Source organism: Gilliamella sp. Occ4-3, assembly GCF_001690675.1.
Classification (GTDB): Bacteria; Pseudomonadota; Gammaproteobacteria; order Enterobacterales; family Orbaceae; genus Gilliamella; species Gilliamella bombi.
This window is the reverse complement of the sequence record NZ_LZHR01000092.1, coordinates 1-40,373: the sequence shown is the minus strand read 5'-3', so window position 1 is coordinate 40,373 and position 40,373 is coordinate 1. Positions and strand designations below refer to the sequence as shown.

Here is a 40,373-nt window from a genome sequence, read left to right as displayed (position 1 = left end):
CCGAAGCTAACGCGATAAATCGACCGCCTGGGGAGTACGGCCGCAAGGTTAAAACTCAAATGAATTGACGGGGGCCCGCACAAGCGGTGGAGCATGTGGTTTAATTCGATGCAACGCGAAGAACCTTACCTGGTCTTGACATCCACAGAATCTTGTAGAGATACGAGAGTGCCTTCGGGAACTGTGAGACAGGTGCTGCATGGCTGTCGTCAGCTCGTGTTGTGAAATGTTGGGTTAAGTCCCGCAACGAGCGCAACCCTTATCCTTTGTTGCCATCGATTAGGTCGGGAACTCAAAGGAGACTGCCGTTGATAAAGCGGAGGAAGGTGGGGACGACGTCAAGTCATCATGGCCCTTACGACCAGGGCTACACACGTGCTACAATGGCGTATACAAAGGGAGGCGACCTCGCGAGAGTAAGCGGACCTCACAAAGTACGTCTAAGTCCGGATTGGAGTCTGCAACTCGACTCCATGAAGTCGGAATCGCTAGTAATCGTGAATCAGAATGTCACGGTGAATACGTTCCCGGGCCTTGTACACACCGCCCGTCACACCATGGGAGTGGGTTGCACCAGAAGTAGATAGCTTAACCTTCGGGAGGGCGTTTACCACGGTGTGATTCATGACTGGGGTGAAGTCGTAACAAGGTAACCGTAGGGGAACCTGCGGTTGGATCACCTCCTTACGAAGTGCTCGTAAGTGTTCACACAGATTGTTTGTTTAGAAGAGAAATAATTAAGTCCCCTTCGTCTAGAGGCCTAGGACATCGCCCTTTCACGGCGGTAACAGGGGTTCGAATCCCCTAGGGGACGCCATAAAATGTGATGAAATTATTTTTCTAAAAAAATTATGTTTGTATTTACTTGATTTAGTGGTTAAGTGAATAGAAAGATAAAGCTCTTTAACAATTAGGAACAAGCTGAAAGAAACGAGTTCTCGTTTTTACGAAAGGCTTTTAATTATAGGTTGAATTAAAGTTTATTGAACTTTGATTGAACAATCTATAAATAAAAAGAGAATAAGTAAGAAAGAGAAGAAAGCGTAATTTAAACCAAGACAACTGTGAGTTGTAAGGTTAAGAAATTAAGCGTACACGGTGGATGCCTAGGCAATCAGAGGCGAAGAAGGACGTGTTAATCTGCGAAAAGCGACGGTAAGCTGATAAAAAGCGTAATAGCCGTCGATGTCCGAATGGGGAAACCCAGTGTAGGAAACTACACTATCATCTAATGAATCCATAGTTAGATGAGGCGAACCGGGAGAACTGAAACATCTAAGTACCCCGAGGAAAAGAAATCAACCGAGATTCCCTGAGTAGCGGCGAGCGAAAGGGGAGGAGCCCAAGCGGGTAGCATAAGGTATTAGTGGAAGCGTCTGGAAAGTCGCACGATAGAGGGTGAAAGTCCCGTACACGAAGGTGCGTTATGTGGAAGCTTATAGAGTAGGGCGGGACACGTGATATCCTGTCTGAAGAAGGGGGGACCATCCTCCAAGGCTAAATACTCCTGATTGACCGATAGTGAACCAGTACCGTGAGGGAAAGGCGAAAAGAACCCCGGGAGGGGAGTGAAATAGACCCTGAAACCGTGTACGTACAATCAGTGGGAGCTGTTACCGTTAGGTAATAGTGACTGCGTACCTTTTGTATAATGGGTCAGCGACTTATATTCTGTAGCGAGGTTAACCGAATAGGGGAGCCGAAGGGAAACCGAGTATTAACTGTGCGTTAAGTTGCAGGGTATAGACCCGAAACCCGGTGATCTAGCCATGGGCAGGTTGAAGGTTGGTTAACACTAACTGGAGGACCGAACCGACTAATGTTGAAAAATTAGCGGATGACCTGTGGCTGGGGGTGAAAGGCCAATCAAACCGGGAGATAGCTGGTTCTCCCCGAAAGCTATTTAGGTAGCGCCTCATGAATGACTGTTGGGGGTAGAGCACTGTTTCGGCTAGGGGGCCATCCCGGCTTACCAACCCGATGCAAACTCCGAATACTGACAAGTTGAATCATGGGAGACACACGGCGGGTGCTAACGTTCGTCGTGAAGAGGGAAACAACCCAGACCGCCAGCTAAGGTCCCAAAGTCATAGTTAAGTGGGAAACGAAGTGGGAAGGCTTAGACAGCTAGGATGTTGGCTTAGAAGCAGCCATCATTTAAAGAAAGCGTAATAGCTCACTAGTCGAGTCGGCCTGCGCGGAAGATGTAACGGGGCTAAAACTATGCACCGAAGCTGCGGCAGTGCACGCAAGTGTATTGGGTAGGGGAGCGTTCTGTAAGCCGTAGAAGGTGTGTTGTGAGGCATGCTGGAGGTATCAGAAGTGCGAATGCTGACATAAGTAACGATAAAGCGGGTGAAAAGCCCGCTCGCCGGAAGACCAAGGGTTCCTGTCCAACGTTAATCGGGGCAGGGTGAGTCGACCCCTAAGGAGAGGCCGAAGGGCGTATCTGATGGGAAACGGGTTAATATTCCCGTACTGGCTATAACTGCGATGGGGTGACGAAGAAGGCTAGGTTTACCACCTATTGGATGGTGGGTTAAGCGTGTAGGGGTGTGATTAGGCAAATCCGGTCACTAAGACTCTGAGGCGTGATGACGAGCTGCTAAGGCAGTGAAGTAATTGATGCCCTGCTTCCAGGAAAATCCTCTAAGCTTCAGGTTATAGTTAATCGTACCCGAAACCGACACAGGTGGTCAGGTAGAGAATACTAAGGCGCTTGAGAGAACTCGGGTGAAGGAACTAGGCAAAATGGTGCCGTAACTTCGGGAGAAGGCACGCTGATGTGTAATTGAAATCCCATGCGGACGTAGGTGAAATCAGTCGAAGATACCAGCTGGCTGCAACTGTTTAATAAAAACACAGCACTGTGCAAACACGAAAGTGGACGTATACGGTGTGACGCCTGCCCGGTGCTGGAAGGTTAATTGATGGGGTTATGCTTATGCAGAAGCTCCTGATCGAAGCCCCAGTAAACGGCGGCCGTAACTATAACGGTCCTAAGGTAGCGAAATTCCTTGTCGGGTAAGTTCCGACCTGCACGAATGGCGTAATGATGGCCAGGCTGTCTCCACCCGAGACTCAGTGAAATTGAAATTGCCGTGAAGATGCGGTGTACCCGTGGCAAGACGGAAAGACCCCGTGAACCTTTACTATAGCTTGACAGTGAACATTGAGCCTTAATGTGTAGGATAGGTGGGAGGCAAAGAAGCATGCACGCCAGTGTGTGTGGAGTCGACCTTGAAATACCACCCTTTAATGTTTGATGTTCTAACCTATACTTCTGAATCGAGGTAAGGGACACTGTCTGGTGGGTAGTTTGACTGGGGCGGTCTCCTCCCAAAGAGTAACGGAGGAGCACGAAGGTTAGCTAATCCTGGTCGGACATCAGGAGGTTAGTGCAATGGCAAAAGCTAGCTTGACTGCGAGAGTGACGGCTCGAGCAGGTACGAAAGTAGGTCATAGTGATCCGGTGGTTCTGAATGGAAGGGCCATCGCTCAACGGATAAAAGGTACTCCGGGGATAACAGGCTGATACCGCCCAAGAGTTCATATCGACGGCGGTGTTTGGCACCTCGATGTCGGCTCATCACATCCTGGGGCTGAAGTAGGTCCCAAGGGTACGGCTGTTCGCCGTTTAAAGTGGTACGCGAGCTGGGTTTAGAACGTCGTGAGACAGTTCGGTCCCTATCTGCCATGGGCGTAGGAAAATTGAGAGGGTTTGCTTCTAGTACGAGAGGACCGAAGTGAACGCACCGCTGGTGTTCGGGTTGTGATGCCAATTGCATTGCCCGGTAGCTACGTGCGGAATAGATAAGTGCTGAAAGCATCTAAGCACGAAACTAGCCTCGAGATGAGTTTTCCCTGAAGAGATTCAGTAAGGTCCGTTTGAGACTAAGACGTAGATAGGTCAGGTGTGTAAGTGTAGTGATACATTGAGCTAACTGATACTAATGAACCGAGAGTCTTAACCTTACAACTCGGAGTTGTTTTGGGTTACGTGGTAAAGAGTTGATAAAAAGTTGAGAGAGCAGTTTGTTCCGGATTGATAGATAGGTATTGATATGAGATAATGGTAGAAGATATCAATACTAATTGAAAGAGACAGGATATGTCTGGCGGTAATAGCGCGGTGGTCCCACCTGACCCCATGCCGAACTCAGAAGTGAAACGCCGTAGTGCCGATGGTAGTGTGGGTATTACCCATGTGAGAGTAGGGTGCCGCCAGACTTTTAAATTTAATATATACATACCAAATACGGTGGAGCGGTAGTTCAGTTGGTTAGAATACCTGCCTGTCACGCAGGGGGTCGCGGGTTCGAGCCCCGTCCGTTCCGCCACCTTATTTAGGGGCGTAGTTCAATTGGTAGAGCACCGGTCTCCAAAACCGGGTGTTGGGAGTTCGAGACTCTCCGCCCCTGCCACAAAAATAATGGTTCTGTTTTAAATTTAATCATTTGCTCATTTTTGATAGAATAAATAAAAGAATTTTATTTACAGATTAACTTAGTCAATTATAATTCCTGCCCAGATACTTTTACAACCTAGAGGATAGAACATGGCTGAGAGTTTTGTAAGTCAACAACGTTTTTTTGATAATAAGAATTATCCAAGAGGATTTTCTCGTCACGGAGACTTTACTATTAAAGAAGCTCTTATTTTGGAAAAACATGGGTGTGCTTTTAAAGATCTTGATACAGAAGTTAGAAAACCTACTACAGCAGAAGAAAAATCATTTGTTGCCGTTTGTAAAGGTAAAAAGGAGCCATCAACTGATTTCGAAAAAACTTGGCTAAAATATCTTTCTCGTATAAATAAGCCTAAACGCTTTCATACATTATCCGGCGGGAAGCCTCAAGTTGATACAACTGATGATTTTGTCGATAGTGACGACTAATTCTTTTAACCGATATTTTTGTGTAATTGAATTAATAATCGATCCATAGAACGATAACTTAATGCTTCTGAAATATGTTTTCGTTCTATATTTTCTGACGAATCTAAATCTGCAATTGTACGCGATACTTTTAATATACGATGCCACGCCCTAGCAGAGAGTCCTAATTTTATCAATGCTTGTTCTAAATATTCATTATTTTCATCTGATAATTTGCAATAGCATTGTATTTCATTTGCACTTAACTGACTATTTAATTTATTATTTCTTTTAAACTGAACATTTCTTGCTTGTAAAACTCGCTGTTTTACCGTTTCGGTTGATTCATCGGAAGTCTTTTTTTGACTTAAGGTGCCTTTAGGCAATAAAGGTACTTCAATAGAAATATCAAATCTATCGAGAAATGGTCCTGAAAGCCGATTTAGATAGCGAATTGTTTGCTGGGGTGTAGTTCTATTGTGTGTTCCTTGATAATGTCCTGTAGGGCTTGGATTCATTGCTGCTATTAATTGAAACTTAGCAGGAAATTTTATTTTTGCGTTTGCTCTTGAAATGATAATTTCACCTGACTCAATTGGTTCTCTAAGAGCGTCTAATACTTTTCGGTTAAATTCTGGTAATTCATCTAAAAATAAAACCCCATTATGTGCTAGTGATATTTCTCCAGGTTTAGGTATTGTTCCTCCACCAACTAATGCTGCTGCTGATGCGCTATGGTGAGGTGATCTAAACGGCCTTTTACGCCAGTTTTTAATTGATCCATTTGGACTAACTAGACTAGTTATTGCAGCACTTTCAAGTGCTTCTTCATCAGATAATTGAGGTAACAGGGAAGTCAAACGAGTTGCTAACATAGTTTTACCTGTTCCAGGAGGTCCAATTAATAGTAAATTGTGACCTCCTGCGGCTGCAATTTCTAATGCTCTTTTGGCTTGTTCCTGTCCGATTATATCTTGTAGGTTTGATAAATTATTATCAATATCTTTGTATTCACGATATTGGACTACTGGCAAGTCAATTTCGTTATATAAATATTGGCATAACTCTAATAAGTTATTAGTGATTAAAGTATTGTTTTGGTGAATTAAAGAAATTTCAGATTGATTTTCTGCAGAAATAATTAATGTGCGATTTTTCTTTTTAGAAGAAATAGCTGCTGGAATAGCTCCTTTTACTGCTCTAATATTACCTGAAAGGGCTAATTCTCCCAAAAATTCATAATGTAATAGATTATCTGTTGGAATTTGCTCTGTAGCGGCAAGAATAGCGATAGCTATTGGTAAATCGAAGCGACTTCCTTCTTTTGGAAGATCTGCAGGAGATAAGTTAACAGTTATTTTTTTTGAAGGAAAAGTAAAACCACTATTAATAATAGCACTTCTAACTCGATCTTTAGCTTCTTTAACCGTTGCTTCAGGCAGACCAACTAAAACAAAACCTGGTAACCCGTTACTAATATGAACTTCAACGTTTATCAAAGGTGCTTGTATTCCAATAGATGCTCGAGTATAAATAATTGCAAGTGACATAGTTTTTAATTATTAACATATTGAATTGTACTATTACAGTATTAGAAATAGTTAGCTGACTATTAAAGTCATTTTTATTAATGGGATATGTCACGCAATAAATAATCTGATTTTGCAGTAATCTCAATTTTTTTTGTTTAAAGTTAATTTTGAAATAAATAATGATATAAAAAATAAACAAGTATTACTTAATACAATTGATGGCCCTGTTGGTGTGTCGTAAATAAAAGAAAATATTAGTCCTGTAATCACTGATAACATACCAATTATTATAGCAATTATTGCCATTGCCTCGGGAGTTTTTGAATAATATTTGGCTGTTGCGGCAGGGATGATAAGTAAAGATGTAATAATCAGAGCTCCAACAAATTTCATCGATAGACCTATTGTTAGCGCCAACAGTAGAGTTAAAAGCAATTTTGTTATTTGAACATTAATACCGTGACTAAAAGCTAACTCTTCACTTACAGTAATAAATAAAATGTCATTCCATCGCCAAAGCAATAAGGCACCAATAAATGCTACACAAGTAGTAATTTGATAAAGATCAGAATATGTTACTGATAATAGATCACCAAATAAGTATCCCATTAGATCGATTCGGATATTATTCATTAAACTAATTACAACTAAACCAAGAGATAATGCACTATGAGCTAAAATACCAAGTAAACTATCAATTGGAAGTTGTTTTTGGGCTTCTAACCAAAGTAACCCTAAGGCCAGTAAAAGAGTTACAAAAATGACTGCATAAAATAAATTTATATTCAGTAAAAAGCCAAAAGCGATACCAAGTAAAGCTGCATGGGATAGAGTATCACCAAAATAGGACATTCTACGCCAAACAACAAAAGTACCTAAAGGACCTGTTATGCTCGTTAAGCATAATCCTGCAAATAAAGAAGGTAATAATAACTCAATCATTATGTTTTTTTCCATAACAAGACATAGCAATTTGCCTATGTTGATCAATAGTGGGGGAGCAGCAATCATGTTGATGATTATGATGATGTTTATAAACAGCGATTTGTGAAGCCCCATGTTGGCCAAAAAGAGAAATAAACTCAGGATCGTTAGATACAATAGCAGGTATGCCAGAACAACAAATATGATGATTTAAACAAATTACTTCATCTGTTTTTGCCATAACTAAATGAAGATCATGAGAAACCATTAATACACCGCAATTAAACTGTTTTTTTGCATCAGCGATTAGATCATATAATAATACTTGACCATTAACATCCACGCCTTGAGTTGGTTCATCAAGAATCAATAATTGAGGTTGCTTTGCTAAGGCTTGAGCTAATAATACGCGTTGCAATTCCCCACCCGATAATTGATGCATAGATTTATTAATCAAATATTCAGCTTTTACCATTGATAACGTATTAAAAATTTTTTCGGCATTTAACTGTTTATTTAAGTGCATAAAACGTTTAACAGTAATAGGCAGAGTGGTATTTAAATTGATTGATTGCGGTACATAACCAATTGTTAAATTGGTTGAACGCTTAATTGTTCCTGAAGTAAATGGAATTAAACCTAAAATGACTTTTACTAGAGTTGATTTACCTGCACCATTGGGGCCAAGTAATGTAATAATTTGATTAAGATGTATTGCTAACGAAACATCATATAATATTTTTTGATGGTCAATTTCTACTGAAACACTATCAAGAGAAATTAGTGGTGTCATATCGTTAAGAGCCCTTGCCTACAACAATGTTATGTTATATTATAACAATTAATGTTTTTATTCTATCATACTTTTAAATATAGGATATATGGTGTGAAAAAATATATTGCACAAAATAGTAAACAATTAATCTGTTCTTTAATGATATTTTGTTCATTAATATTTATGCAAACTATCACTAATATAGCTAATGCGACAGTTATTTCATCTGTAAAGCCCATTGGGTTTATTACTGAAGCCATTGCTTCAGGAGTAACTGATAATGATATTTTACTTCCTGATAGCGCATCTCCCCACACTTATTATTTAAAGCCCTCTGATTTAGCAAAACTTAAATCAGCCGAACTTGTGGTTTGGGTCGGTGAAGATATGGAAGCTTTTATGCCAACAATTTTAAAAAATATAGATAAGCAAAAGCAAATTGAATTAATGGCTGTACCAGAAATCAAATCGTTACTTAGAACCAGTCATGATGATCACGGAGATGATCATTCTCATGATGAGGTCAATCAAGATCACCATGGTGAATATGATGAGCATATTTGGCTTTCACCTAAAATTGCTAAAATTATCGCACAATCAATTCATGATAGACTTGTTACGCTTTATCCAGATAAAAGCATATTAATTGATGAAAATTTAAACGAATTCATTACTAAACTCACAGAAACAGAACAAAACATTGCAAAAAAACTAATTACCGTACAAAATAGAGGGTATTTTGTGTTTCATGACGCCTATGGGTATTTTGAGGCACAGTTCGGATTAAAAAAACTAGGCAGTTTTACTATAAATCCAGCAGTTCAGCCTGGTGTTCAAAAAGTTTATGCTATTCAACAGGAGCTCAAAGAGCACCAAGCAGTATGTGTATTTCGTGAGCCACAGTTTAGCCCTGCAGTTATTGAAAAATTAGTGAGTGGAACAGATGTTCGAATTGGAGAATTAAATCCATTAGGAACGAGTATAACACCTTCAAAAGGTGCATATTTACAATTTTTAACAAATTTAACACAGCAACTGTTGGATTGTTTAGATAAAAATTAGTTTTAGTAATAAATAGTTAAGGTTAATTTTGGCAAGAAAAATAAAATCCTTCAGTATTGAAAAAAATAATTTTAAAATTCCCTATTTTTCAATATTGGGCGTTCTTTTTATTGTTATTTTATTTACTGCTCTGTGGCGTCCGCTCAATTTGGATCGAACAATTTATGTTCCTTTAACTCCTCAAGTTGAAACTACTGTAAATGATAATTCCAGCTCTATTGATGGCGATGGAAAAGTCGAGATAGTAAATGGAAAAATGGCTACCGTTGCTGAATCATCTGATGTTCCTGAAGATGAGATTGTTAAAGATGAATTAGATGATATCGTTGATGGTAAAGATAATGCAGTACAATATACTATTGTTCGTGGCGATACACTGCATGATATTCTAATTCGTTATAATGTTAATAAAAATGATATCTATCAATTAACAACAAAATTTAAGCAACTTGCAAATCTACGAATTGGTCAACAAATTAGTTGGACAACTGATGATAATCATAATTTGCAAACTTTTAGTTGGACAATATCAAGCAATAATATTCGAATCTATGAAAAATCGGGTGATAAATTTATAGAAAGTTCTGAAACTGCTGAAGTCATCCCACAAAATATTGTTATAAAAGGTGACATTAAATCTAGTTTTGTTGCCGATGCTCGAAAAAGTGGGTTAACTAGTAATGAAATAGGTATTATTACTCGTGCTTTACAGTGGCGCTTAGATTTTCGTCGATTACAAGTTGGTGATAAATTTTCAGTTGCTCTAACACGGGAAATGCATGGTAAAAGCTTATCTAATAGTCAGTTGTTAGGTATTCGAATTAAAAATGGAAATAAGGATTATTATGCTATTTTAGCTGATGATGGTAAATATTATGATATTAATGGTAACAGCTTATCGCAGAGTTTTTTCCGTTATCCTTTAGCGAAAAAAGCACGTGTTTCTTCTGGATTTAATCCACGTCGTTTACATCCAGTTACAGGACAAATAGCCCCTCATAATGGTGTTGATTTTGCTGTATCACGTGGTACTCCTGTATTATCCGTTGGTAATGGTGAAGTAGTAATTGCAAAATATAGTGGTTCAGCGGGTAACTATATTGCTATTCGGCATGGTCGTCAGTATATGACAACTTATATGCACTTGGATAAAATTTTAGTTAAACCAGGTCAACAAGTTAAACAAGGCGATAAAATCGGCCTATCGGGAAATACAGGGCGTTCTACTGGACCTCATCTTCATTTTGAATTACATATTAATAACAAGCCAGTTAATCCATTAACAGCAAGTTTACCTATTTCAGAAGGATTAACAGGTAAGTCGAGAAAGGCATTCTTTTCAAAAGTTAAAAGTATTAGCTCTCAACTAAACTTTTAAGTTTATATATTTGTTTTTATATTTAAACCTTTACTTACCTGGCCTTTTTAAAAAAGGTGGTCAAGGTACCCTTAAAAATTATGTTATCATAAGCTAATTATTATTTAATAATAAATGTTAGGTGCAGTTTGAAAAAATCAACTAAAATAGAAAAAAAACGCTCTTCTAAAAAGACCAGAAAAAATAAAAAGACTACACTTTGGCGACGATTTTTGATACTACTATTTAAGTTGTTTCTTGTCTTTGCTGCAGTGGCAATTATTTATGGTGTTTATCTTGATCAACAAATTAAAGAACGGATTGATGGAAATGTATGGGAGTTACCGGCTGCAGTTTATGGACAAATTATTGATCTTGAACCAGATAGTGAATATAGTCTAAATGATGTGGTAACAATATTAGTTGGTGCGCAATATCGTCAACAAGATACCAAAGCTACTCGTCCAGGCGAATTTATTGTAAGAAATGATGCGGTTGAAATTTATCGTCGACCTTTTACTTTTCCTGATGGTGAAGAGCAAGCTTTTAGAGTCAGAATAACTTTTTATGAAAACCGTATTGATCGTATTACTAATCTAGATTCAGGGCGTGATTTTGGATTGCTTAAGATTGATCCTAAATTAATTACGATGATGCATTCTCCAAATGGTGAACAACGGTTGTTTATTCCATTAAAGAAGTTTCCTGATTCATTATTAAAAACATTAGTCGCAACGGAAGATAAACGTTTTTATGATCATCATGGCGTAAGTTTATACTCTATTGGTCGTGCGATTTTTGTTAATTTAACAACTGGCCGTACTGAAGGTGGAAGTACATTAACTCAGCAAACAGTCAAAAACCTTTTTTTAACTAACGAACGTAGTTTAAGTCGCAAAATACGTGAAGCTTATATGGCTCTTATTTTGGATGGACGCTATAGCAAAGAACGTATTTTAGAGCTTTATTTAAACGAAGTTTATTTTGGGCAAGCGGGTAGTGAAGAGATCCATGGTTTTCCATTAGCAAGTCTTTACTATTTTGGTCGCCCAGTTAATGAACTGACATTAGATCAGCAAGCGGTACTTGTTGGTATGGTAAAAGGAGCTTCATTATATAATCCTTGGACACAACCTCAACAAGTTATTGAACGCCGTAATGTAGTTTTAAAACTTGCTCAGCAGCAAGGTATTATAGATGATGAGTTATATAATTTATTAAGTCAGCGCCCACTATCAGTTTTACCCAAAGGTGGTGTAATTTCGCCACAACCAGCATTTATGCAAGTTGTGCGTAGTGAACTCCGAAAACAATTAGGCGATAAAGCAGAACATCTGTCTGGTATGAAGATTTTTACTACCTTTGATCCTGTAGCTCAATCAGCTGCAGAGCAAGCGGTAACTAACGTAATTGAGAAACTGCGAAAATCAACTAATAAAGAATTACAAACAGCAATGGTTATAGTTAGCCGAGAAACTGGAGAAATTCGTTCTATCATTGGTAGTGCTGAACCTCGTTATCCAGGATATAACCGTGCTTGGTTAACTCAGCGAGCAATTGGTTCATTAGCTAAACCATCAACTTATTTAACTGCACTAGGGCAACCCGACCATTACCAACTTAATACTTGGCTTGATGATAAACCTTTATCAATAAAGCTTGATGGTAATGGTTATTGGGAACCGAAAAACTATGATCGTAAATTTCGTGATCGTGTTATGTTAGTAGATGCTTTAGCACTTTCGCTTAATGTGCCAACAGTTAATCTAGGAATGGCATTAGGGCTTGATGCAACAAGGAATACTTTACAATCATTAGGTGTATCAACAGACCGTATATCTAATTTACCATCAAGATTACTAGGTGCTTTAGAATTAACACCGTTAGAAACGGCGCAGATGTTTCAAACGATAGCTAATAATGGTCAACGATCTCCACTTTCTATTTTAAGATATGTATTGACCGATAAAGGTGAGCTAGTTTATCAAAGCTACCCACAACAGCTTCAGGCTGTATCTCAACAATCGGCTTATTTAACCACTTATGCTATGCAACAAGTTGTTAACACGGGGACATCTCGTTCATTAAAAGCTAAATATGGTTCATTTAATTTAGCAGCTAAGACAGGAACAAGTAATGATTCTCGTGATAGTTGGTTTACAGGGATAGATGGTAAAAATGTTGCTGTTGTTTGGATTGGTTTAGATGATCATTCTCCAATGAAATTAACAGGAGCAACTGGCGCCTTAAAAATTTATAGTGAATATTTACAAAATAATCCACCAAAGAAATTAGTATTGCCACTACCTCAAAATATTTTTATGGTACCTATTGATAGTGATGGGCAGTGGCAATGTGATGGAAGTGGTATTCGCTCTTTACCAGTATGGACAATTAACCCTCATAGCTTATGCTCGGCCAATAACCAGCCTACGTCCGTTCAGCAGGCACCAACTTGGGTTACTGACCTATTAAATAACTAAATGGAAATTATATGCCTGAATTACCAGAAGTTGAGACAAGTCGTCGAGGTATTTTGCCCTATTTGAAAGGACAGATTATTGATAAAATTATTGTTCGACAACCTAAACTACGTTGGCCCGTTGATAAGGCTATAAGCAATGTGCACGGGCAAGTAATTTTAGATATAAAACGTCGTGCAAAATATTTATTATTACAGTTACCCAATAATTGGCTCGTAATTCATTTAGGGATGTCTGGACGTTTACGTATTTTAAAAAATCCACAAAAAGCAGAAAAACATGATCATATTGATTTAATTCTAGAAAATGGTGTCACTCTACGTTATACCGATCCTAGGCGTTTTGGATCTTGGCTTTGGGCAAATTCGCTAGACGAAATATCTCAATTACAACATTTGGGACCAGAACCTTTAAGTGACGAATTTTCAGCTGAATATTTATTTGAAAAAGCAAGGAGTCGAAAAATTCCCATAAAAAGTTGGATTATGGATAACCATATTGTGGTTGGGGTTGGTAATATTTATGCTTCTGAATCGTTATTTATGGCAAAAATCAACCCTACTCGAAAAGTAAACTCCTTACAATTAAATGAATTTGAAAGGCTTGTAGCTGCTATTAAGCAAGTTCTTACTAAATCAATTAAACAAGGAGGAACAACACTCAAGGATTTCCTGCAGTCTAATGGTAAACCTGGATATTTTGCACAGGAGTTACAAGTTTATGGACGCGAAGGTGAACAATGTCTGATTTGTGGTACAGAAATAAAATCACAAAAAATTGGACAGCGTAATACTTTTTATTGTGAATTTTGTCAAAAATAGAAATACTTATTAAGCCAAAATTATCACTTTTGGCTATTTGTCAAATGGCTTTAACATTTTTAATACATCCCTTCTACCGCTTATATAAAAATATCTTATGAAACTCTTTAAACCTTACCTAAATAGGATTAGTATAAGCAATTAGATTTAGAATAATTATTTTTAATATCACTTTGATTATTATATATAATCAAACAATTAAAAGATAAAAATCTTTTTATTTTAAAGGCTATAGACTTGTGACTAGATATCGACTATCTTTCTCAGGGTATAATTGTTAATGGTTTGTAAAGCTTAATATATGGAATTAATTAGAGACAGCATATGAATTCCTAAAAGCTTGGTTTTCTGTTTTTTATGATTTTATATTTTATTCAACTCTGTGTATCTTATTTTTATTAAGGAATTTAAGATGATCAAATTCGCCTCCCGCTTTTTGGCAACTTGTTTTATTTTACTTTTTACCTCAATGGCTAATTCTGAAGTTAGAATTATTATTACTGATGGAGTGAGCTCAGCTAAACCTATAGCTGTTGCCCCATTTAAATGGACAGGTGGTGGAGAACCGCCACAAGCCATTGAAGAAATTATTGCTTCTGATTTGCGTAACAGTGGTAAGTTCAATCCTATTGACGTTAATCAAATGCCTCAGAAACCGACAACAGCTTCAGAGGTTACTCCAACTGTATGGAACAAAGTTGGTGTTTCAGCTGTTGTTGTTGGCTCAATACAACCTGATGCGTCAGGAAAATATCTTATAAATTATCAATTAGTCGATACAGTTAATCGACCAGGTACAGTTTTAGCTCAAAATCAATTCTCTATTGAAAAGCGTTGGGTTCGTTATGCAGCTCATACTGCAAGCGATGAAATCTTTGAATCACTAACTGGTATTAAGGGTGCATTTAGAACACGAATTGCTTATGTTGTAAAAATGACTAAAGGGCCGTTTTCGCACGAATTAAGAGTGTCTGATTATGATGGTTATGATCAAATTACTGTTCATCGTTCTAAGGAACCATTAATGTCTCCTACTTGGTCACCAGATGGGAAAAAAATAGCTTATGTAACTTTTGAAGGAGGGCATTCTTCATTAGTGTTAAAAACTCTGGATAGTGGAGCTGTACAAACAATAGCTTCTTTCCCTCAACATAATGGAGCACCAGCATTTTCTCCAGATGGTAGTAAATTAGCATTTGTTCTATCTAAAGGTGGTAGTTTAAATTTATATATGATGAATTTAAGTAGTAAGAAAATTACTCAAATTACCTCTAGCCGTAGTAATGATACAGAACCATCTTGGATGCCAGACAATCAAACAATTGTTTATACTTCCGATCAAGCGGGTCGACCTCAGTTATATAGTATTAATACCAATACTGGCGAATCGCAAAGGGTAACTTGGGATAATACGCAAAATCAGAATGCTAAAGTGTCACCTGACGGCTCTTTTATTGCAATGATATCAACTAATAATGGTGAACAGCATATAACTCGATATGATATGGATACAAAAACCTATCAACGTTTAACTGATACTTTTTTAGATGAAACCCCAAGTATTGCACCGAACGGTACAATGATTATTTATAGTTCATCTCAGGGATTAGGTACAATTTTGAACCTTGTATCTACAGATGGTAATTTCAAAGCAAGGTTACCAGCAACCGATGGGCAAGTAAAATTCCCTGCATGGTCACCATATTTATAAAGACAGCTTAAAAAAACAACTACATTTCAATTATTAAAATTGTGTAAAGTTTAAGGTCGTTATAATATATTACTCTAATCTTTCAGGCCTGTAATGGGCGTTACTTAGAAGTTGGTTAGATATATAAATAGAATTTATTCAAACAACAGGAGTTTATACAATGCAATTTTCTAAATTTCTTAAAGTAGCAGCGGTTGCTTTACCATTAATCGCTGTAACTGCTTGCTCATCTAATAGCAGCCAAACCGTTAGTGGTAATTTAAATGGTGCTTTATCAAAAGAAGCCTTAGAGCAACTTCAAAAATTACAACAAATTAATACAGTTTATTTTGACTTTGATAAATATAATGTTAGATCTGAATATGCAACATTATTAAATGCACATGCTGAATTTATTCGTACAAGTAACATAAAAGTTGTTATTGAAGGTCATGCTGATGAACGCGGTACTCCAGAATATAATATCGCATTAGGTGAACGTCGTGCTGCTGCAGTTAAATCATATTTACAAGGTAACGGTGCTTCTGCAAGTCAAATGGAAATCGTTTCTTATGGTAAAGAAAAACCTGCTGTGTTAGGTCATGATGAAGAAGCGTATGCTAAAAATCGTCGTGCAGTAGTAACCTATGTAGGATACTAATAACATCTTATAGCGGCTGATTATTCAGCCGTTTTTAATTTTAAGTTTACACTGAGTCTTATATAATATGCATAAAAAAATACTCACATTACTTTTATTCCTTTTATTTACTGGTTGTGCAGCAAGTAGTTCCGACATTGATCAAACGGTTCAAGCACAAGGACAGCTATTGATTGAAAACCAACAAAAAATTAGCGATTTGCAAGCAGATGTAGATACTCTTCGTGGTCAGTTAGAAGAGACAAAATATCAACTTAATCAGATAATTGAACGCCAGAAAATGATTCTTCAACAAATGACTAATAGTTCAGGATTTTCTTCAAATACCGATTTTGATTTACAAGGAGAAGGATATAGTTCAAAAACATCTTCAGATCCTACTTTGTCCAAATCTTCATCAGATTTATCTGGATGGGTAACTACTGGCGATGATAAAGCGGATTATAATTTTATAATCCGATTTGTTAATGAAGGCAAGCAAAATAACGAGGTTATTGATGCCTTTAAAAAACATCTGAAATCTTATCCAAAGTCTAGTTATCGAGCTAATGTTAACTATTGGCTAGGTCAGCTTTTATATAAACAAAGTAAAAAAAATGATGCTTCATTTTATTATGCTACTGTAGTAAAAGATTTTCCGTCTTCTTCCAAAGCTGCTGATAGTCTTTATAAAGTGGGGTTAATTTTACTTGATAAAGGAGATACCAAAAAAGCTAAAACTGTTTTTCAACAAGTAGTGAATAAATACCCAAAAGATAAGAATGCGGTAGTGCTTGCTAATAAAAAGTTAGCGTCACTAAAATGAAATGTATAAATAATCAGCTATTAGAAAAATGTAGCAATAAAGTGGTTGCGTAGTAATACAATTATAAGTATTATAGCACCCCGAAATTACTTATCGTTTCAGCTATTAAGCGCATAGTAGTTCTTATCAAATGGGTCGTTAGCTCAGTCGGTAGAGCAGCGGACTTTTAATCCGTTGGTCGAGCGTTCGAATCGCTCACGACCCACCATTATTAAATTTTAAAATTTAACCAGTAAATTTTTTCCAATTAAAGAAAGCAATAAGTTTTTTAGGAAAATGATCTTAGCAAACATAATATTGATAAATATTTTACGATAAGTTCCTTTTTATATTGATCAGCTGCACCTAAATAAGAAAAAACTTTCTCTCAGTTTTATACTCCTATCTTTTGAATCGCTAGTTACTTGCTGATTCTAAATTGATCCTCGCCAAAAAAGTGGACAAAAGTCGCCTCTATGATATAAACAAAAATCATAGGAGACAAATATTATGGTCAAAAAATTTAGTATCGAATTCAAACAACAATCAGTGGATTATGCGTTATCTAATGTACACCTTTCTATCAGCGAACTTGCCAACCATCTAGGTGTGGGTAAATCAACCCTAGATAAATGGATTAGGCAACTTTCCCCGAATAAAACTAGCCGTCGGGAGTTAACCGCTGAGCAACAGCGGATAATGGCGTTAGAAAAAGAGATTAAAGAACTGAAAATGGCTAATGATATACTAAAAAAGGCGCATGTGTACTTCATCAACAATCCAAGTCGATGAAGTACGCTTATATGAAAAATCATTTAACCAGCTATCCGGTTACTAGGATATGCTCATTACTTGGTGTCAGTTCATCGGGTTATTATGCTTGGTTAAAAAGAGCAAACAAATCAGCTAAACTCAGCGAGTATATCCAAAAGCAGTATTGGCAACATAAAGCTCGTTTGGGTGCGCCAAGCCTGCTTCATGATGCAAGAGAAGCGGGCTATCAAGTTTCAGAAAGGACAATTAGCCGTGTTTTGCAACAATTGGGATTACGTAGTTTGAGATTACATAGTAAAGCAGCACGTAAATTCAAGTATAAAACAGACACGGCTCATCACAATATTGTGCCCAACACGTTAGATAGACAATTTAACCCTGATAAGCCGAATACGACATGGGTAACCGATATTACTTATATTAAAACGGGTGAAGGTTGGTTATATTTGTCGGTGATTATCGATTTATATGGACGAAAAGTGATTGCTAGGCAAACCAGTCGCTACATAGACCGTCATTTAGTGTGTAATACATTAAAACAAGCCTTATTTCGGCGTTACTTTCCTAAAAATGTACTCATTCATAGTGACCAAGGAAGCCAATATTGCAGTGCTGATTTCAAGCAATTATTGTTACAATATGAACTAAGGCAAAGCATGAGTCGAAGAGGCAACTGCTTTGATAATGCGGTTGTTGAGAGTTTTTTTCATACACTCAAAACCCATATTATTCATGACTGTTACTACAAAACGAGGAAGCAGGCTAATAAAGCACTATTTGAATATATTGAAATCTATTATAATCGGATACGCCGTCATTCAGCCAATGGCTGGGTATCACCTGAACAATATGAACAACAATATTACCAAAACGAAAAAATGATAGAGGCGGGCACTGTCTAATATTTTGGCGAGGATCACTATTGAGTAGCTGGGCTATCTCTTTTTTATTCTTTCCGGCTTGTAATAATACGAAAATCTGGTATCTTTCCTTCCTAGAAAGGTGATTATAATTCATAGCAATTTCCAAACTGTGGTGGTGCGAAGGTGCTAGTATAAATCACCTTTCTACTTTCTTCACTCCACCGTGTTTAAAATTGCACTTCATGTTTGAATCCAGGTCTTTAGAAAGAATAAATTTATTAGCCATAAAATAAATAGTCAATCATCTTCTGGAAATACTACATCAGGAAATACTTCATTAAATTTAGGGTGAAAATTACCAGCCGCAATGGCTTTGAGTTCGTCTATATCTGCTGTACTTGGGGGGATAATTCCAACTTCATATAAATCTTGTAGAGCCTTTATATAGAGAGGATAAGCGGCATCATAAGCGGCTTGGTCGCCTGTTTCTTTAATTGAGCTGAAGTAGTGGCAAAACTTGATTTTTTCTCGTTTAACCGCCTGTTTTGCTGCGTCAATCCAAGGGTAAATGCTGGGATCTGGTGTTTTCATGATGTTTCCTTATTCATCGTTATAAATCAAGTGCGCCGAAATGGATCATAGACATAAAGAAAAAAGTCAAAATTACCATACCAATAGTGGTGGGCATACTAAAGTAAGCATGGCCTAAAAGGTAGCTACCCACACACCAAGCAATAATCAGCAACCACGCAATGATATGCTTCACGTGCGAATTGGATGCCAATAAAAACCAGTACCGCAATCAAAAAGCTGCTGGAAATTGGCCAAACTATTAGGCTGATAGCCACAAACTCGAAAAATACAACATTGTAAGCTTCAGTATTAAATTTATATTTTAATAAATCACTTTGCAAGCTCATTTTTTGCCTCCCTGTTGTCAAACTGGTTTTAATAAGCTGTCTTATGTAATCAGCCATACTGATTTTATGATAAAAGCAATATTGGTCGAGTTGTTCTCGCAGTGCCATCAGTAAATCAATAGTGGTTCGCTTCATGCCGCAGGCAGGGGTATTGATTTTCTTCATTAGTGTAATATCTTTATCTTTTGCTATATATAGCATCAACTTAAAAAAAGCGACCCGCATAAGCTGCTGTAGTACTCACTTTTAAGTATAGCTAAATGAAATAGCATGATTTTCTAAAATTTTTTGCAAAGATTGAACTACTCAATAAGCGATAATGCGATCTTTATTCGGATTTATTGGTGATTACGCTATAATGGCGCTAATTTTTTAATTAGTAAAGTTAGAAGAGCAATGGCGTTAAAAATAACCAATAAATGTATTAATTGTGACATGTGTGAGCCTGAGTGCCCAAATGAGGCAATCTCAATGGGGTTTGATACTTATGAAATTGATCCCAATAAATGTACAGAATGTGTCGGTTATTATGATCATTCGACTTGTCAGCGAGTTTGCCCTATTCAAAATGCTATCATTGCAGATCCTGAACATATTGAAACAAAAGAGGAGTTATTAGTAAAATTTGAGGGGCTTAAGTCTTCTTAAATCAGTTTAATTTAATATCAATTCGAAGCTCTTTTGGAATTTCAAAAGTGATATTTTCTAAAATGCCATCTGTCTCAATAAGTGATGTGCAACCTAAGATTTTTAAATGATCAATCACCTGTTGTACTAAAATCTCAGGCGCAGAAGCACCTGCTGTTACGCCGATCGTATGTGTGTTTATTAACCACTCTTTTTGGATGTCAGATGCAAAATCAATTAAATAAGCTTGTTTGCTGTTTCGCCTTGCTAGCTCGGCTAGGCGATTTGAATTAGACGAATTTTTAGAACCTACGACTAAAACAATGTCTGCGCGTGATGATAATTGTTTCACTGCTTGCTGGCGATTGGTTGTGGCATAGCAGATATCATTTTTGCGTGGGCTGCGAATATAAGGAAAACGTTTTTTTAAAGCATCTATAATTTGAGCAGTATCATCAACGGATAAAGTTGTTTGAGTGGTAAAGCAAAGATTATTTTCGTTTTTTACCTGTAGCTTTTTTACATCATCAATTGATTCGATTAAATAAATACCACCTTCGGGATTGTTATATTGTCCCATTGTACCATCTACTTCAATATGCCCAGCATGGCCGATTAAAATAACCTCTTCACCACGATAACTCGATCTAGCCACTTCCATATGAACTTTGGTTACAAGTGGGCAAGTGGCATCAAAAACACGGAGTTTACGTTGTTTGGCTTCCTCACGGATAGCTTTAGACACTCCATGCGCTGAAAAGATAAGAATTGAGTTATCGGGTACTTCGCTAATATCTTCAATGAAAATTGCCCCTAATTCTTTTAGGCGATTAACGACATACCGATTATGTACTACTTCGTGACGAACATAAACTGGTGCGCCAAACAATTCTAGTGCACGTTCAACAATTGTGATAGCACGATCTACACCAGCGCAAAAACCGCGAGGATTGGCCAAAATAATTTGCATACTATACAGTCTTCTTTGGTTTTTTATAATTACTGAAAATAAATAGTCCAATACCAACGCAGATTGCACAGTCAGCAATATTAAAAGTTGGATAGTGCCAGTCACCAAAATTGACATCTAAAAAGTCAATCACAAATCCATGATAAAGACGATCAAATAAATTACCTAATGCACCGCCTAAAATCATTGATAACGACAAGTTCTCTAATTTTTGTTGGCAAGTGTTGCGGTATAACATGCGTACTATCACGGCACTGATAATTAAAGCGATAGCAGCAAGCATCATACGTTGCCCTTCAAAAATGCTAAAGGCAGCGCCAATATTGCGTACATAAGTGATAGAGAAGAATGGCAAAAGATTCACTGATTCAAATAGCGAGAAATTATTTATAATCCAAAATTTACTTGCGATATCAATGATAAAAACAATGATTGCAAATAATAACCAGTAAAGTCCATTATCTTTTTTCATATAGTTTGTGCTCATTATTATGTTTCCGCCGACAATCGTCGACGGAAAAGGTACTAGATTGCTTAAGGGATTGGCATAGCTCCATTTAATTTACTAAATAGATTGCTATGCGAAATGCCTTACCTCGCCTTTGCCGTGAATGTTTTCTTCACAACGCTTACATAAATGTGATGTTGGCTCATTATCGACGGTATAGTGCCAGCAACGAGGGCATTTATCACCTTGTGCTTTAGCGAGTTCAATTTTTAGTCCTTGAATATCGCTTTGTACTGCATTTTCTGGTGCTTCTTGTAATAGTTTTACGCTAGCTTGTGATGTTAGTAATACAAAGCGTAATTCGTTTTCTAATTTAGCTAATGTTGCTGCAATATCTTTATCAGCATAAAGCGTAACAGCAGCTTCAAGCGCACCACCAATCACTTTATCATTACGACCTTGTTCAAGCACTTTATTCACTTCGCTACGAATGGCTAAAATCTGAGCCCAATATTCGCTATTTAATGCTTCGCTTTCTGGCAATGTAAATAGTGCTGTATACCACTCATCTTCAAAAACAAATTCTTGTTTATCAGCCATTGGCAGATATTGCCAAATTTCATCAGCAGTGAATGATAAAATAGGTGCAATCCAACGAACCATTGCTTGCGCAATATGATATAAAGCAGTTTGGCAACTGTGACGGGCAATACTATCACTTTTTGCTGTGTATTGGCGATCTTTAATAATATCTAAATAGAATGATCCCATTTCGATTGAGCAAAATTGCATAATACGTTGTACGACTTTATGGAAATCATAATTTTCATAAGCCTGAATAATTTGTTCTTGTGCTTCTTTTGCCATACTAACCGCCCAGCGATCAAGTACAACCATATCTTCTGGTTTTACCATATCTTTAGCTGGATCAAATCCATTTAAATTCGCCAGTAAAAAACGTGCGGTATTACGAATACGGCGATAACTATCGGCAGCTCGTTTGATAATTTCTTCCGAATAACTCATTTCGCCTGAATAATCGGTCGATGCAATCCATAGGCGTAAAATATCAGCCCCAAGTTTGTTCATCACTTCTTGTGGTGTCACAATATTACCTAGTGACTTAGACATTTTACGGCCTTGACCGTCAACTACAAAACCATGTGTTAATACTTGTTTATAAGGGGCTTTATTATCAATTGCTGTTGATAACATTAATGAAGACATAAACCAACCACGATGTTGATCTGAACCTTCTAAATAAAGTTCTGCATCATATCCTTCAAATTCAGGGCGTGCACGCACAACAGAAGAGAATGTTGATCCTGAGTCAAACCAAACATCTAACGTATCAGGTACTTTACGATAATCATCAGCATCAGGACCTAAAAGATCTTTAATATCAGCATCCCACCAAGCTTGAATGCCATCTTTTTCAACTAGCTGTGCAACTTTTTCAACTAATGCTAGTGTATCAGGATGAAGTTCTTCGGTCTCTTTGTGAACAAACAACGTCATAGGTACACCCCATGTGCGTTGGCGAGAAATGCACCAATCAGGGCGATTAGCAACCATGGTTTCAATGCGTGCTTGTCCCCAATCAGGGATCCAACGAACTTGCTTAATTTCTTTTAATGATTGGGTTCGCAGACCTTGTTTATCCATGCTAATAAACCATTGTGGTGTTGCACGATAAATAACAGGTGTTTTATGGCGCCAACAACATGGATAGCTATGTTCAATATTTTCAAAGTGTAATAGTGCGTTATGTTCTTTTAATATTTCAACGACAATTTTATTCGCTTTAAAGACAAATAATCCATCGAGACCAGCGCCCGTTCCTGGCAAGTAACAACCATTACCACCAACTGGATTTGCCACTTCAAGACCATATTTTTGACCGACCATAAAGTCTTCTGTACCATGTCCGGGAGCGGTATGCACAGCCCCTGTACCTGCATCAATTGTAACGTGTTCGCCAAGTACAACTGGTTCATCAAAATCAAGGAATGGGTGTTTAAAACGTAGCAACTCAAGAGCATTACCTTGGCAGCTACCTAATACTTTCCATTGGTCGATATTGGCACGTTGCATCACAGACTCAACTAAATCAGTTGCTAAAATTAAGCACTCTTTATCATTAATTTGAACAAGTTGATATTCAAAATCAGCATTTAAAGCTATCCCTCGGCTAGCTGGTAATGTCCAAGGCGTGGTTGTCCAGATAACAGCATAAATGGTTAAATCAGTATTGATACCAAATTTATTTGCTACGGCTTGATTATCAACAGCTTTAAATTTCACATCAATTGCTGGCGATGATTTATCATAATATTCAACTTCTGCTTCGGCTAAAGATGACATACAATCAGTACACCAATAAACAGGTTTAGCGCCTTTAACTAAATGACCGTTTTTTATCACTCTACCTAACGCACGGATAATATTCGCTTCGGTATTGTAGTCCATTGTACGGTAAGGGTTTTGCCAATCACCTAGTACGCCCATACGGATAAAATCAGCTTTTTGTAGTTCAACTTGTGAAGCGGCATAATCGCGGCAAATTTGACGAAACTCAGCAGGTGTTACTTTTACACCTGGTTTTCCTACTTGCTCTTCAACTTTTTGTTCAATCGGTAAGCCATGACAATCCCATCCTGGAATATAAGGGGAATTATAACCGCTTAACCCTTTTGATTTGATAATAATATCTTTAAGGATTTTATTAACGGCGTGGCCAATATGTAGTTTTCCGTTTGCATAAGGAGGGCCATCATGCAGAATAAAGTTTTTTTTACCTTTTTTGGCCGAGCGAATTTTGCGATAAAGTTCTTTATCGTACCAATTTTGTAACATTGCTGGTTCGCGTTTAGCAAGATCTCCTCGCATTGGGAATCCAGTTTCCGGTAGATTCAATGTATTTTTATAGTCTGTCATGCTGATTTATTCCAGTTAAATGTGTTGATACTACTTTTTATTGGTTAATTTTGCACTGATCTTTTTCGCAGTGCAAATATCTTGTGTAATTTGTTGTTTTAATTCTGCTAATGAGTCAAATTTTTTCTCATCGCGTAATTTTTTGATGAACGTTATGTCTAAATATTGTCCATATATATTACCCGAAAAGTCAAAAAGATTTACTTCAAGTATTGCGGTTTTTCCATTAATAGTTGGTCTTATCCCAATATTGGCGATACCGTGATAATTCTGATTATTGCAGATATTTTTGACTTTAACTAAATAGACTCCTTGTAATGCAGGCTTTTTTCGAAGTAAGTGAATATTTGCTGTTGGAAATCCCAATTCCCTTGCTAAAGCATTGCCATGGACTACGCGACCTTGAATTGTATAATCACGACCTAATAGGCAATGAGCCAATTCAAAATCACTATTCAAAAGTGCTTGGCGAACAGCTGTACTACTTATACGAAAGTTATTCCAAACAAATGTTGGTATGCTTTCTACTACAAAATCATGATTTCGCGAATATTGTTGTAGAAGGTTGATATCCCCTTTACGTTCAAATCCGAACCGAAAATCATCACCAATTGTAATGTATTTAGCTTGTAGCTTATTGATCAACCAATCTTGAATAAAATGATCGGCAGACATATTGGCAAAAGTTTGGGTAAATGGAATAGCAATAATATAGTCGATACCTAATTTTTCAATAAAAATAACTTTTTCATGAAATGAAGTTAAACGTGACGGCGCATTATCTTGGGCAAAAAACTCTAGTGGTTGCGGCTCAAACAACATCACAACTGTGGGAAGATTGCGTTTTTTACCTTGTTTAATAATATGGTTAATTAATTGTTGATGTCCTAAATGCACGCCATCAAAATTTCCCAAGGTTAGAACACATTGAGAAAACTGATTTTTTAGATTAGTTATACCACGGATAATCTTCATGAAAACAATGTTATTTATATTAAGTAACCAAGAATTATACCAATCTTTCTTGAAGATGCACGCAATATAAAGTTAGATTTTGTCGCTTTTCTTCAAGCATTTTCACTGTTTGAGATAAAATGCTAAGTGACTCGGTCATACTTTAAACTGTTGTGATTCAAACATACTCATTTATAAAATTAATAATGGTTTAGTGCTCGCAAAAATTCTTGCCTTGTGCTTGGGTTTGTTTTAAACCCGCCTCCGAGCGCAGTTGTTGTTGTAATACTATTGGAGTCTTTAATACCTCGGGCTTTAACGCAATAATGGGTTGCATCAATAGAAACCGCCACATTAACTGTACCTAGTAGTGTTTGTAGTGCCACTAAAATTTGTTGTGTTAATCTTTCTTGTACTTGAGGGCGTTGGGAAAAAAAAGTTACAATTCGATTAATTTTCGATAAACCAATGACTTTATCTTTGGGAATATAAGAAACCGTTGCTTTACCGTCTATTGTGACAAAATGGTGTTCACAGACACTAGTTAGCGTAATATCGCGAACCGTTATCATTTCATCAACTTGCATTTTATTTTCGATTAACGTAATTTTTGGAAAATTTTCGTAATAAAGACCAGAAAAAATCTCATCAACATACATTTTCGACACGCGGTGAGGAGTTTGTGCAAGGCTATCATCAGATAGATCAAGTTCCATTAGCTTCATAATTTCACGAAAATGCGACTCGATTTTTGCTTTACGCTCATTATTATCTATAACTAGACGGCATAATGGTGTTTCAAGATTTTTATCTGCGAGGGCTTCTTTGACTTTTTGCGCGGCAAGGCTTAATTGTGTCATTTATTACATACTCAAGCGAAAATGAATGCGTTATTATATAACACTCATTGCGCAATATACAGTTGTTTACACATGATTTTATACTGAAACATAGTGTTACCTGAAACTTTTTTACATTATATTGTTGACTTGGTAAGAATATTATTGCCAATTAGGTGTTATACTATCAGCCATTAAATTAAATAATGTTTAGGTAACCATAATGCCAAATAATACACCGATTATTTTAATTGATGGATCATCTTATCTTTATCGTGCTTTTTTTGCTTGTCCACCATTAACCAATGCTAAAGGTGAGCCTACAGGCGCTATTTTTGGTGTGGTTAATATGGTTCGTAGTTTAATTAATCAGTACAATCCTACACATATTGCTGTGGTCTTTGATGCAAAAGGAGGATCATTTCGCAATGAGCTTTATAATGAATATAAAGCCACGCGAGATGAAATGCCTGAAAATCTTCGTCCGCAAATTGAACCTATTCATACTATTTTGAAAGCTATGGGATTACCATTACTTTGTATTGAGGGTGTTGAAGCCGATGATGTAATTGGTACATTAGCAAGACAGGCTGAGAGGGAGAATCTAGAAGTATTAATCAGTACTGGCGATAAAGATATGGCGCAGCTAGTGAGCGATAGAATTACATTGATTAATACGATGAATAATACCCAATTAGATCCACAAGGGGTAATAAAAAAATTTGGTGTTCCGCCAGAAAAAATTATTGATTATTTAGCTTTAAGAGGCGATTCGTCTGATAATATTCCTGGCGTACCAGGTATAGGTGAAAAGACAGCACAAAGTTTGTTATCTGAATTTGATGGTGTCGAGGATATTTATAATCGGTTAGACGATATTGAAAAATTGAAGATCCGAGGTGCTAAATCTTTAAAACAGAAATTGATTGATAATCAAAATGATGCCGATCTTTCTTATTTACTTGCAACAATCAAAACTGATGTTAAGTTAGATTTTTCCAATGAACAATTATTGGTAGGTGATATTGATGTTAAGGCTCTAGTTGAGTTATTTAATTATTATGGTTTTCATCGTTGGCAAAAAGAATTAATGGCTGGTACTTTTTTAAATCAGCAGAAAAATCAAGTTATAGAAGGTGATGATAATTACTTCATTCAAGAAGAACAAACAACAGCACAAAAAAGAGAGACTGATTACCAGTGTATATTAACTGAAAAGCAATTAGATGAATGGATCACAAAATTAACGAATAGTGGACTATTTGCTTTTGATACTGAAACAGATAATGTTGATCACGTGCATGCTAAATTAGTTGGTATATCATTAAGTGTTGAACCTCATCAAGCGGCTTATATTCCACTTTCTCATCAGTATTTAGGTGTTCCTAAGCAATTACCACTAGATGATGTATTAGCTAAATTAAAACCAATATTTGAAAATCCAGAAATCAAAAAAATTGCCCAAAATGCAAAATTTGATTACAGCGTGCTAGCAAATTATGGCATAACCATACAAGGAATTGCGTTTGATACTATGATTGAATCTTATGTATTAAATAGTAATGACCGTCATGATATGGATAGTTTGGCCAATCGCTATTTGGATCATAAAACCATTACTTATGATGAATTAACTAAATTTGATAAAATTCAGGTTACTATTGATAACATTGATGTGGAAAAAACCACACAATATGCTGCCGAAGATGCCGATGTTACCTTACAATTGCATAATAAATTATGGCCAGATCTTGAAAAAGATGAAAAATTAAAAGCTTTATTCACTGATATTGAAATGCCACTTACCACTTTGATAGCAGAAATGGAACGAACAGGTGTTTTGATTGATGTTAAGTTATTAAATAAACATTCTAGTGAATTGAGAAAGAAATTAAACGAAATTCAAGAAACGTTACAATTGTTGGCAGGTGAAAAATTTAATCCAGCATCACCTAAACAGATTCAAGCTCTTTTATTTGATAAACATCAATTACCAGTTCTCAAAAAGACACCAAAGGGCGAGCCATCAACCAGTGAAGATGTTTTGAGTGAGCTAGCTAATCAATACGAATTACCACGCATGATCTTGCTTTATCGTAGTTTAGCTAAGTTAAAAAATACTTATACCGATAAATTGCCATTGATGGTTAGTCCTATCGATCATCGTATTCATACCAATTATAATCAAATCGGTACTGTAACTGGGCGATTGTCGTCAAATGAGCCAAATTTACAACATATTCCAGTGCGTAATCAAGAAGGCCGACGAATTAGACAGGCATTTATTGCGCCAAAAGGTTATAAGATTATTTCTGCCGATTATTCGCAAATTGAATTACGTATCATGGCGCATCTATCACAAGATAAAAGTTTACTTTATGCTTTTTCTCATGACAAAGACATTCACCGTGTTACGGCTAGTGAAATTTTAGGTAAAACTGAATCTGAAGTGACTTCTGAAGAGCGAAGGCGTGCAAAGGCGGTTAACTTCGGATTAATTTATGGTATGAGCGCCTTTGGTTTATCTAAACAAATTAATATTGCACGTAAAGAAGCCCAGTTTTATATCGATCGTTATTTTGAGCGCTACCCAGGTGTTCAAGCGTATATGGACCAAATTCGCCAACAAGCTGCTGAACAAGGTTATATTGAAACCCTATCTGGTCGACGTTTATATCTTCCGAAAATTAAATCAGGAAGTGGTATTGAACGACGCGGTGCTGAGCGTGCTGCCATTAATGCTCCAATGCAAGGTACAGCGGCTGATATTATTAAAACAGCAATGATTAAGGTAAGCGAATGGATAAAAAGCTTGCCTGTAGGTAATATTAGAATGGTTATGCAAGTACACGATGAGTTAGTATTTGAAGTAAAAGAAGAATTAGTTGAGCAATATAAAGCCCAAATAAAATCGATCATGGAAAATTGTTACCAACTATCTATACCATTAAAAGTGGATGTAGGTGTGGGTGATAATTGGGATGAAGCACATTAATCATACTAAATTCGTACTAAATAATTCAGCCTTATCTGTCTAGTTAAGGCTGATATTATACTTAAACGTATACTTTCCTGAAACTTTTTAACAAGTTAAATTAACCTGTTAACTATAATGGAACTATTGCCGAAACCTTTCGGCGTGTTAGAATAAGCAACTAAATTGAATCGATACAAACATATTATTCTGCTTGTTGATATATGGCAGAATTAAAGGAAATGGTGCTGGTATTCGTGTTGTTGTTAAAGCTCTATTTTCGTTATTATTAGGATTATTTCATGAAAATCAAAACCCGTTTTGCACCTAGCCCAACAGGCTATTTACATGTAGGTGGTGCTCGTACAGCACTTTATTCTTGGCTCTATACTCGCCATGCAAAAGGTGCATTTGTATTACGCATTGAAGATACCGATCTTGAGCGCTCAACGCCTGAAGCGATTGAAGCAATAATGGAAGGTATGAATTGGTTAAAATTATCATGGGACGAAGGTCCTTATTATCAGACTAAACGCTTTGATCGTTATAATCAAGTCATCGATGAAATGTTAGCCAAAGGTACAGCTTATCGTTGCTACTGTTCTAAAGAGCGCCTTGAAAAATTGCGTGAAGAGCAGATGGCAAAAGGTGAAAAAGCGCGTTACGATGGGCATTGCCGTTGTGCTTCAGTACAACAAGAGCATACTCATGATGAGCCACATGTTGTTCGTTTTGCTAACCCTACTGATGGTACTGTTATTTTTAATGATTTAATCCGTGGTCCAATTGAGATTGCTAATAAAGAGCTTGATGATCTTATTATTCGCCGCACTGATGGTTCACCAACTTATAATTTCTGTGTCGTTGTTGATGATTGGGATATGGAAATTACCCATGTTATTCGTGGTGAAGATCACATCAACAACACACCACGCCAGATCAATATCCTAGAAGCATTAGGAGCGCCAATTCCTAAATATGGTCATGTATCAATGATTTTAGGGGATGATGGACAAAAATTATCTAAACGTCACGGAGCGGTTAGTGTCATGCAATATCGTGATGATGGTTATTTGCCCGAAGCATTACTTAACTATTTAGTGCGTCTTGGTTGGTCACACGGTGATCAAGAGATATTTTCTGTTCCAGAAATGATTAGTTATTTTTCATTAGATGCGGTTAGTAAATCAGCCAGTGCCTTTAATACTGAAAAATTACTTTGGTTAAATCACCATTATATCAACCATCTTGATGCGGATTATGTTGCTCAACATTTAATTTGGCATATGAACCAACAAGGATATGATTTATCAAAAGGTCCTGATCTTATCACTATTGTTAAGTTATTTGGTGAACGTTGTAAAACGCTTAAAGAGATGGCTGAATCATGTGCTTATTGCTATCGAGATTTTGAAGATTATGATGCCGATGCGGCTAAAAAACATTTACGCCCAGTCGCCAAAGAGCCATTAGAAACAATTAAAGCAAAAATTGAAGCTATTGCTGACTTTGATTGGCAAATTGATAAAATTCATCATGCGATTGAAGCAACTGCAACTGAGCTTAATGTTGGTATGGGTAAAGTTGGCATGCCATTACGCGTTGCTGTAACAGGTATCGGGCAATCGCCATCGGTTGATGCAACTGTTTTTGCGGTAGGCAAAAAACGAGCGCTTGCTAGAATTGATAAGGCTTTGGCATATATTAATCAACGTGAGCAATCTCAAAATTAATATATTTATTGCAGGGAAATCCCTGCAACCCTTTTTGTCAAAGTGAGAACTTCTATGGTTCGCTTAAAAAAACGCTATTGGATCGTACTCAGTATTTTATTTTTCCTCATATTGTTTTGCTTGTTTGGGTGGCATTATTGGCAGACTTTCAAGCAGAAAAATGGGATTATTGTCGATTGGCATGGTGCTAGCGTTGGCTTTAAAGGTCTTACTTTTGACGAACTTACTGTCAGTAAACCATCTCAAGTTTCTATAACTGCTAAAAATTTATCAATTTCATTATCGCAGTTAACTGCAAATAATTTAGATATTTATTGGCAACCCAATGAATCTGAAATAGCTTTAGAAACTATTGAAAATACGGTTGATACAACGACTGAAACGCTTAATCAATCTGATCCCGATCTCTCTTTGATTTCAACTATTATTTATTGGTTACCTAAAACGATTCATATAGATACACTGCGACTTTATGAACAAAATAAAGCGAGATTAGATTTAAAAGTTGATATAAGTAAACAGCAAGAAGCAATACAACTTAATTTATCAACCAATACCCAAGAAATAACACAATTGTCTGCCACTTTGTTGTTTAATCAACAGGCTTTGCGGATTGATATACAAAACGGCCTTTTTAAAACATCCCTAAATCAATTTGGTTTACAAAATAGTAATTTAGTCTTACCGTTTACTGGTTGGCTATCTAGTCATCAATTGGAATTAATAACTTCGGATAAAGCATCAATTAGTTTAGAAAAAGCAAATCTTTCTGATGATTTAATCCTTGGTTCTTCCAACGGGGATTTCAATATTCAACTTAAATCAAACATTCCATTTGATAGTAACCAACTATCTGCTATAGCAACATTAACCATTAATAAACTCAATGGTATTTATAAAACTAGTGAAATTAAATCGGTTACAGGCGATATCAATATTATTATTAAAGATAACCAATTTACTATTTCAACACCAGTATTAAATATTCAAGAAGTAAATATGGGGATCGCTTTTGAAAAGATTAAATTAGTTGGAAGCTATTTAGCCTCGTTTAAAGCACCAAACAAAGGAACGGTTACATGGAAAAAAGCTCAAGCTAATATCTTCTCTGGTTTGGTTTTTATTGAAGAAAATAAATTGAATTTAGCTAAATTACCCCAACAATTTAATTTAAGGTTAAAACAGATACAACTAAAAGATATTTTTAAGCAATATCCTTCTGAAGGGCTTGCTGGTGATGGTGTAATTGATGGTATTTTACCTATTACGTTATCAGAGATAAAGAAAAAGGGTGAAACAGCTTTAAAATTTGTCATTAAAAATGGCAAGTTAGTTACGATCAACGAGGGTTATTTACAATTTGAAAATTCTGCTCTCAAAAGCTATGGGCAAAATAACCCCAATATGAAAATACTCACTGATATTATTAAAAATTTTCATTATACTAAGTTACAAGGCGCAGTTGATTACGCTAATGACATTGCCAAATTAAAATTGAATATTCAAGGCAGTAATTTGGATGTCGAAAATGGCAAAGCGGTTAATTTAAATATCAACCTAGAAGAAAATATGACTAAATTGCTCATGAGTTTACAGTTATCCGATCAAATTAGTGAGCCAATCCGTAAACGTATTGAAGCTTATTTAAAAAATAAATCTTCAAAATAAGAGGTTATTTTATGGTACGAAATGTTATTGCAATTATAATATTAGCAGGTGTATTAACGGGATGTTCACCAACAGTTAAAGTTCAAGCACCGAGTGAACCAATTAATATCAATTTAAATGTTAAGATAGACCATGAAATTAATATTAAGGTTGATAAAGCTTTAGATAATATAATCAATAAATCTGGATTATATTAATTAATAAATTTTGTTTTTATCTGTCTTTTTGATTATAAGTATTAATAAAAATCTATACTCACATTCAAATAAATAAAATATGATGTATTTATTAAGGAGTTTGTTATGAATATCTGTAAGAAAGCAACCTTGGTATTATTTTCAGTTGTGTTATCTTTTTCTGCGTTTGCATTAAATTTAGATCAAGCAATAGATTCATTAAGCCAAGCCAAAGCACAAGGGATAGTTGGTGAACAGGCTGATGGTTATTTAGGTGTAGTGAAAAACGAAGGTAACGCTTCTGAAATTGCACAATTAATTAATCAGGCTCGTAAAGAACAATACCAAAAAGTATCAGCTGAAAGTAATGTCTCTTTAAGTGAAGTAGAAAAAAAGGCTGGTAGTAAAGCGCAAGAAAAGACCCCAGCAGGTCAATATATAAAGCGACAAGGTCAATGGTTAAAAAAATAATTGCTACTTTTTTCAGTAGTAAGAAAAGTATAATCACATTATGCTTTAATTGTGTATAAATAATGTGTATTCTGTTTGTTTAAATATTTGTTTTATGTTTAACAAAATAAAAAAATTTATCTAGTTAGTTTTTACTTGTAACAGTATCGCTTATGCGATTTGAAATGGAGAAAATCAATGTGTTCGATTTTAGGTATTCTTGATATTAAATCAGATCCAGAACAACTACGAACAAAAGCATTAGAGCTATCATGTCTACAGCGTCATCGTGGTCCTGATTGGTCTGGTATCTTTGCGTCTGATAAAGCAATTCTTGCTCATGAACGTTTATCAATTGTAGATGTTAATACAGGATCTCAGCCTCTTTATAATAAAGATAAAACCCTAGTTTTAGCGGTAAATGGCGAAATTTATAATCATCAAGAACTCCGAAATCAGTACAAAGATCGTTATGAGTTTCAAACAGGTTCTGACTGTGAAGTGATTCTTGCTTTATATCAAGAAAAAGGTATTGATTGCCTTGATGAATTACAAGGTATGTTTGCTTTTATCCTTTATGATATCAATAAAGGCAGCTATTTTATTGGCCGTGACCATATTGGTATTATTCCAATGTATACAGGTCATGATGAAAATGGCACATTTTATGTTGCCTCTGAAATGAAAGCATTAGTGCCTGTTTGTAAAACAATTGAAGCTTTCCCTCCAGGATGCTATCTATCTAGTACCGAAGGTGAAATCAAAACGTATTACAAACGTGACTGGATGGATTACGAAAATGTGAAAGACAATAAGACGGATATTAATGCACTGCGTGTTGCATTAGAAGAGTCTGTAAAAAGTCATTTAATGTCTGACGTGCCATATGGTGTTTTATTGTCAGGTGGACTTGATTCTTCCGTCATTTCAGCGATCACTAAAAAATTCTCTGCACGTCGTGTTGAAGATCACGAAAAATCAGAAGCATGGTGGCCACAGTTACACTCATTTGCTGTAGGTTTAAAAGGTGCTCCAGATCTAAAAGCTGCACAAGCGGTTGCTGATCATCTAGGTACAGTTCACCACGAAATTAACTTTACCATTCAAGAAGGTATTGATGCTATTCGTGACGTAATTTATTTCATTGAAACTTATGATGTCACCACAATCCGTGCTTCAACACCAATGTATTTAATGGCACGTAAAATCAAAGCAATGGGAATAAAAATGGTACTTTCTGGTGAAGGTGCTGATGAAGTGTTCGGCGGTTACCTCTATTTCCACAAAGCGCCAAATGCTAAAGAGTTCCATGAAGAAACCGTACGTAAATTAGCAGCACTACATATGTATGATTGTGCACGTGCGAATAAAGCAATGGCGGCTTGGGGCGTTGAAGCTCGAGTACCATTCCTTGATAAAAAATTCTTAGATGTCGCAATGCGCATTAATCCAAAAGATAAAATGTGTGGTAGCAATGGCAAAATGGAAAAACATATTGTCCGTGAAGCATTTGAGTCTTACTTACCTGCATCTGTTGTTTGGCGTCAAAAAGAACAATTCTCTGATGGTGTTGGTTATAGTTGGATTGATACATTAAAAGAAATTGCAGAAAGTAAAATTACTGATCAGCAATTAGAAAATGCAAAATTCCGCTTCCCATATAATACGCCAACTTCGAAAGAAGCTTATATGTATCGTGAAATTTTCAATGAACTATTTCCAGTTGAAAGTGCGGCTCATTGTGTACCAGGTGGTCCAACTGTTGCATGTTCAACTGCTAAAGCAATTGAATGGGATGAATCATTTAAGAACTTAAACGATCCATCTGGACGTGCGGCGGTTGGTGTTCATAACGACGCTTATAAAAAATAATTGGTTTTAGCGATAATTATTTGATATAAAAAAACGGGGAATATTCCCCGTTTTTTATTAACGATAGACCAAATTAAATTATTAATGCGCAGCGCCTTTAGGTGCACCAATCGGTAAAACCGTACGACCAAATTGCTCATTAATCACTTCTGCCATTGCTAGATAAACAGCACTTGCTCCACAAATAATGCCTTCAAAACCTGCAATATGAATAATGCCATGGTTACCTGAAATATTACCAATAGCTAATAAAGCAAATAAAACGGTTAAACTAGCAAAAACAAATTGTAATGCGCGGTTGCCTTTTAATGTACCAATAAACATAAAGCCAGTAAAAATTCCCCATAACGCAAGGAAAATACCAACAAAAGTGGCATCAGATGGCGCTGTCGCTGGTGAAGTTGGTAAATACCAAATACCCACTAACGCAATCCAAAAGAAACCATAAGAAGTAAATGCCGTTGTACCAAACGTATTACCTTTTCGAAATTCTAAAATACCAGCAATGACTTGCGCAAGGCCGCCATAAAAAATACCCATTGAGACAATTACTGTCATAGCAGGAAAAAATCCAGCATTATGAATATTCAATAAAATTGTTGTCATACCAAATCCCATTAAGCCAAGAGGGCCAGGATTTGCAAGTTTTGTTTGTTCCATAAGGATCCTATAAATTAAGTAAGATGATTAAAGAGCGGCAATAATAAGTGTAGAAAACGCCATAATCAAGGTTTTAGAAAAATAATTTTTTTGTACCCCCTTGATATTAATAATAACGTTCCCATTTATGTGAAAACAAAAAACATTTCTTTGTGAAGTAAGGGCTTGAAAATTAAAATTTAAGACTTATATACAAGAAATAAAATACAGGTTTTGAGGAGAAAAGATTATGGGTAAAATTATTGGTATTGATTTAGGTACAACAAATTCATGTGTTGCTGTAATGGACAATGGTCAAGCAAAAGTATTAGAAAACGCTGAAGGCGATCGTACAACCCCTTCTATTATTGCTTATACACAAGATGGAGAAATCTTAGTTGGTCAACCAGCAAAACGTCAAGCAGTAACCAATCCACAAAATACACTATTTGCAATTAAACGTTTAATTGGTCGTCGTTTTGAAGATGCCGAAGTACAACGTGACGTTAGCATCATGCCATATAAGATCGTAAAAGCTGACAATGGCGACGCATGGGTTGATGTTAAAGGTCAAAAAATTGCACCGCCACAAATTTCTGCTGAAGTATTGAAAAAAATGAAAAAAACAGCAGAAGATTATCTTGGTGAAGCAGTAACTGAAGCGGTTATTACTGTTCCTGCTTATTTTAACGATGCACAACGTCAAGCAACTAAAGATGCTGGTCGTATTGCAGGACTTGATGTAAAACGTATCATCAACGAACCAACAGCCGCAGCGCTTGCTTATGGTTTAGATAAAGATGTAGGTAACCGAACTATTGCGGTTTATGACCTTGGTGGTGGTACATTTGATATATCTATTATCGAAATTGACGATGTTGATGGCGAAAAAACCTTTGAAGTATTAGCAACAAATGGTGATACTCACTTAGGTGGTGAAGATTTTGACTCACGCTTAATCAATTATTTAGTTGACGAATTTAAACGTGAACAAAACTTCGATCTAAAAAATGATCCGCTAGCAATGCAACGATTAAAAGAAGCGGCAGAAAAAGCGAAAATTGAATTATCATCAGCGCAACAAACTGATATTAATTTACCTTATATCACTGCTGATGCAAGTGGTCCAAAACATTTAAATATTAAAGTGACTCGCGCTAAATTAGAATCATTAGTAGAAGATTTAGTTAAACGTTCAATGGATCCTGTAAAAACTGCATTACAAGATGCAGGTCTTTCTGTTTCTGACATTAAAGACGTTATTCTTGTTGGTGGGCAAACTCGTATGCCAATGGTTCAAAAAGCGGTTGCTGACTTCTTTGGTAAAGAGCCACGTAAAGATGTAAACCCTGACGAAGCGGTTGCTGTTGGTGCGGCTGTTCAAGGTGGTGTACTTGGTGGTGATGTTAAAGATGTTTTATTACTTGATGTAACTCCATTGTCTTTAGGTATTGAGACTATGGGTGGTGTAATGACAACTTTAATTGAAAAGAACACAACTATTCCAACAAAACATAGTCAAGTGTTCTCAACAGCTGAAGATAATCAATCAGCAGTAACCATTCATGTATTACAAGGCGAACGTAAACGTGCGGGTGATAACAAATCATTAGGTCAATTCAACCTAGACGGTATTCAACCTGCACCTCGTGGTATGCCACAAATTGAAGTTACTTTTGATATTGATGCTGACGGTATTTTACATGTATCAGCTAAAGACAAAAATACTGGACGTGAACAAAAAATTACGATTAAAGCCTCTTCAGGATTAAGTGAAGAAGAGATTCAAAAAATGGTAAACGACGCAGAAGCAAATGCCGATGCAGACCGTAAATTTGAAGAACTAGCTCAAACTCGTAACCAAGCAGATCATCTAGTTCATTCAACACGTAAACAAGTGACTGAAGCAGGTGATCAGTTATCAGCTGATGATAAAAAAGCAATTGAAGATGCTGTAAGTGCTTTAGAAGTTGCCGCTCGTGGCGAAGATAAAGCAGAAATTGAAGCGAAAATTACTGCATTAATGGAAGCTTCTAAAAAATTGCTTGAATTAGCACAACAACAAGCTCAAGCAGCTCAAGGTGCGGAATCAAATAGCGGAAGCTCTACTGCGCAAGATGATGTTGTTGATGCAGACTTCAAAGAAGTTGATGATAATAAAAAATAATCATTAGTTACTATGTTTTTTAATGAGTTATTCCAACAAGTTTTAAACATGTAATACATTAAACGGGCGAGAGGTAACTCAAGCCCGTTTAGTTGTTTATGAAAACAGATAAAAATAAAGGTTAATTATGGCGAAGAAAGATTATTATGAAACATTGGGCGTTAGTAAAAGTGCCAGTGAAAGTGAGATAAAAAAAGCCTATAAACGCCTAGCCATGAAATATCATCCTGATAAAAATCAGGATAACAAAGCTGAAGCTGAAGAAAAATTCAAAGAAGTTAAAGAAGCTTACGAAGTCCTAACCGATCCGCAAAAAAAGGCGGCTTATGATCAATATGGCCATGCTGCTTTTGAACAAGGTCAAGGCGGCGGTGCAGGAGGATTCGGAGGCTTTGGTGGATTTGGCGGCGGAGCTTTTGACGATATATTCAGTGATTTCTTTGGTGGTGGTCGAGGTCGTGGACAAACTGCATCTCGCGGCAATGACTTACAATACAATATCACACTAACATTAGAAGAAGCTGCTGCAGGTGTTAGTAAAGAAATTAAAGTCCCAACATGGGTAAGCTGTGATACTTGCCATGGACAAGGAACAGAAAAGCCTTCTGATGTGGTAACGTGTAACACATGTCATGGTGCTGGTGTTGTACAAATGCGCCAAGGCTTTTTTGCTGTGCAGCAAGAGTGCCCAACTTGTCATGGTCGTGGTAAAGTAGTTAAAAATCCATGTAAAAAATGTCACGGTGAAGGCCGAGTACAAAAAACAAAAACATTATCTGTTACTATTCCTGCTGGTGTTGATACAGGAAATCGTATCCGACTTTCTGGTGAAGGTGAAGCTGGATTAAATGGTGCGCCATCTGGTGATTTATACGTACAAGTGCAAGTTAAATCACATGCTATTTTTGAACGAGACGGTACAAACTTACATTGTGAAATTCCAATTAATATTGTATTAGCATCACTTGGTGGCGAAGTTGAAGTGCCAACACTTAATGGCAAGGTCAGCTTAACAATTCCTGCTGAAACACAAACAGGAAAAATGTTCCGACTACGAGGTAAAGGCATAAAATCGTTGCGTGGTAATGCTGTCGGTGATCTTTACTGCCATGTTGTAGTTGAAACACCAGTTAATTTAACCAGTAAACAAAAAGAGTTACTAAAAGAGTTAGGTGAAAGCTTTAAAGCTGATAAAAACTCTAAACACAGTCCCAAAGAAAAAAGCTTCTTTGACAAAGTGAAAAAGTTTTTTGGTTAATTTGATATAGTAAAAGCACGATTGAACAGTAAAATCACTTGTTCAATCGTGTTTTAGCCAACATTAACACCTCTACACCCATCCCTATTTATTCACAAAAACAAAAAACTTTTAGGTAAAAATTAGTTAATGCAGGTATTAGCTTTATTAAAGTTTTTGGTGTTTTTTAGCCAAATTAACCGTTTATGCAACTATTTCGTTTTTACTGCGATCCTGTTTTTTGCTTGCGATATTTTTCGGTCAAAATTGCGACATAAAACTTACCGTCAGTTTCTCGGGATAGATGTAAAGCGTATGGTTTATAGCTCCATATTTTATCCCCTACTATGTTTTTATATTCTTCTTTACCATATTTTTGGGTTAATTCTTTATAAACTTTCTGCTCTATTTCTGCTGTGTATGTCATTTTTTTATAAACATTGAACACAACTAATTTAGTAGGGTTACGCTCTAAGTCATCTTCAAGTCTAATTGTTAATTTTTCGTCTTGATTGTTGGCATTTAAAGTTATTTCATAGCTTTTGATTGTGCCTTCGACTATCGATTTTTTGCCTATTTTTGATGGCGGTAATCGCATTTTCATTTCACTAATTTTTATGTCATTTTCAGAAAGGTGATATTTGTTTTTGAGTAATTCAACCAGTTCCAGTTCGGTTATTCCAAGCTTAACCCCTGCAAGTTCAAGATTTTCCGCCTGCTGTTTTGTTAAACCATCAGCCCAACAGATTGGGATACAAAATAACAAAGTGAATAATAAAAAGTATTTTTTTAACATTGTTTAGTTTGAATAGTATAATGAATTATGAAGTTATCATTTTATTTTAATAAAATAATAAATTAGAAGCTAGCAAGTGAAAAAATAAGTATGGTGCAAAAAGTAAGCAAAATAAATTCCTCAATCAAACTGATTATTTATACAAAAGAAATACTCAAGGAAGATTATTTTATCATAATATTGGCATTAGAATGCGCCGATAACGAAGCGAGGATAAGCTGACAAATATAAAAATCTTTCAATATGTTAAAATATTCTTCAGAAGCTTAATTTGCTATAACTCATCCTCGCCAAAAAATTTCTTCAAAAAAATAGTTAGAGCTTTAACAAACAGCAATGCTCTCACTGATTTAAAAAATCAGCT

At 36.3% G+C, this 40,373-nt stretch carries 30 protein-coding genes, 4 tRNA genes, 3 rRNA genes and 1 pseudogene; 25 read left to right on the top strand and 13 right to left on the bottom strand.

What is annotated here, in order from left to right; translation table 11 throughout:
- The 7 genes from A9G44_RS09480 to A9G44_RS09450 form a co-directional block, all read left to right on the top strand.
- A 16S ribosomal RNA gene (locus A9G44_RS09480) occupies positions 1 to 687 on the top strand; the annotation flags it as partial.
- Between the two features lie 54 nt (positions 688 to 741).
- A tRNA-Glu gene (locus A9G44_RS09475) sits at positions 742 to 817 on the top strand.
- A gap of 258 nt (positions 818 to 1,075) precedes the next feature.
- Positions 1,076 to 3,975 (top strand): 23S ribosomal RNA (locus A9G44_RS09470).
- 139 nt (positions 3,976 to 4,114) lie between these two features.
- A 5S ribosomal RNA gene (gene rrf / locus A9G44_RS09465) occupies positions 4,115 to 4,230 on the top strand.
- 33 nt (positions 4,231 to 4,263) lie between these two features.
- Positions 4,264 to 4,340, top strand: a tRNA-Asp gene (locus tag A9G44_RS09460).
- An 8-nt stretch (positions 4,341 to 4,348) separates the two neighbouring features.
- Positions 4,349 to 4,424 (top strand) — tRNA-Trp (locus A9G44_RS09455).
- A gap of 134 nt (positions 4,425 to 4,558) precedes the next feature.
- Positions 4,559 to 4,897, top strand: a complete 339-nt coding sequence (locus A9G44_RS09450; protein WP_034914792.1) for a DUF413 domain-containing protein — start codon at positions 4,559 to 4,561, stop codon at positions 4,895 to 4,897.
- Between the two features lie 5 nt (positions 4,898 to 4,902).
- Here A9G44_RS09450 and A9G44_RS09445 read toward each other — a convergent pair whose 3' ends face one another.
- The 3 genes from A9G44_RS09445 to znuC all read right to left on the bottom strand — a co-directional run bounded on the left by A9G44_RS09445 (position 4,903) and on the right by znuC (position 8,125).
- Positions 4,903 to 6,426 (bottom strand): YifB family Mg chelatase-like AAA ATPase, encoded by a 1,524-nt coding sequence (locus tag A9G44_RS09445; RefSeq protein ID WP_065610650.1) that lies wholly within the window; start codon positions 6,424 to 6,426, stop codon positions 4,903 to 4,905.
- A 123-nt stretch (positions 6,427 to 6,549) separates the two neighbouring features.
- Positions 6,550 to 7,350, bottom strand: a complete 801-nt coding sequence (znuB, locus tag A9G44_RS09440; protein ID WP_034914786.1) for a zinc ABC transporter permease subunit ZnuB — start codon at positions 7,348 to 7,350, stop codon at positions 6,550 to 6,552.
- Complete coding sequence (gene znuC / locus A9G44_RS09435; RefSeq protein WP_065610648.1) at positions 7,343 to 8,125, bottom strand: zinc ABC transporter ATP-binding protein ZnuC; 783 nt, start codon at positions 8,123 to 8,125, stop codon at positions 7,343 to 7,345. The genes znuB and znuC overlap by 8 nt, the downstream gene beginning before the upstream one ends.
- A gap of 141 nt (positions 8,126 to 8,266) precedes the next feature.
- Here znuC and znuA point away from each other — a divergent pair, with 141 nt between their 5' ends.
- The 9 genes from znuA to A9G44_RS09385 all read left to right on the top strand — a co-directional run bounded on the left by znuA (position 8,267) and on the right by A9G44_RS09385 (position 18,641).
- Positions 8,267 to 9,169, top strand: a complete 903-nt coding sequence (znuA, locus tag A9G44_RS09430) for a zinc ABC transporter substrate-binding protein ZnuA (RefSeq protein ID WP_065610657.1) — start codon at positions 8,267 to 8,269, stop codon at positions 9,167 to 9,169.
- Positions 9,170 to 9,197: 28 nt separating this feature from the next.
- Positions 9,198 to 10,547 (top strand): murein DD-endopeptidase MepM, encoded by a 1,350-nt coding sequence (gene mepM / locus A9G44_RS09425; protein ID WP_034914784.1) that lies wholly within the window; start codon positions 9,198 to 9,200, stop codon positions 10,545 to 10,547.
- A 128-nt stretch (positions 10,548 to 10,675) separates the two neighbouring features.
- Positions 10,676 to 13,009, top strand: coding sequence for a bifunctional glycosyl transferase/transpeptidase (gene mrcB / locus A9G44_RS09420; protein ID WP_065610646.1), 2,334 nt, complete (start codon positions 10,676 to 10,678; stop codon positions 13,007 to 13,009).
- A gap of 11 nt (positions 13,010 to 13,020) precedes the next feature.
- Positions 13,021 to 13,830 carry a bifunctional DNA-formamidopyrimidine glycosylase/DNA-(apurinic or apyrimidinic site) lyase gene (mutM, locus tag A9G44_RS09415; protein ID WP_065610645.1) on the top strand — a complete coding sequence of 270 codons (810 nt, stop codon included), beginning with the start codon at positions 13,021 to 13,023 and terminating at the stop codon, positions 13,828 to 13,830.
- Positions 13,831 to 14,245: 415 nt separating this feature from the next.
- Positions 14,246 to 15,541: a Tol-Pal system beta propeller repeat protein TolB gene (tolB, locus tag A9G44_RS09410; protein ID WP_065610655.1), complete on the top strand. Its 1,296-nt coding sequence runs from the start codon at positions 14,246 to 14,248 to the stop codon at positions 15,539 to 15,541.
- A 160-nt stretch (positions 15,542 to 15,701) separates the two neighbouring features.
- On the top strand, positions 15,702 to 16,181 hold the full coding sequence (gene pal, locus A9G44_RS09405; protein WP_034914778.1) for a peptidoglycan-associated lipoprotein Pal: 480 nt from the start codon (positions 15,702 to 15,704) through the stop codon (positions 16,179 to 16,181).
- 67 nt (positions 16,182 to 16,248) lie between these two features.
- Complete coding sequence (ybgF, locus tag A9G44_RS09400) at positions 16,249 to 16,986, top strand: tol-pal system protein YbgF (protein WP_034914776.1); 738 nt, start codon at positions 16,249 to 16,251, stop codon at positions 16,984 to 16,986.
- Positions 16,987 to 17,118: 132 nt separating this feature from the next.
- A tRNA-Lys gene (locus tag A9G44_RS09395) sits at positions 17,119 to 17,194 on the top strand.
- Between the two features lie 281 nt (positions 17,195 to 17,475).
- A protein-coding gene (locus tag A9G44_RS09385; RefSeq protein ID WP_143426365.1) for an IS3 family transposase occupies positions 17,476 to 18,641 on the top strand; the annotation gives its coding sequence in 2 pieces (ribosomal slippage) (positions 17,476 to 17,722 and positions 17,722 to 18,641; 1,167 coding nt in all).
- 22 nt (positions 18,642 to 18,663) lie between these two features.
- On the opposite strand, the pseudogene A9G44_RS14100 reads toward A9G44_RS09385, so the two are convergent.
- From A9G44_RS14100 to A9G44_RS09375, 3 genes and pseudogenes are all read right to left on the bottom strand, one after another.
- A pseudogene (locus tag A9G44_RS14100) lies at positions 18,664 to 18,756 on the bottom strand (helix-turn-helix domain-containing protein); the annotation flags it as partial.
- A 143-nt stretch (positions 18,757 to 18,899) separates the two neighbouring features.
- Positions 18,900 to 19,193 (bottom strand): hypothetical protein, encoded by a 294-nt coding sequence (locus A9G44_RS09380; protein WP_065610641.1) that lies wholly within the window; start codon positions 19,191 to 19,193, stop codon positions 18,900 to 18,902.
- A 125-nt stretch (positions 19,194 to 19,318) separates the two neighbouring features.
- Complete coding sequence (locus A9G44_RS09375; RefSeq protein ID WP_143426364.1) at positions 19,319 to 19,687, bottom strand: hypothetical protein; 369 nt, start codon at positions 19,685 to 19,687, stop codon at positions 19,319 to 19,321.
- A 231-nt stretch (positions 19,688 to 19,918) separates the two neighbouring features.
- Between A9G44_RS09375 and A9G44_RS09370 the strand changes: the two genes are divergently transcribed.
- Positions 19,919 to 20,170: a YfhL family 4Fe-4S dicluster ferredoxin gene (locus tag A9G44_RS09370; RefSeq protein ID WP_034911286.1), complete on the top strand. Its 252-nt coding sequence runs from the start codon at positions 19,919 to 19,921 to the stop codon at positions 20,168 to 20,170.
- Between the two features lies 1 nt (position 20,171).
- Here A9G44_RS09370 and ispH read toward each other — a convergent pair whose 3' ends face one another.
- The 5 genes from ispH to folE form a co-directional block, all read right to left on the bottom strand.
- A complete protein-coding gene (gene ispH, locus A9G44_RS09365; RefSeq protein ID WP_065610637.1) occupies positions 20,172 to 21,119 on the bottom strand; it encodes a 4-hydroxy-3-methylbut-2-enyl diphosphate reductase in 948 nt (315 codons plus the stop codon).
- Between the two features lies 1 nt (position 21,120).
- On the bottom strand, positions 21,121 to 21,606 hold the full coding sequence (lspA, locus tag A9G44_RS09360; protein ID WP_202961547.1) for a signal peptidase II: 486 nt from the start codon (positions 21,604 to 21,606) through the stop codon (positions 21,121 to 21,123).
- A gap of 90 nt (positions 21,607 to 21,696) precedes the next feature.
- Positions 21,697 to 24,504 (bottom strand): isoleucine--tRNA ligase, encoded by a 2,808-nt coding sequence (gene ileS, locus A9G44_RS09355; protein ID WP_065610634.1) that lies wholly within the window; start codon positions 24,502 to 24,504, stop codon positions 21,697 to 21,699.
- Between the two features lie 30 nt (positions 24,505 to 24,534).
- A complete protein-coding gene (ribF, locus tag A9G44_RS09350) occupies positions 24,535 to 25,479 on the bottom strand; it encodes a bifunctional riboflavin kinase/FAD synthetase (protein ID WP_065610633.1) in 945 nt (314 codons plus the stop codon).
- Between the two features lie 179 nt (positions 25,480 to 25,658).
- Positions 25,659 to 26,318: a GTP cyclohydrolase I FolE gene (folE, locus tag A9G44_RS09345; protein ID WP_065610631.1), complete on the bottom strand. Its 660-nt coding sequence runs from the start codon at positions 26,316 to 26,318 to the stop codon at positions 25,659 to 25,661.
- 202 nt (positions 26,319 to 26,520) lie between these two features.
- Here folE and polA point away from each other — a divergent pair, with 202 nt between their 5' ends.
- The 6 genes from polA (at position 26,521) to asnB (ending at position 35,170) form a co-directional block, all read left to right on the top strand.
- On the top strand, positions 26,521 to 29,292 hold the full coding sequence (polA, locus tag A9G44_RS09340; protein WP_065610629.1) for a DNA polymerase I: 2,772 nt from the start codon (positions 26,521 to 26,523) through the stop codon (positions 29,290 to 29,292).
- A 281-nt stretch (positions 29,293 to 29,573) separates the two neighbouring features.
- Positions 29,574 to 31,004 (top strand): glutamate--tRNA ligase, encoded by a 1,431-nt coding sequence (gene gltX, locus A9G44_RS09335; protein ID WP_065610627.1) that lies wholly within the window; start codon positions 29,574 to 29,576, stop codon positions 31,002 to 31,004.
- Positions 31,005 to 31,124: 120 nt separating this feature from the next.
- The gene (locus A9G44_RS09330; RefSeq protein ID WP_179854836.1) at positions 31,125 to 32,672 is read left to right on the top strand and encodes an intermembrane phospholipid transport protein YdbH family protein; all 1,548 of its coding nucleotides are present in this window, start codon (positions 31,125 to 31,127) and stop codon (positions 32,670 to 32,672) included.
- A gap of 11 nt (positions 32,673 to 32,683) precedes the next feature.
- Positions 32,684 to 32,869 (top strand): YnbE family lipoprotein, encoded by a 186-nt coding sequence (locus A9G44_RS09325; RefSeq protein WP_034911268.1) that lies wholly within the window; start codon positions 32,684 to 32,686, stop codon positions 32,867 to 32,869.
- A 105-nt stretch (positions 32,870 to 32,974) separates the two neighbouring features.
- Entirely contained in the window at positions 32,975 to 33,319 is a 345-nt protein-coding gene (locus A9G44_RS09320) for a YdbL family protein (RefSeq protein WP_034911266.1), read from the top strand.
- Positions 33,320 to 33,496: 177 nt separating this feature from the next.
- Positions 33,497 to 35,170, top strand: coding sequence for an asparagine synthase B (gene asnB, locus A9G44_RS09315; protein WP_034911264.1), 1,674 nt, complete (start codon positions 33,497 to 33,499; stop codon positions 35,168 to 35,170).
- Positions 35,171 to 35,251: 81 nt separating this feature from the next.
- On the opposite strand, the gene satP is transcribed toward asnB, so the two are convergent.
- Positions 35,252 to 35,830: an acetate uptake transporter gene (gene satP, locus A9G44_RS09310; RefSeq protein WP_034911261.1), complete on the bottom strand. Its 579-nt coding sequence runs from the start codon at positions 35,828 to 35,830 to the stop codon at positions 35,252 to 35,254.
- Between the two features lie 229 nt (positions 35,831 to 36,059).
- On the opposite strand from satP, the gene dnaK reads away from it, so the two are divergent.
- Together dnaK and dnaJ are read left to right on the top strand one after the other, a co-directional pair.
- Positions 36,060 to 37,976 carry a molecular chaperone DnaK gene (dnaK, locus tag A9G44_RS09305; RefSeq protein WP_065610623.1) on the top strand — a complete coding sequence of 639 codons (1,917 nt, stop codon included), beginning with the start codon at positions 36,060 to 36,062 and terminating at the stop codon, positions 37,974 to 37,976.
- Positions 37,977 to 38,103: 127 nt separating this feature from the next.
- On the top strand, positions 38,104 to 39,234 hold the full coding sequence (gene dnaJ, locus A9G44_RS09300; protein WP_065610621.1) for a molecular chaperone DnaJ: 1,131 nt from the start codon (positions 38,104 to 38,106) through the stop codon (positions 39,232 to 39,234).
- A gap of 202 nt (positions 39,235 to 39,436) precedes the next feature.
- Here dnaJ and A9G44_RS09295 read toward each other — a convergent pair whose 3' ends face one another.
- Positions 39,437 to 40,009 (bottom strand): hypothetical protein, encoded by a 573-nt coding sequence (locus A9G44_RS09295; RefSeq protein WP_065610619.1) that lies wholly within the window; start codon positions 40,007 to 40,009, stop codon positions 39,437 to 39,439.
- Between the last annotated feature and the right edge of the window lie 364 nt (positions 40,010 to 40,373).

Coding starts and splice junctions, on each gene's coding strand:
- satP (WP_034911261.1), bottom strand. CDS start 35,830: ATGGAACAAACAAAACTTGCAAATCCTGGCCCTCTTGGCTTAATGGGA.
- gltX (WP_065610627.1), top strand. CDS start 29,574: ATGAAAATCAAAACCCGTTTTGCACCTAGCCCAACAGGCTATTTACAT.
- polA (WP_065610629.1), top strand. CDS start 26,521: ATGCCAAATAATACACCGATTATTTTAATTGATGGATCATCTTATCTT.
- dnaK (WP_065610623.1), top strand. CDS start 36,060: ATGGGTAAAATTATTGGTATTGATTTAGGTACAACAAATTCATGTGTT.
- ileS (WP_065610634.1), bottom strand. CDS start 24,504: ATGACAGACTATAAAAATACATTGAATCTACCGGAAACTGGATTCCCA.
- A9G44_RS09445 (WP_065610650.1), bottom strand. CDS start 6,426: ATGTCACTTGCAATTATTTATACTCGAGCATCTATTGGAATACAAGCA.
- A9G44_RS09375 (WP_143426364.1), bottom strand. CDS start 19,687: ATGAAGAAAATCAATACCCCTGCCTGCGGCATGAAGCGAACCACTATT.
- ispH (WP_065610637.1), bottom strand. CDS start 21,119: ATGCAAATTATTTTGGCCAATCCTCGCGGTTTTTGCGCTGGTGTAGAT.
- A9G44_RS09380 (WP_065610641.1), bottom strand. CDS start 19,193: ATGAAAACACCAGATCCCAGCATTTACCCTTGGATTGACGCAGCAAAA.
- A9G44_RS09450 (WP_034914792.1), top strand. CDS start 4,559: ATGGCTGAGAGTTTTGTAAGTCAACAACGTTTTTTTGATAATAAGAAT.
- dnaJ (WP_065610621.1), top strand. CDS start 38,104: ATGGCGAAGAAAGATTATTATGAAACATTGGGCGTTAGTAAAAGTGCC.
- znuA (WP_065610657.1), top strand. CDS start 8,267: ATGATATTTTGTTCATTAATATTTATGCAAACTATCACTAATATAGCT.
- pal (WP_034914778.1), top strand. CDS start 15,702: ATGCAATTTTCTAAATTTCTTAAAGTAGCAGCGGTTGCTTTACCATTA.
- znuC (WP_065610648.1), bottom strand. CDS start 8,125: ATGACACCACTAATTTCTCTTGATAGTGTTTCAGTAGAAATTGACCAT.
- A9G44_RS09295 (WP_065610619.1), bottom strand. CDS start 40,009: ATGTTAAAAAAATACTTTTTATTATTCACTTTGTTATTTTGTATCCCA.
- A9G44_RS09325 (WP_034911268.1), top strand. CDS start 32,684: ATGGTACGAAATGTTATTGCAATTATAATATTAGCAGGTGTATTAACG.
- ribF (WP_065610633.1), bottom strand. CDS start 25,479: ATGAAGATTATCCGTGGTATAACTAATCTAAAAAATCAGTTTTCTCAA.
- A9G44_RS09370 (WP_034911286.1), top strand. CDS start 19,919: ATGGCGTTAAAAATAACCAATAAATGTATTAATTGTGACATGTGTGAG.
- asnB (WP_034911264.1), top strand. CDS start 33,497: ATGTGTTCGATTTTAGGTATTCTTGATATTAAATCAGATCCAGAACAA.
- mutM (WP_065610645.1), top strand. CDS start 13,021: ATGCCTGAATTACCAGAAGTTGAGACAAGTCGTCGAGGTATTTTGCCC.
- lspA (WP_202961547.1), bottom strand. CDS start 21,606: ATGAGCACAAACTATATGAAAAAAGATAATGGACTTTACTGGTTATTA.
- znuB (WP_034914786.1), bottom strand. CDS start 7,350: ATGATTGAGTTATTATTACCTTCTTTATTTGCAGGATTATGCTTAACG.
- A9G44_RS09320 (WP_034911266.1), top strand. CDS start 32,975: ATGAATATCTGTAAGAAAGCAACCTTGGTATTATTTTCAGTTGTGTTA.
- ybgF (WP_034914776.1), top strand. CDS start 16,249: ATGCATAAAAAAATACTCACATTACTTTTATTCCTTTTATTTACTGGT.
- folE (WP_065610631.1), bottom strand. CDS start 26,318: ATGACACAATTAAGCCTTGCCGCGCAAAAAGTCAAAGAAGCCCTCGCA.